Origin of the sequence: Sphingobium sp., assembly GCF_033795625.1 — a bacterium.
Lineage (GTDB): Bacteria > Pseudomonadota > Alphaproteobacteria > Sphingomonadales > Sphingomonadaceae > Sphingobium.
In genome coordinates this window covers 1-56,277 of record NZ_JARYGI010000017.1, presented here as the reverse complement: position 1 = coordinate 56,277, position 56,277 = coordinate 1, and the positions used below count along the sequence as shown (strand labels likewise).

Below are 56,277 nucleotides of genomic sequence, written 5' to 3'. Positions count from 1 at the left end.
GCGCGCAATTCCGATGAGCAGAGCGAAGCGCTGGCCGATGTGTTCGCGCGCAGGTTCGGGTTCAGCGGCGACGCCGAAACCTATGATGCGCCGCTCAACGCCGACATGATCCGCGTGCTCGACAGACGGCGGGGATTGCCGATCAGCCTGTCCATTCTCTATGTGGCGGCGGCCCGGCGCATAGGATGGACGGCACAGGCGCTCAATACGCCGGGGCATGTGCTCGTCAGCGTCGGCGCATCGCCCGCGACCTTGATCGACCCATTCAGCAATGGGAAAGTCGTCACGCATCAGCAGTTGCTTGTGCTCCTCGCGCATGCCCTCGGGCCGACTTCAGGCGTTCAGCCGCATCATGTCGCGCCGATGTCCAACCGCGCTGTGCTGGTGCGGTTGCTGCTCAATCAGGCATCGCGCGCGGAACAGGAGGGCGACACTGCGCGCGCCACGACCCTGTATCAGCGGATGACGCGTGTCGCGCCGGAAAACGGGCACGGCTGGTGGGAGCTTGCCCGCCTTCAGTTGGTGGCGCGGGATGTCGACGGCGCGCGCCGGAGCCTGAGCGCGATGCTGGAAATCACGCGCGATCCCGAACGGCGCGAGCATGTTTCCGCGGCGCTGGAGGCGATCTCCCCGCGCTGATGCTGCGGAACCCTCGGGCGGGTCATGCGCTGTTGCGTGACATGGCAACGAGGTAGCGAAACATGGGCAAGACGATCATCGGCACCTTTCCGACACGCCGCGAGGTGGAGATCGCCGTCGAGCATCTGGTGCAGGATTACGGGCTGGAGCGGAGCGACATCTTCATCGAGCCGGCCTCCAGCCAGAACAGCGCAGGCGACAGCGTGACCGGCGCGGATGCCGAAAGCGGGCACCCTGGCACGGACGCCGACGCGGAGGGTGCGGCCTATAATGGTGCGCTGAATGTCTCGGTCGATGTGAACGAAGATGAGGATGCGGCAGTGGACAAGGCGTTCCGGGATGCCGGGGCGACTGAAGTCACCGTGCGCTAGACGCTCAGGAGATCGGCATGACCACCGAAAGCATGATTCACGAAGACGCTCTTCCGGGACATGAATCCGAACTGGAGCCCAAGCCCGACTGGACCCCGCGCTATCCGGGGTCCGGGCGGCTGAAGGACAAGGTGGCGCTGATCACCGGGGCCGACAGCGGCATCGGCAGGGCCGTCGCGGCGCTGTTCGCGCGGGAGGGGGCGGATGTCGCCATCCTGTACCTGTGCGAGCATGATGACGCGAAAAAGACGGCGGAGATCGTGGAGGGCGAGGGGCGTTCGGCGCTGACGATCGCGGGAGATGTTGGCGATGCGGCGTTCTGCAAGGATGCCGTCGCCAAGGTGATCGAGCGCTTCGGGCGGCTGGACGTGCTGGTCAACAATGCGGGCGAACAGCATCCGGACAAGGATATTCGCGACATCACCGAAGAGCAGTTGCGGCGGACGTTTCAGACCAACATTTTCGGCATGTTCTTCATGACGCAGGCTGCGCGCGCGCATCTGAAGAGCGGGGCGGCGATCGTGAACTGCACCAGCGTCACCATGTATCAGGGGTCGAAGGAATTGCTGGATTACTCCAGCACCAAGGGCGCGATAACCGCCTTTACGCGCAGCCTGTCGGAAAATCTGATCGAGGATGGCATCCGCGTGAATGCCGTCGCGCCGGGGCCGATCTGGACACCGCTCAATCCGATGGGCGGCGCGACGCCGGAGAAGCTGGAGCATTTCGGCGAGAGCACGCCGATGGGCCGGCCGGGGCAACCGAACGAGGTCGCGCCGAGCTTCCTGTTCCTGGCCTGCGACGATGCCAGCTATATGTCTGGGCAGGTCCTGCATCCCAATGGCGGCACTATCGTCAATGGCTGACGCACCGACCCGGCTTGCCCGCTGGCCCGAACGTCTTTGGATCGTGCGGCACGGGCAAAGCGCGGGCAATGTGGCGCGCGACGCCGCCGACGAGGCGAAGCTCGACCGCATCGGGCTTGAGGGGCGCGACGTCGATGTGCCGCTGAGCGCGCTGGGCGAGGAGCAGGCGCGGGCGCTGGGGCACTGGTTCGCGCAGGGCGAGGAAGGTGCGCGGCCGGACATCATCCTGACGTCGCCCTATTTGCGGGCGATGCAGACGGCCAATTTGTTCCGGGATGCAGGCGGGGCGGCCTCCGATGTCTCGATCTGCCTGGACGAGCGGCTGCGGGAAAAGGAATTCGGGATACTGGATGGGCTGACGACGCGGGGCATCGGCAAGACCTTCCCCGATCAGGCGGAGTTCCGGAAGCTGCTCGGCAAATTCTATCATCGGCCGCCGGGCGGCGAAAGCTGGTGCGACGTCATTTTCCGCCTGCGCGCCGTGATGGACACGATATCGCTGCATTATGCGGACCGCCGGGTGCTGATCGTCGCGCACCAGGTCGTGGTGCTGTGCATGCGCTATGTCATCGAGAATATGAACGAGCAGCAGATCCTGGGCATCGACAAGCAGGCCGATGTGGCCAATTGCGCCATCACCGAATATGAGTTCGACGCCAGTGTCGGACGGGCCGGAGGGTTGAAGCTGACGCGATACAATGTGACTGCGCCGATGGAGAAGGAGGATGCGCCGGTCACGCGTGAGCCTGAACCCATAGTGGCCTCTCGCGGATGACGCAGACGATCGACCGGGACTGGCTTGCCTCGCATCCGCTGCCCTCTCATGGTCCCGGAACCGACAAAAACAGCCGCGGACGGGTCCTGATCGCCGGCGGCGCGGAGTTCGTGCCCGGAGCGTTGCGGCTGACCGGGGAGGCCGCCTTGCGGGCAGGCGCGGGCAAGTTGCAGATGGCGACGGTGCGATCGGTGGCCATGGCGCTGGGCGTGCTGGTCCCCGAAGCTGCCATGATCGCTCTTCCCGGTGATGACGATGGCGAGATCGCCGCCAGCGCCAGCGAGACATTGATTGAGTCGCTTGGCCGTTGCGACACGATGATCTTCGGGCCGGGCATGGGTCGTGGCGACACCGTTTCTGCCTTGCTGCGCGCGCTTCTGGAGGAGCCGCATACGGAGCGGGCGATAGTGCTGGACGCGGCGGCGATCGCCGGGGCCGCGGGGCTCGCCGAGCTGACGGCAAGGCATCAGGGCCGCGTTGTGATGACGCCGCATTTTGGGGAAATGTCGGCTCTGACCGGCCGCGATGTCGAAGAAATCGAGGCTGATCCTGAAGGGATCGCGCGGCAGGTGGCGCAGGACTATGGCGGGCTGGTGGTGCTGAAAAGCTCCGCGACCGTCATCGTGACACCGGATGGCGCGAGCCTGGGTTACTCCAGCGATTGCACGGGGCTGGCGACGGGCGGGTCCGGTGACGTTCTTGCAGGCGTGATCGGCGGTCTGATGGCGCGGGGCGCGGAGCCGCTGGTTGCAGCGGCATGGGGCGTATGGCTGCATGGCGAAGCGGGCCTGCGCGTCGAAAAGACGATCGGGCCGATGGGCTTCCTTGCGCGCGATCTGCTGATCGAGATACCGCGACTCATGGCGGAATAGCCCGTCACGCCGAAGCGCGACGGGCCGAGGATCAGGCGGATACCAGGTTTACGGCGTGCGGCGTAGCGGGGGGAAGTCCCTCGCTCTTGGCCTGCGCCTTGAGTTCCGTTTTCCGTGCCGCCATCTGCTCGCCAAGTGCGACAAGATCGACGTCGGTCTTGCGACATTGCGCGAACATGCCTTCGGAGGGCATTTCTTCCTCGTGTACGTGATGCTTGATCTCTTCGGAGAGCACCTTGACCTTGGCGTCATAGAAATCATCGTCCGGAGAGCCGGCTTCGATGTCGTTGATCAGGATCTTCGCGCCATCATGTTCGACATAGGCTTCGTCCAGCGTGTCGTCCTCGATCTTGCCGCGGAAAGCGGGATAGAAGATCTCCTCCTCGATCATCGTATGGATCTTGAGTTCGGTGCAGATCTCGTGTGCGATGCTTTGCTTCTTGGCGTTGGCCTTGGTCTCTTCGAACTTTTCGAAAAGCTCTTCGACAGCGCGGTGATCTGCTTTCAGCAGTGCGATTGCGTCTTTGTACTGGGGGTCGGCCATAGTCGTGCTCCTCGGCAGTTTCCTTGTAGAAGCCTGCAAAGGCACTGGATGTTCCTTGCTAACGACTCGCAACGAAATTGATGCGCGTTAGCCTTAAACTTCTGGTGGAGTGGAACGGTAAGGCTCACGTTTCATCCGCCAGCGCTTGGGAAGCAGTTTCTCGGAGAGCAACAGTCCCAGCGTCAGGACGCAGGCGCACAGCAGCAGGCGGAATTGGCCCAGGCCCGCGACGATGCCCGCTGCGGCAGCCATCCAAAGATTGGCGGCGGTCGTAAGGTTCCGGACGTCGCCGCGGTGGACGAAGATGAGCCCCGCCGCAATGAAGCCGATGGCCTGTGCGATGCCCTGGATGACGCGCAACGGGTCCGCTCTTGATCCCTCGTCCTTGGTCGCTTCGTAAACCAGCAACGAGGAAATGGTGATCAAAGCGGAGCTGAGCGCGACGAGCGCATGGGTCCGCAAGCCAGCATCGCGGCCACGCAGTTCCCGGTCCAGTCCGAGTACAAGCCCTACCAGGGTTGCCGCGCCGAGGCGCAGCGCGAGAACATTCCAGTCATTCGTAACCAGCATCGTGTTTCGCACGGCCGATCAGGGGGAGGCGTACAAGATGGTGCCCGCCTCCCCCTGATCGTACCGCTCAGTAGTTTCCGGGGGGATCGCTGGCGGGGAAGCTTTCGTCCACCTGCTGATCGACGGTGTCCCAGTCGTCATTGGCTATGCCGTTCTGTTCTTCGGGACCGGCATTGCGCACGACGCCGGAAGAACCCGTTGGGCCACGGTCGTCCTTCGTCCGGGCCTGAGCGGCTTGCGTATAGCTGTTATAGGCAAATACGCCGAGGCCGGTCAAAAGCCCCAGCTTGATCAATCCTCGCATTGCAATCTCCTCTCGATCATGTGGTGATCTGTTCCGTCAGTTAAGGAACGTGCGCGTGCGGACCCCGTTCCACCGGAAGTCCAAGAAAGCTGAGATCACGCTAATGGAGGATAAGAAGGAGGGGCCTCAAAGCGGGTAATCAAAATCAACTTTGCTTGCCTTTCAACGACGTGCCCCCAATGCCCAGCGCAGGGAGCGGGCGAGCAGGAATGTCGAGCCGCGTATGGCGACCTTGCCAATGCCGGGGCCGGGAAGCCGATGCTGCTTCCGTGCCCAGTCGGGGAGAAGATCGACGGCGGCCTGCATGACGACTTCCTGCACGGGCATGGCGGTAAGGGTTGTGCCGGGAGGACTCAGGATGAGCCGGGCGACTTCTCGCGTGCGTGCGTCGCCCCGCAGTTCCGGCCTGAACTGCGTCATCAGCGCTTCCGCCTGCGCCCGCGTTTCGGGCACAGGGTCGGCGTCGAGTGCGTGGGCGATGACGGCGAACTCTTCGAAGTAGGCGTCCTGATCGGCGCGGCTCATGCCGGGTTCGGCGTAGCGCCGCCATGCGTCGAGGAAACACATGGCTTCGCAGACATGGACCCAGGCGAGAAGATGCGGGTCGTCGGCCCGATAGGTGCTGCCGTCCGGCAAAGTGCCGGAGACACGCGCATGGACAGCACGTACCCGGTCGATCGCGCGCCATGCGACGGCCTCGTCCGCATAGGTCGTCTCCGCGATGAACCGCGCCGTCCTGCGCAGGCGCCCCAGCATGTCGGTGCGGAAGTTCGAGTGGTCCCATATGCCTGCCAGCGCGGCGGGATACAGCATCTGGAGCAGGAGCGCTGCGATGCCGCCGACCATCATCGTGGTGACGTCGCCATGAACCCGCCAGATGACCGAGGAGGGCCGATACAGCGCCTGCGCCGATCGCTGCACGGGTTGCTCACCCCGCCTGTTGTCGTTGAAGACGGCGCGGACCTGTGATGCCAGCACCTGGCGCAGCGGGGACAAAGGGCTGGTGAGAGGACTTGGCATTATCTGCGGGAAATCTGCATCATTGGGCTGCACGGGATCAGTACGCGTCGGAAGGATTGGTTCCGGTATTCTTGAGGTGGCTCCCGATCAGCCAAAGGATTTTCCTTCTTTGGTATTAGGAGCCATTGCGTCAGCTGTAAGGGGACGCGTAAATAGCAGACGAATAGCCTATCGCCCTGATGTCGCAGCGTTAAGGGTCGTCAGCGGGGATATGATGGTTCAAAAAAGCGTAGCCGACACTGAGTTCGAAGCTTTACTCCAGTATATTCAGCAAAGCCGGGGAATGGATTTCCGCGGGTACAAGCGCACCAGCCTGAAGCGCCGGATCGCGCTTCGCATGGAGGCGGTGAGCGTTGAGAGCTTCGGCCAGTATCAGGCTATTCTCGAAGCCGACCCCAGCGAGTTCGAAAACTTGCTGAACACCGTTCTGATAAACGTGACGTCGTTCTTCCGCGATCCTGAGGCATGGGAGGTTCTGAAGGACGAAGTGCTCCCCGCGATCATCGCCCGATGCGAGGGTGATCTTCCTATACGGATATGGAGCGTCGGCTGCGCTTCGGGCGCGGAGCCTTATTCGATAGCCATGCTTCTGGCCGAGCAGCTAGGCGCTGCGGACTTCTGCAGGCGCGTGAAGGTGTATGCCACGGACCTTGATGAAGAGGCGCTGCGGGCGGCGCGGCTTGCGACGTATCTGCCGCGCGAGGTCGATAATGTGCCGGCGCCGTTTCTGGAGAAATATTTCGAGCGGACGAACAACCATTATGTGTTCGAGCGGGAGCTGCGCAAATGCGTGATCTTCGGCCGTCACAACATCGTGCGGGATGCGCCGATATCCCGAATCGACTTGCTGTTGTGTCGCAATCTGCTGATCTATCTGGAGGCGGAGACGCAGGCCATCGTGCTGCCGCGGCTGCATTATGCGCTGAATCCGGAAGGCTGCCTGTTTCTGGGCAAGGCGGAGACGCAACTCGCCCGTTCGCCGCTTTTCCGGCCTGTGGACATGAAGCACCGCATCTTCACGAAGGTTCGCCAAGGCGCGCGGCGGCATATTACCGGCCGCTTCGGCGCAAGCCGGGACGCAAGGGTCGACACGCACATCCCTTCCGCGGCGTTGCTGGAAGCTGCGCTCGACCAGGCGGGCACGGCCATGCTGGCGGTCGATGAAGATGGCGCCGTCGCGTTGGCCAACCTGTCCGCCCGCGAGCTTCTGGGTGTCGGCCCGGCAGATATCGGGCGGCCTTTTCTGGATCTCCCCATTTCCTACCGTCCGATGGAGCTGCGCGGACCGATCGAGGAGGTGTTTCGCACCCGCCGCAGCATAAAGGTGGAAGATCAGGAATATCGCCTCAGCCAGAGCGAGGTGCTGCAACTCACCATCGATGCAAAGCCGCTTCAGCGACCGGACGGCACCGTACACGCTGTCCTGCTTTGCTTCACCGACACCACTGCGGTCCATATGCTGCATCGCGAGCTGGAGGCGGCGCAGGAAAATCTCGAAAATTCGATCGAGGAACTTCAGTCGGCGAACGAGGAACTCGAAACGACGAACGAGGAGTTGCAATCAACGAACGAGGAGCTGGAGACGACCAACGAGGAACTCCAGTCCACCAATGAAGAACTCGAAACGCTGAACGAAGAGGCGCGGTCCAGCAACGAGGAGATGGAATCGATCAACGAGGAGCTTCGCCGGCAGGCCGAACAGGCCGTCAACTTCCGCCTCTACCTCGAAGCCGTGCTGCGCAGCATGGACGGCGGCATCATCGTCCTGGACGAGGGGCGGAAGATTCGCAGCTGGAACCGCTGGAGTGAGAGAACCTGGGGACTGCGCAAGGAAGAGGTGCTTGGCACCAGCATCGAGAGCCTGGAAATCGGCATTCCGATCGACGGTCTTTTCGAGGGGCTTGGAGAAGTGGAGACGCACAGCATCGATCAGGTCGAACAGGTTCTGGAGGGCGTGGATCGGCGCGGCCGCCCCATCAAGTGCCGCGTGATTATTTCCGGCTTGGTGTCGGAAAATGGCGTCAACCTGGGATCGGTATTGCTCTTTCAGAAACTCCGCGATGAAAAGCTCGCCGAGCCGGTGGCCTGATCTGCGCCGAATGGGGAGGCCGCGGCCAGCGGCCTCAGGCCTCTCCGTCAGCCATCGGCTTGTTCAAGGTCGAGATAGCGTCGTCGAGCACGCGGATCATGTGACCGGCTTCTTCCGCTGCATTGGTCCACCGCGCCTCTGCATGGGATAATTTCCGCGCGCGGGCGCTCTCCCGCATCTGGTCGAAAAGTTTCAGCCTGTCCCGGTGCGTGCGCACGGCTATCGACAGAGCGCGTTCCAGCTCTTCGCTCTGGGCGGCCGCCAGGCCCAGCGGCGTGAACGCATGGCCTATCTGGCAGCGGAACCGGATTTCATCCTGCACATCGATCTGGTTGAGGACGCCTCCACAATCGGGACAGGAAATATGGCTCGGGCTTCCGGGTGTGGTGACGTCCTGATCCATGACAGCAAAGTCCTGCGCGGCTATTTTATCCTCGATCGTATACTCCGGCGGCAGCGGCAGATCAGGGCCTGCCGGCTGTCCGACAAGTACGCTCAAGAGGCCGGGTATTTCCGTCAAGGGCACCGAATAATCGACATGATCACGCGAAAGCGCGTTGCGGGGCATGGAGGGCCATTCCGCGTCCTCCGGGTCCTGTACGACGGAAATCCCGCCTGCAGCCTTGATGGCGATCAGCCCTTCCGTTCCGTCGTCCAGCAAGCCGGTAAGCACCACGCCGACCGCCCGCGCGCCATAGGCAAGCGCGGCCGAGCGGAACAGGGCGTTTGCCGCTGGCCGCGTCCGGTTCTCGTGCGGGCCCCGCCGCATGAGGATGCGTCCGGGCCGGACGAGAATGTGGTGATCGGGCGAGCCCACATAAATGCGTCCCGGTTCGATGGGATCGCCATCGCGCGGCGAACTTGCAGGCAAGGGCCCCGCGCGGTTAAGCAATTCGGCCAGCACGCTGCGAGCGGAGGGCGCGATATGCTGCGCAACGCATATGGCTCCGGCGAAATCGCGCGGCAACCGGGCACAAAGCCGCTGTAAGGCGTCGACTCCTCCTGCAGAAGAGCCGATAACGATGATCTTGGACGGTTCCATTACGTACCTGATATGGCTGAAGAATCAGTATCGTATCAACATAAGTGGGTAACTGCTGCGAATCGGCGGGTTCTCATTCGTTGTATGAGAGATGGTGGCAATTGGATGACAACGTGAATCATAACGCCTCAACTCCCTACAGCGAACTTCGGCTCATTGACGAGAATGAGCAACTACGGATGCAGTTGGAGTCCGCTCTCGAAGATAACGCACGCATTTCCGAGGATCGTGACCGGCTTCTTGGCCGTACGGTCGTATTGGCAAGGGAGCTTCAAGCAGCAACAAGGGCATTGAGCTCTCATCCTGCCGGAGATGCCGATCGGGAAGTCGGCGGCGAATCCCGGAGTGAGACCGAAGAGGAACTGCGGGTAGCCTTCGAGGAACTGCAGGCGCTTACCGAGGATCTCGAGCAGGCCAACAGCAGTCTCCAGCTATTCAATACACAGCTTGAGGAGCGGGTCGCCGCCCGCACGCGGGAAATCGCCGACGCCAATGCCACGCTCCGCCGCAGCGAGACTGCGTTGCAGGCGGTGGCGAACGTGGTTCCCGATCTCCTGTGGCGAACCGACACGATAGGATATATGAACTGGGCGAACCGGCGATGGAGCGACCTGACGGGCCGAAACGTCGATGAGATACTCGGCGCGGGATGGCTGTCGGTTCTGCATGAGGATGACCGGGAGGCAGCAGCGGCAGCATTTGCTCGCGCTCGCGCTGAAGGGTCAGCCTTTCAGCAGGAGCATCGGTTGCTTGATAAAAACGGTCGAGCCCGCTGGTTCCTGGCGAGGATCGAGCCCATGCACGACGATCGTGGGCAGATCGTGCAGTGGTTCGGGGCGGCCATGGATATGCACGATCAGCGTGTCAGTCTGGAAGCCCTGCAACAGAGCGAAGCGCGTTTGAGCACCCTGATCGGTGGCATGCCGCAACTCGTCTGGCGATCGGCGGATAGGGGGCGGTGGACGTGGTCGAGCCGGCAGTGGCAAGCAACGACCGCGCAGAGCCTGGAACAGAGCCTGGAGGAAGGATGGCTGGTGGCCTTCCATCCGGACGACAGGGCCATCGCCATGGCAGCGTGGGCAAATTCTGCGGATAGCGGAAAGCTGGCGTTCGAAGGCCGCATTTTCTCTCAAGCCGAGGGACGATATCGCTATTTTCAAACGCGAGCGCTGCCGGTGCGGGACGAGCAGGGCGCTGTCCTGGAATGGCTTGGTACCTCGACCGACATCGACGACCTCGTCAGCCTGCAGAATGAACAGACAGTGCTGGTGTCCGAACTGCAGCACCGCACCCGCAACCTGATGGCCGTGATGCAGGCGGTAATCACCAAGACGCTAAAAAGTTCAGCCAATTTCAAGGACTTCACTGTCCGCATCGGCGACCGGATGCAGGCGCTGGCGCGCGTTCAGGGCCTGTTGTCCAACCGCGCGGCCGGGACGCGGATCGCCTTCGACAAATTGCTGAAAGAGGAACTTTCGGCCCATGCCTCGCTCGACGACAATGGCAATGCCGCCCAGATCACGCTTTCCGGCCAGGAAGGCATCTTGCTGCGATCCTCTACAATCCAGACGTTCGCGCTCGCCCTCCACGAACTTGCCACCAACGCCGTGAAATATGGAGCGCTGTCGTCACCCGATGGCCATCTGTGCGTCAATTGGGATGTGGTGGATGCGGACAAGGGCGACCCCCGGCTTGCGGTTCACTGGCGGGAGACGGGAGTAGCGAACGTGCCGTTCGAAGATAACGGCGCGTCGGCGCGGTTTGGCTACGGCCGGGAACTCATCGAGCGCGCGCTGCCGTATCAGCTTGGCGCGCATACCACCTACCGATTCAGGGAGAATGGGCTGGAGTGCAGCATAGAAGTCAGAGTGCCCGATCTCTCATCGACCAACGGGGACTGGAGCAGGAGCCAAGTCTCGCAATCGACACACTGACTTCGCCGAGGCGTTATTCGCCTGTCTGATCGTTGCCAGCCGGACTGCCGCTCGCCTCATTGCCGTTTGCATTTGGCGGCACTTGGCCACTGCCACTCACCGGAACGGGCGCCTGACTGGGAGCAGAAGGCGCCTCGTCGCCCACCACGACCGCAGAACCGTTGGTGGCTGCGTTCTGCGTGCCCGACGTTTCGGAGTTGCAGCCCTGCATGCAAAGCATTGCGAAGGCGACTGCTCCGGTGGCGAAGACATTACGTGTCATAGCAATCCTGCCTTTCGACGCTGCCCTGAAGCAGCGTCGAGATTTGCCGCTCGCGGATAGGCTCAGGCTACCTGTGCCTGCGCCGTCGCCGTGCTGCTTGACGGAGCCGCATATTTGCTCTGCGCGATGCTGGTTTTCTCCGGCTTGCCTAGCGTAGGCGCAAGACGCCGATAGGTCGCGAGCGCCTGACCGACCACCTGATCCATATTATAGTAACGGTAGGTGGCGAGGCGTCCGACGAACGTCACGTCCTGCTGCGCCAGCGCCAGCGCCTCGTAGCGTTTGAACAGCGCCTGGTTCTCTTCGCGCGGGATCGGATAATAAGGGTCGCCCTCTGCGGCCGGATACTCGAAGGTTATACTTGTCCTGCCGTGTTCCTGGCCCGTGAGATGCTTGTATTCGGTGATGCGCGTATAGGGAACGTCCTGCGAGGGATAGTTCACTACTGCGACGTCCTGAAGCCATGGCTGATCCAGCGTCTCATGCTTGAACTGGAGCGAGCGGTAGGGAAGCTTGCCGTAGCGATAGCCGAAATACTCGTCGATCGGCCCGGTGAAGACCAGATGATCGTGAGGATAGGCCGCACGCGCCTCGGTGTAGTCTACGCCCAGCAGCAGGTCGATATTGGGATGATCGAGCATGTTCTCGAACATCCGCGTATAGCCATCCAGCGGCATCGCCTGGAACTTGTCGCCGAAATAGCGGTCGTCCAGGTTCGTCCGCGTAGGCACCCGTGATGTCACCGACTTGTCCAGTTCCGACGGGTCGAGGCCCCACTGCTTGCGGGTATAGCCCTGGAAGAACTTCTCGTAGAGATCGCGGCCGACGGCCGAGATCACGACATCGGCGGACGTGCGGACGACATCGACAGGCTCAGCCCTGCCGGCGAGGAAGGCCGCGGCGTCTTCGTCCGTCTGGAGGTCGAGCCCGTACAGCATGTTCAACGTCTTGCGGTTGATCGGCATCGGTACCTGCATGCCGTCCACTTCGGCAAGGACGCGATGTTCGTAGGGCCGCCATTTGGTGAAGCGAGACAGATAGGCGAAGATATCTTCCGAGTTGGTGTGGAAGATATGCGGGCCATATTGATGGATCAGGACCCCGGCGTCGTCGAGCTTGTCGAAGGCATTGCCGGCGACATGCGGACGGCGGTCGACCACGAGCACCTTCTTGCCCGATTGCGACGCCAGCCGTTCCGCCATCACCGCTCCGGCGAAGCCTGCACCGACGACCATCACGTCGTACTTGCGCGGCTGGTGCCGGGGCCATTTGGTGGGGGAAACGATCGGCTGCACCGATGCGCTGCGATCGACGATGTTGGTGATCATGCCGGACATGCGCGCGAAAACATTGTCCCAGCTGTTCTGCTGGAGCATTTCATCGACTTGCGGGCGCCAGCTTTCGACATCTTCGGCTTGTTGCAGAGCCTCTTCGCAGGCCCGAACGAAGGCTTCCGCACCGTCGGCGATATGCACGGCCGCAACTTCGCCATAGTGGCGCACGACATCGGTGATGGGCGTGGAGACCACAGGGCGGCCTGCCGCGAGATATTCCGGCGTCTTGGTAGGGCTGATGAAGCGCGTCGCCTCGTTGATGGCGAAGGGCATCAGGGCTACGTCCCAGGTGCGCAGATATTCGGGAAGCTCGTCATAGCTTTTCCCGCCGAGGAAGTGGAGGTTCGACCGCTGCGGCAGGTCATCATGGCTGATCTTTACGACAGGTCCCACGATCACCAGCGACCAGTCCGGCCGCGCATCGGCCACCCGAGCGAGTAGATCGAGGTCCATCCGCTCATCCACTACCCCGTAGAAGCCCAGGCGCGGTCCGTGGATGTGCTGCATGTCGGCGGGTTCCGCGGCGGACTTCCGGGCGGCAGCGAAGTGCGCGACATCGACGCTTGAAGGGAAGGGGTGGATATTGGGGTGCCGCTGGCGCTTGGCTTCATAGAGGCTGTAGCCGCCCGTGAACACGATATCGGCGTCGCGGAACAGGCGCTGCTCGAGCGAGAGCAGTTCAGGCGGCGCGTTCTTGAAGCCCGCCAGTTCGTCCATACAGTCATAGACTACGCAGTCGGCGGCGATATGATCGGAGAACGGCAGCATCATCGGCGTGTAGTACCAGCGCACCAGCGGCTCGGCTGCGTTGGCGACCACGCTGTCCAGCAAGCCCTTCAGAATGCGGTTCTCGGTAGACGTGTCCTCACGCGAGGGCAGGTACGGCGTGAGAACGAGGACGCCCGTTCGCGGGCATGTTTCCTGCTGTAGCCGGGGAGCCTGCAGGCCGTCCTGGTAAATAGGTTCTTCCCAGAACATCACGCGCCCGCCGCGGGCAAATCGGCTCATCAGATGTTGGGGACGTTGAAAGACGAAGTTCCATCGCAAATGGCTGAAGCATACGATGTTCAAACTACTGATATTGGCACTTACGCTTGCGCTGCTTGCAACCAGATCCGAGGCCGACTTCTCCATTGGAACACCTTGCTGTTGGATTAACAGCTGTTCAACCGCTTGAGATAACTCGTGTTCCGCCTCTTCATCTTCAAAGCGGAAGCAAATTAACATCCGTTAGCAAGCCCTTGGGAGCGCAGATCTACCGAAATCGCCACCTTGGATGCAGGCTCATTGCTCATGAGTAACGAAGAGGCGCTGTCATGGATGTGTTGGAACTTTGGGGCGGACATGAGTGTACGATCAATCGGGTAGGCGATAAATATTCGGATCAGTCGCAGCTCAGCGGACATGGCGAACGTATCGAAGATCTGGACCTGTTCGCCGGTCTTGGCCTCTCCGCGATCCGCTATCCCATATTGTGGGAAAAGGTCGCTGCCGACAGTCCGGACGTGCTGGACTGGCAATGGACCGATCAGCGGATGGTGAGGCTCCGAGACTTGAATATCCGTGTGATCGGCGGTTTGGTTCACCATGGCAGCGGGCCCGGCTACACCAATTTGATGGATGACGGCTTTGCGGGGGGGCTGGCAAGCTATGCGGGCAAGGTGGCGGCGCGCTATCCGTGGGTCGAGGACTGGACGCCCGTCAATGAGCCGCTGACGACCGCGCGGTTCTCAGGGCTATATGGCCACTGGTATCCGCATCATAAAAGTGAGGAGTCACTCTGGCGGGCGTTGCTCAATCAGATCGACGGCGTGCGCCTGTCGATGCAGGCCATCCGCCGCGTGAACCCGAATGCACGGCTCATCCAGACCGAGGATCTGGGCCGCACCTTCGCTACGGCTTCGCTGCGTGAGCAGGCCGGGTTTGAAAATCTCCGCCGATGGATGACCTGGGATCTCCTATGCGGACAAGTGACCAGGGCGCATCCGATGTGGCATCGTATCACGCGCTTCGGCTTCGGCGACCGATTGCAGCGCATGGCGGACGAGCCGGTGCCGCCGCAGATCATCGGCGTGAACCACTATGTCACCAGCGAACGCTTCCTGGATCACCGCGTACAGCGTTACCCGCCCCACACGCGGGGCGGAAATGGCGAGGTCGCTTATTCGGATATCGAGGGTGTCCGCGTCCTCGATCCCGCGCCGCCGGGGCTGGCGGGCGTGCTCAAGGAAGCGTGGAGCAGATACCGCATCCCCCTTGCCGTCACGGAAGTCCACAACGGATGTACGCGCGACGAACAGATGCGCTGGATGGCAGAGGCATGGGATACTGCGGGCCGATTGCGCGACGAGGGCGTGGATGTGCGGGCAGTCACAAGCTGGTCGCTCCTGGGCAGCAAGGGCTGGAACACGCTGCTGACTGCGCCCGGCGTGTACGAACCCGGCGCTTTCGACGTGAGTGGTGGCGCACCACGCGCAACCGCCATGGTGCCGCTCCTGCGCGGATTGGCGGCCGGGGCCCCGCGTCATCCGGCACTGGATGGATCGGGCTGGTGGCGGCGGCCGATCCGGCTGGAATATCCCAGCGTTGCCCGACCAGCACCGCTCGATGAGCATAGATTGGCCGCTGCCTCGGAGGGGCAGTCCGATCGAGCGCCTCTGCTGATTTGCGGCGCTACAGGTACCCTCGGCCGGGCCTTTGCGCGCACATGCGAGCATCGCGACATCGCCTATGTGCTGACGAGCCGCCAAGATCTCGACCTCCAGAATGCCACCAGCATCGGGCGCGCGCTGGAAGCACATCAACCCTGGGCCGTCGTCAATGCGGCAGGGTGGGTGAGAGTGGACGATGCTCAAAGCGACCCCGATGGCTGTTTCAATGCTAACACGCACGGCGCGCGGCTGCTGGCGCAGAGTTGCGCGAGGCGCGGCATCCAGACGCTGAATTTCTCCAGCGATCTTGTGTTCGACGGGCAGGCGGGGCGGCCTTATATCGAGACGGATGTGCCCACGCCGCTGGGCATATACGGGCAGAGCAAGGCCAGGGCGGAAGCGGAAATCCTGGCGCTGGAGGGATCACATCTCATCGTTCGCACGGCAGCCTTCTTCTCGCCATTCGACGCCTACAACTTTGCGGTCGCAACGGTCCGCGCGCTGGAAGCAGGGACGTTGTTCCATGCCGCCGACGATAGCCATGTTTCGCCGACTTATGTTCCCGACCTTGTCGATAGTGCGCTCGACCTGCTGATCGACGGGGCAGAAGGGATATGGCATCTCACCAATGGCGAAACGCTATCCTGGGCAGAGTTCGCCCGAAAGGTGGCGAGGGCCACAGGATGTAATCCGTCGCTTGTTCGCGGCGTTCCGGGAGACGCACTTGGCTGGCAGGCGCCCCGTCCAGCTTTTGCGGGGCTCGCGAGCGTCAAAGGGGGCATGTTGCGGCCGCTCGATAGCGCGATCGATCGCTTTGCAGCAGGGCTTGAACGGCACAGGCTGATGGCGGCTGCCTGACCGCAACTGTCAACGGGGCGGCGTTTTCAACCTTCCGCTTTTGGCAATGAGGTCAGCGCTGAGTTGCCTGAGAAGCTGCGAGCGTTCGACAAGAAGTTTAAGGCTGGCTCGCGTATAATCGGTGTCAGCCTTGCGCTGCGCGAAAGCCTCCTGATCGTCGGGCATGACAATCCCCTGTCAGCGAGCGGAGTAAGGCACTCCAGCCGCCGACGCTCGGGCAATGATGTCGGCGATAGGCATTCATACGCTTATCGAACGGGCGCCCATTTGATCTATGATAAATTGTGCAAATGAAAGACTGTCATCGGTCCTGAAGGCGTTTGCAGCCACGGCGGGGGAGGGGGCACCGATAAGCTCAGCTTGTAAAGCGGCGGGTCTTTCTATTTGCCCGGCAGCAGCAGCCCGTTAGGGCGATGGCGAAGGGGACTCGCATGGCATATACGTTGATCACGGCAAACCGGAACTACTCAAGTTGGTCGTTGCGACCTTGGCTGCTGATGAAGGGGCTGGACCTGCCCTTCGTGGATCGCGTGGAGCCATTCGCGGCGGACAGCAATTACGAAGCGTTTCGTGCCTTCTCCCCGACCGGGACGGTGCCATGTCTGATCGATGGCGAGCGTACTGTCTGGGATTCTCTGGGGATCGCGCTGTACCTTGCGGATCGCCATGATGGCGTCTGGCCTGCCGGAGAGGCTGCGCGGGCGTGGGCCCAATCAGCAGTGAGCGAAATGCACAGCGGCTTTTCCGCGCTCCGCAACGATTGCACCATGAATGTCGGCGTGCGGGTCGCGTTGAAGCCAATGTCCGCTGGCTTGGAGAAGGACGTGGCGCGGCTCGCGGAGCTTTGGGCGGAGGGCCTGTCGCGTTTCGGCGGGCCGTGGCTCGCCGGCCCGGCCTTTTCGATAGTCGATGCGTTCTATGCGCCCGTCGCGTGGCGCGTGCGGACTTACGGGCTGGACGTCGGAACGGCGGGGCAGGCATGGGTCGATCATGTAATCGCGCAGCCTGCCATGCAGCAGTGGGAAACCGAAGCTCTGGCGGAAAGCTGGCGCGAGGCGGGCCACGAGGCGGAACTCGCGGCATGCGGGACGATCACGGCCGACTATCGGCAGCGATAGAAATTTTGTTACACGCAGGGCTCCTTCCTCTTTAACCATTGCAATGATGGGTTTAGGGGAGGGGCCATGACACAGTCTTATACTTCGGCACGCACTTTATACGACAAGATCTGGGACGCGCATGTCGTGGAACAGCAGGATGATGGCACTTGCCTCATTTATATCGACCGGCATCTCGTTCATGAAGTGACCAGCCCGCAGGCGTTCGAGGCGCTGCGGCTTGCCGGGCGCAAGGTGCGCCGCCCTGATCTGACGCTGGCCGTGCCCGATCACAACCTGCCGACGACCGCGCGAGTGGATGCGGCGGGTAACCGCCTGCCGATCGCCGATCTGGAGAGCGCGCAGCAGCTTGCGGCGCTGGAGCGCAATGCGCCCGAGTTCGGCATCCGCTATATCGGCGCGACAGACGTGGAACAGGGCATCGTCCATGTCGTCGGGCCGGAGCAGGGCTTCACGCTGCCGGGCATGACATTGGTGTGCGGCGACAGCCATACCGCAGCGCACGGCGCGCTCGGCGCGCTGGCGTTCGGCATCGGCACGAGCGAAGTCGAGCATGTACTGGCGACGCAGACGCTGCTGCTCAAGAAATCCAAGAGCATGGAAGTGCGTGTCGAGGGGACATTGGGTTTCGGCGTCAGTCCAAAGGACGTGATCCTGGCGATCATCGGCAAGATCGGCACGGCGGGCGGCACTGGCCATGTCATCGAATATCGCGGCTCCACCTTCGACGCGATGAGTGTGGAAGGACGGCTGACCGTCTCCAATATGTCGATCGAGGGCGGCGCGCGCGCGGGCCTGTTCGCACCGGACGAGGCCACCTTCGATTACATCAAGGGTCGCCCGATGGCGCCGAAGGGGGCGGCCTGGGATGCGGCGGTGGCGTACTGGCGGACGCTGCGCAGCGACGAGGGTGCGACGTTCGATACCTCGGTCTACCTGGATGCGGCAGATATCGCGCCCAACGTCACCTGGGGAACGAGCCCGGAGGACGTGGTGCCGATCACCGGCAGCGTACCTGATCCCGATAGCTTCGCGGACGCGTCGAAGCGGGCGGCAGCGCGGGCGGCGCTGGATTACATGGGGTTGTCGAGCGGGCAGCGGATGCAGGACGTGGGCGTGCAGCATATCTTCATCGGCAGCTGCACCAACAGCCGGATCGAGGATCTACGGGCGGCAGCGGCTGTGCTGGATGGCCATCACATCGCCAGCGGTATCAAGCAGGCGCTGGTGGTGCCCGGTTCGGGGCTCGTCAAGCGACAGGCGGAAGCCGAAGGTCTGGACCGGATATTTACCGAGGCTGGCTTCGAATGGCGCGAGCCCGGCTGCTCGGCCTGCCTTGGCATGAACCCCGACAAGGTGCCTGCGGGGGAAAGCTGCGCCTCCACATCGAACCGCAACTTCATGGGGCGGCAGGGGCCGGGCGCGCGCACGCATCTGGTTTCGCCTGCGATGGCGGCGGCGGCGGCGATCACGGGACGGTTGACGGATGTGCGCGAACTGACGACAAGGCATTGATGGTTAACGAAAGTTAAGGGGCGGGTCGAATGAAGAAGGCATTCTGGTTGCTGGCGCTGGGCGCGCTGGCCAGTGCCGTGATGGCGGCAAGCATTGGTCGGGCGGAAGAGACGCCTGCGGAAACGCAGTCTGTGGAAACCAGCGCGAAGGGCGGGCGCTGATGGAGCCAGTCACGACCATCGAAGGCAGCGCTTATCCGTTTGGCGTGAAGAATGTCGACACCGACATGATCATCGCTGCGAAGTGGTTGAAAACCATCAGTCGCGTGGGGCTTGGTAGAGGCGCTTTCGAAGCGTTGCGGACCGATCCGGACAATGTGTTCGACGACCCGGCCTATGCGGGCAGCCCGATCCTGATTGCGGGGGACAATTTCGGGTGCGGGTCCAGTCGCGAACATGCGGCCTGGGCGCTGAATGACATGGGCGTGAAGGCAGTCATCGCGCCGAGCTTTTCTGACATCTTCTCCAGCAACGCCTTCAAGAACGGCATTCTGACAGTGGTTCTGCCGCAGGAGGCGATCGACCGGCTGATGGAAGTCGCGAGGACCGATCCGATCCATGTCGATCTGGAGCACCAGACGGTGACGACGCCGTTCCAGGACCGGCTGACGTTCGAAATCGATCCGTTCCGCAAGCATTGCCTGATGGGCGGGCTGGACGAGGTTGGGCTGACAATGGCGCGGGGCGACGCGATTGCCTCCTACGAGAGCCGGCGCAGCGGCGCGGAGCCGTGGATCGTGCCCGCAGCGGCTTAGAGCGTTGCCTAACGCGGCTTCACAGCCTATCTCGGTGGTCCTATCTTTGTTTAGCCAGTGAGGCCCTTCGTCCATGACGACCTTTGACGACCGCGAGCGCGCTTTCGAGAACATGTTCGCCCACGATCAGGAAATGTTGTTCCGCATCGTCGCTCGTCGCAATCGGCTGCTGGGGGAATGGGCAGCCGCCAAGATGGGCCTCACGCCCGAAGAGACAGACGCCTATGCCAAGTCGGTGGTGCAGGCGGAGTTTGAGGAAGCGGGCGATGAGGACGTGATCCGCAAGGTGGTGGGCGACCTCACTTCGGCCGGAGTGGATACGGACGAGCCCACGGTGCGCGGCGCGTTGGAAGAACAGGCCGTGATTGCGCGGCGCCAGCTGCTGGAAGTGAAGTAGCCTTATTATGCCCATGGCTGCAGACGATATTGCCGAAATGATCCGGTCCGCCATTCCGGACGCGCAGGTCGAGATCACCGATCTGGCAGGCGATGGTGACCATTATTCCGCACGCGTCGTTTCGGAAAGCTTCCGGGGGGTTAGTCGCGTCAAGCAGCATCAGGCCGTCTATGCAGCGCTCGGCGGACGCATGGGCGGCGTGCTTCATGCCTTGCAACTGACGACGGCCGTTCCCAATTAGCCGCCATAGCCTGCTTATACATTGGAAGTTTAGATTATGACCGAAGCCACCGAAGCGCGCATCTCAGAGATCGTGAAAAGCCACGACGTGGTGCTGTTCATGAAGGGTACGCCACTGTTTCCGCAGTGCGGCTTCTCCAGCCGGGCAATCGCCATCCTCGAGCATCTGGGCGTCGATTATGACAGCGTGGACGTGCTGCAGGATCAGGAAGTGCGGCAGGGAATCAAGGCGTTTTCGGACTGGCCGACCATCCCGCAGCTATACGTGAAGGGCGAATTCGTCGGCGGTAGCGACATCATGATGGAAATGTTCGAGGCAGGCGAACTGCAGCAGCTTATGGATGAACAGGGCGTTGCCAAGGCGGGCTGACCGCTTAAACCCTTAGAGCTTCAAAAAAGGCCGCGGCGCGCAAGTGCCGCGGCCTTTTTGATATCTCGGCAGTGGTGCGCGATCAGTCTCTCTGGGAAGGGGCCAGGAATGGCGATGCATCGATCAGATCGTGCTCGGAACCCATGCCATGCGCCGCAATAAATTCGAACGGGTCGGGGAGCGGCGGCAATGTGCACTTTTCGATCATGGTCTCGCTAACACCCATTCCCCTGAAGATTTGCGCGATCATCAGCTCGGGATATTCTTCGGCCTGCTCACTGCGCAACAGGGTGGCCATCGCAGACAGCGCCGATCCCATCACCAGGTCAAAACCGATCGCGACATTTGGCACGGCGAACTGCTCAGTGACGAGGCCTTCTTCGATTGCCTCGACAGCATAGCACGCCGCCTCCTCACCGAAAATTGGACCGCCTGCACTGATGTTCACCATCGCCCAGCCCCAGGCGGCATCTTGCCGGACCCGATGAAGATAGTAGCGCAGCGCGAAAGAAAGCCGAATGGCGCCGCCCGGCACGCGGCGTACTACGGCACGGACCGCGTCGTTGAAATCGTGACTGATAGCGAATGCCGTTGCGCGAAACAGCTCCTCGACACTCGAGAAGTAATTGTAGAATGTTGCCCGGGAAACACTGGCAGCTTGGCAGATTTCGTCGATCCGGCTCGACCGGCCCTCCGGGCGCCCAAGTAGTTCGAATGCCGCGCGAAGAATGGAAGCCCGCGTGCGCGCTCGACGATCCTCGCCTATTTGCGCCCGCTTTTGTCGGTCGATCTTCTTTGTTTGCATTGGATCGGCATTATACGAAATTGCACCCAAAGCTAGCCGGGCTCATTGCAGGCCCGATCGGCTGCGTCCCGCATTGCGCTAGACAAAAACCGGCAAATGCTTCGGATTCTGCCCCAGCACCTGCTCCCATTCCAGATCCGCCGGATTGGCTGCGAGAGTGGGGCGCAATGCCGATACGCCCCGGATAACCTCGCCGATGGTCATCCGCGCGAGCCAACTGCCGAGGCAATGGTGCATGCCGCCACCAAAGGCGATCAGTCGCTGGGCATCCGGGTCCATGAAGCGGCGGGGCTGGAAGCTATCGGCGTCAGGCCAGGCAGTAGGGTCGCGATTGGCGGTCAGCATATTGACGAACAGGACCGATCCCTTCGCGCAGGTGGTGCCGTCAATCTCGAACGGCTCGATCACCTCGCGCCAGGTCAGCGGAACGCCTGTCTCGTAACGGAAGCATTCGCTGACGGCTGAATCGAGTATCTCTGGATGCGCGTCAACGTCGGCCATCGCTTCCGGATGCGTGATCATGGTCAGCACCGTGCAGCCGATCTGGCTCACGGTGGTATCGTATCCGCCGATGATCAGATTGGCGACCAGCGCTGCTGTCTCGTCTGGCGTGAGGCGATCGCCATCCTCTTCAGCTGCAATCAATTCCGTCATGAGATCCGAGGCCGGGGTGTGCAATCGCTCGCTGCGTAGTTGAATGCTGTACGCAAGCATTTGGGAAATGGCGGCGGAGGCTGCGGCGATCTGGGCAGGTGTCATCTGCCCGAAGATAGGACCAAGGTCGTTCACCCAATCGATGAGCATAGGCGCATCCTCTGACGGTGCTCCAATCAGCGCACACATCATCTGCATCGGCAGATCGGCCAAGGCCTTCATAAGGTCGCCCGTCCCGGCCTCGCGAATTGGCGCCAGCCGTTCCGCGACGAGCTTCGCGGCCGTTTCCCGCAGCCCCTCGATTGCCCGCGGCGTGAAAGCCTTCTGCACGAGAAGGCGCATGCGATGGTGTGCGGGCCCTTCGTTGCTGAACATGATCGAGTGAAACCAATCGGGCAGCGGCCCGGCCGGCACGTTCTGCATGTCGAACAACGCGCGACCACCGCCGATCGTGCGCTTGTCGGTGAGCAGGGGCTTGATGTCGTTGTAGCGCAGGACATAAGTCACCCCCGTATCGCCATCGATGGCCAACCGTCCGGTCTTGACCGCATCGCGGAGCCTGGCACGGTAGACGATCGGAGCGGTTCCGGGCCCCACGTTGATTTGCTGAATGCTCATGTTGACGCTCTCCTTTATCGCGCTCTACTCAGCCAGCGCTGCTCGCGGTCGTCGGTGATCTCAAGTCCGTCTATCGTTGCGACGATCTCTCGGGATTCGGGAGTCTTCATCTTGGACACTATGTCTCCCAGCACTGTCTGCGTTATGTCCGCAGCCAGCGCGGGGAGACGTGCTCGTTCGACGAAATCGAGCGATCCTCTCGACCGCTTGGACGTCGCCATGCTCAATCCAGGCGTTCGAACGGACGCGCGTGACGTCGTGCAAAGACATGCCAGAAATCATCAGTCGAGAGGGCATGGACTTCACCCGAAGACAGACAGGCCATCCATTCCAGCCTGGATGTTACGACAAACAATCAAAAATCGAATCCCAACGTTACGCCGTAGGTCCGAGGGTCGGCGTAGGTCGTGCCTGTATTTCCGCTCTGCTGCGTAAGTTGAAGCAACGAAGTTCGCCGATCGGTCAGGTTGTTGCCGAAGACGCCGATCGAGTAGCCCTTGGGTGACGTCCACTTCAGAGATGCATTGACCTTCGCATATCGGGGCTGGCGTAGAACATTATCAACTTCGAACGCGAAACCGCTATTGTAGTATAGATTGGTAGTGGCGTTGAGCTTTCCCCCCGCGACTTCCTTCGTGTAGCTGACTGCGACACTTCCAGTGAGCTTGGCCGCGAAGGGGATGGTATTGCCGGTACACACGCCATTGGGGTTGAGCGGCGTGCCGCCAGCCGGGCTGGATACGTCGCAAACCGGGAAGTCCGTGAACTTCGTATCGATCCAGTTGATGCCGCCCGTTACGGTCAGGTCGTCGGTCAGGGCTGCGGTAAAATCCGCATCGAGGCCGTAGATGCGCGCTTTAGCCCCGTTGAAGAAAAGGATGCCTGAAGTGAGGAGCTTTTGGACCTGGATGTTCTTATAGTCGTAATAGAAGCCAGCAACGTTGATGCGCAGGTGACGATCGAGGAGATCGGTCTTCAGACCCACTTCATAGGCCTTCAGGTTTTCGGGCGCGTACGGCGCCTGGCCGGGTGCGCCGATGTTGAAGCCGCCACTTTTAAAACCGGTGTTGAACGACGCATAAGCGAGGGCGTCTGGGGAGAAGCGATGGTCCAGGCTGACGCGATAGGTGAACTTGCTCGCCGTATCGTGACGATCCGCGATTGGAAAGATAATCGGGGGCACGCCGGGAAACGCGATATCGACTCTGACAGGATCTCCGCGTTCCTCCCGGCGCTCCCGCGTGTAGCGACCGCCGAACGTCAAGTGGGTGTCGTCAAGTATTTCATAGGATGCCTGGCCATATCCCGCATAGGATTTGGCCACCGTGGTGGCATTTACCGTCACCGTTGAGAAGCCAGCAACCGGATCGGGGAAGTTATCAAGATCGATAACGATAGGAGCGTAGCTGCTGTTCAAATAGAAGTAAAAGAGGCCAGCGGTCCAGTTGAGGCGAGAACTGCCGACTGATCCGATCTGAAACTCCTGGCTGAACTGGCGATCAACTTGGCGGAGGTCGAGGCTGGCCACGTCGCGAAACGTGTAATCGAGATCCCGCAGGATATGGAGAGCGCCCTTCCGGTAAGCGGTGGTGCTGGTGAGCATCGCACCGCCAAGGTCTTGCTCGATCTTCAGCGTGCCGCCTGCGGACCATCCCTTCTGAGTGTCAGGAAAATTGAAGTCGGCATTATATCCGCGGTCCGTGCTGATGATCGGGGCCTGCGCGAATCCCGGAAGCTTTCCCGGTACTTGCACGAAGTAACCCAAGGTATCACGGCCGTCCCAATAATTGCCAATGGCGGTGATCGTGGTTGTATCTCCCGGCACCCAAACCACTTTTGAGCGGAGGGAGATGTCGTGGTGGACATCTCCCACACCGAAGTCTGGATTGGTAACGTTCCTGCCAATGCTGCCACGTGTTCTGCCACTGAAAGAAACGTCGGCTGCCAAACCTTCGGCGATGCCGCCGGCCAGATAGGCCTTGCCGGTCCAAGTATCGAAGTTGCCGTAGCCGACTTCCAATTTTCCTTTCGCGACGTCGCTCGGGGTGGCCGTGGTGATCTGGATTAGGCCGCCGGTGGCGTTTCGGCCAAACAAGGTTCCTTGGGGTCCCTTCAGGACTTCGACAGAGGAAATGTTGTTGAGAGAAAGTTCGCTCGCCTGCGGTGCCGCGACATAGACGCCGTCGATGTAGAGACCGATAGGGGACTCGCCGCCAGGTGAAAAGGCCAGCGTTCCGACCCCGCGGATGCTGTTGGCAATATACCCACTAGCGGCAGTCGAGTTCAAGGAGGGGGCGGCGATCCGCAGATCGACCGCACTCGCTACGCCCATCGAAGCCAGTTGCTCCTCCTTAATGGCGGTAACGGAGACGGGAACGTCCTGAAGCCTTTCGCTGCGCTTCTGGGCAGTGACGACGATGTCCTCCAATCCGCCTTGGGACGGCGCACTCGACATGCTTTTCGGCGCGGAGTCGGGCGGTGTGGGGGAGGATGCGCTCCCTGGAGTTTGTGCATGAACGGTTGCCGCGCACAAGGCGGAGGCCGCAGTGCAACAAAACAGGCTATTATGGATCCAGGTTCGCATTTCGATATCTCTCCCCAATTTTTACGGATTTTACCTCCGGTGATGCCCGGCAGCCCCGCAATTTTTTTTGCCCGCAAAGAGCTTTTAGAACTTTGATGTACGGGCTTTGACACCGCACATTAAGTGAGTTCAGAAAGCTATTATGTACAAAGTGTCCAAATCGACAAACGCAAATATTCTACGGAAGTCATGAGCAAATTAAATGCACGGCTCGGCTAAATTGGCGTGAGGGCGAATTTACGCAAGTTGCAGCGGCCGGCTGGCCTCAGCACGAGTTCGTGAGGCGTGGACTAGCAAGCGCGACATCCGACCAGGCAACTTTTGGGCGAATGTGAGAGCCGGACTGGCCTGCCTCGGCATTCGGATATCAAAACGAACTCTGTCGATCCGCAATCTACTAAATGTCAATCCAAGCCCGCCTGAATTGACGTTTGTGGAAATTTGTCCAATCCACAGATCGAGTTCCCTTCAACGATCACATCTCCTTTTGCCTTGGAATTTTGCCGGCTGCTCAATTAGCGAGGCTTTCGACTGCAAATGTCCCTTTACTAGCTCAGTACGGGAACATCATGGCTGCAAGGAGCGCCTATAATGGGCATGATCTGCAGCCACGCCATCTCGCAAATAGGACATCTCCGCCACGCGAACTCCGTTCGGATCAAATTCCGATCAAGAGACTAAACTCTCCGATGGCCGCCATCGCGTTCTTTCGCCGTCCGTATGCATCGTCAGCATCTGACCGAATGCCCAAGGCCGGAGAGTAAACCGTCCGCTCACGCTGATGCTAAGTAATAGCAGGTGCGACAGGAGGAGGGGTAAGTGGCGGTGCAACTCTATGCGTCGCCAAGCTTCGGATTTCGGGTGTTTTGGATTGCTTGTGCTTAAAGTTCGCGGCAGCGGACTGGCGCTGGTTCTGGGGCGCTGCAGTTTGGTCTACGATTGGCTCATCGGCCACCGGTTATTTCGGCGACCGGCCACAACAAAGGCGGGCGCTATAGGAAGGATGGCAGGCGGCCGTTCATGCTGAGCCAAGTGCATTGCGCTGAGTATAACCAACACATGCCCGTGAGTAGGCGGGCATGTGTTGTGAATATCGTACCTAAGGTCTGGCTGATAGCCTTATTGGAGCCAGGAAGCCGATCGTATTCTCGCGCTTCTATACGAAGTGCATGTAATTGGAGATCGTATTAAGTTCCTCGCCACCTGTGTCGGTAACGACCACGTTGCCACCGATGTTGACCTGCTGTCGGCCGAAAGCGGCATTGGGCTCGAGCGCCAGCGCCATTCCAGCCTCGAGGACGACGTCGAGGCCCGTGCCTGGTAGTTGATCTACGCGCTTGAACATCTTGCTGATGCTTGGGTCGAGATCCTCGGTCACTGCACTGACAAGCGTCAGTGGCGTGACGCTGTGAATGTGCGGTGTCAGGTGCCAGGCACCGGCGCGGCGCAGCGGCTCCTGCATGGCTTCGGCAACGTCGCCAAAGCGAACTCCTGCGCGGATCGTCGCAAGCCCTGCCTCATAGGATTCCCTGGCGACTTCTGCGGCACGATGGAAGGGCTCTGCGACGTTCCCGACCCCGATGCACATTTGCGCCTGCGCCTCGATCCCGCCGACGACCAGCATGATTTCGGAGAGAACGACATCGCCGTCCTGGAGCGTGCGCGGTTTCTGCGCGCGATACATCCACCGAGGAACGTCCCAGCTGAGGTTCTCTTGCCCGGAATGAAAGATCAGGTCATGCGCTGGCGACGCACCGTTGCGATAATATTCGTGCATCATCGCCGCGTAGATTTCCGACTCGCTGACGCCGACGCGTGTCACATCGAGCATCACCTGGCACACCTGTTCGGAGATTTGCGACGCGTATCGGAAGAGCGCCACTTCTTCTTCACTCTTGGTGAGCCATATCTCTGCAAAATCGTCCCAAAGCTCGACGAATGTCGCATCTGGAAGCGCCGCTGTCATTGACGCCCAGAAAGGCGTTGGCGCCCAGCCGACAGGGATGAGGTTAGGCCCGCCCATGACCCCGATCGTACCGATTCGCGCGCCGGTCAGGCCGCGCTCGCGCAAGACCTCCAGCATGATGGAGCCTCGGGCACCAAAGCGCATATCCTCGATCCAGGTGCCTTCGCCCCAATCGCGCGCCTGCTGCCACGATCCCGCGATCGATGCACCTCTGTGCATCGCCACAGGCTCGCTATCGAGAGGGAAGATGATAGAGCAGCCCGGAATGTCGTTCGTGAAGTAGATGTCGGCGGGATACCGATGCGGCGCCGCCGGGATGATCAGGCATTCCACCCCGCGCTTTCGCATCATGTCCCGGATCACCTCCCAGCGGCGATCCCTCTCTTTAAGCGACAGGATCGGGGGATTGGGAGCGAACGACAGGTTACTCATGTTCTTAGTCCTGAAATATCTTTGGTGCGCCTGAAAGGGCACGGCGCGCTCGGTCAGGCGGTCGTGTTGACCGCCTGAAGATGACGCGCAAAAAAGTCGAGCGAGAGTTCGAGCGCCCGGTCGGCTTCGGGTTTGCTGTAGGTCAGGCCGCCATGACGGGCAAACGCATGATCGGCATCTGGATATTGATGGATCTCGACAAGCGGGTTGGGCGAAAGCTTGCGCAGCAGCAGGTCGTTGACCTCCCGCTGCACCCAGCGATCTTTCATCGCCATGTGCAGCACGAACGGACGGTGAAGGTTGCCGACTTCGCGAATATTATGCTCGATGTAGGTGCCGTAATAGGCCACGGCGCAGTCGATCTCCGTGCGGCAGCACATCAGATAACACAGCTTGCCGCCAAGACAGTATCCAACAGCGCCGACCTTGCCATTCGATTCAGGCAACGTCTCAAGATAGGCCTGGACATCTTCCATGTCCTCAACGCCTAAATCATAGTCAAAGCCGTAATAGAGATCGAAGGCCTTCTCGACATCCTTGGGATCTCGATCCGAAAGCTCGACCCCGGCTTCCTGCCGCCAGAACAAATCCGGCACGAGGCAAATATATCCAGCCTCGGCATACTCCTGCGCGTGTTGGCGCATGGTGTCGTTTACGCCCCAGATCTCCATGATCGAAATCACGGATCCAGCAGGAGTCTTGTCTGGATAGGCAATATACGCGCCCATGGTCGCGCCATTGCGCATGGGTACGTCGACATATTCGGTTCTCATGAAGCCGTTTCACTCTTTTTAGGGCTGATCCGACCGACGGCCGCGTCGATCCGGCTGCGATGGTCTTCTGTTGCATGGGCCAGGGCCTGGAAGGAGGCCGACAATTCCAGCACGGTCTCGAGCCGTGCATGCTGCGCTTCCCTGAGCAGGCGTTTGGCCATGCGCAAGGCGTGTGGCGGGTTCCGGGCAATGCGGCCCGCCATTTCGGTGGCGCAGGGCAGCAAGGCTTCGTCCGCAACGACGCGCGAAACCAGTCCGCACGCCAGCGCTTCGGCGGCATCGATCACATCGGCAGTAAACGTCATCTCCGCCGCCTTCGCCGGGCCCACCAGCCGCTGCAGGAGGAAGGCTCCGCCATCGCCAGGGATAATACCCAGGCTAACGAAGCTCTCGGCGAATTTCGCCGAAGACGCGGCGATCCGCATGTCGCACATGCATGCTAGGTCCAGGCCTGCGCCGATCGCCGGACCGTTTACGGCGGCGATCACGGGAACTTCCAGATTATAGAGGGCAAGCGGAATCCGGTGGATGCCTTCCTTGTAGTGATAGCGATCCTGGATTGGCTCGATGTCCCCACCGAGGGCACGATCACGCATCAGCTTGATATCGCCGCCCGCACAGAAGGCGCGGCCCGCTCCCGTCCAGACGACGGCGCGAATATTCCGATCATGGGAGATGCGACGGCAAACATCCTCGATCGCTGCGTACTGCTCGTCCGTGCCAAGGGCATTGCGGGTCGTCGGTGAGTCCATTGTGACGACCGCGACATGACCATCAATCTCTATTTTGATAAAGGTCATGCTTCCTCTTTCGTCCAACGCCACATTTCCAGATTCACGTTCTTTTGGTAGTCCGCCTGCATCTCAGGGGTGAGCACTTCGAGCAGAAGGCTGTTCTCCACCCAAACCTCGATCACGTCGAAAAAGTCGCCGCGCGACGCTCTCAGTACGCGCCAGCCCAGCGGTTCGATTATCGCAAAGATTTCCTCTTGCGATTTGGGCGTCTTCATCGCGACATGAAAAGGATAGTGGACAGGATCTTCCCCTTCCGCGTTTGGCTGAGGACCGGTCGCTATCTCCTTTGCCCAGGCCGGGGCAGGCGCCATTGCCTGATTTCTTGGATAGACCTCGAGCGTCGTCCCCCGATCGTCGCCGGCAATGGCAACAAAGGCTCCGGGCCAGGGTGGGAACCTGAAAGATTCTGCCTTACCGCCCCAGATGCGGGCGATAACATCGGCAACCAATTGAGGGTTGTCGGCGGGAATGGAGTTGTGGAAGATCATGGCCAACCTCTCAGCTCTACTTTGCCGCTGCCGGATTTCCGGCAACATGTTTGCGTAACTGCGCTGGAAGAGTAGCATTTCGTAACGCTAGCGGCAGCGCGCACCATTATGACCGTTGCGCCGAAAGTCTGCAAATGAGAAAAGGTTCGGCTAGTCATGAACGAGTTTCATCGGCTGTTAATTCCGGATTTAGCGACCAGCGCGCGGGGCAATGTTGGCCCCCTGGTCTGACGGTCCGATGTCGGTAAATCGGGGTGTGCAGGAGAAAATAACGCGCTGGGTGCCGGTCGTGGCTAAAAGAACTGGTTCATATTCTTGGCTTCGATCACCGTCTGATCCAGGAAGATGCTCCGCCAGACGATCTTAAGTTGGCCGTCCACCCGGCGCAGAATGTCCTCCCGCCGTCCCACGAACCAGTCCACATCGTCTTCCAGTTGCGAGCGATAGAAGACAAAGTTGCAGCTGACTGTAATTTCAGCGCCTTCGACCGCGATGGCACGAATATTGTGGTACATATGCCGGGTCCGCGGCCGTGGGCTTTCTCCCCAGGCGTAGGGACTCTCAAGCTTGTGCACGCGCTTGGCCAAGCCAGGCAAGTCGTCATCGAAAAAGGCAATTTCACCGGGTTTTGTAAATTCATCTTCCATCTGCGTTGCCAAGCGCGTTTGCCTTATAGGCATCCAATAGCGACAATCTTCAGTGAACAGCTTGAGCCAATCGGAATAGCGATGCTCATCCAGAAGGGCAGCTTCTTCATAAAAGAATTGTTCGATCTCATTCTGTGCTTCGGCGTTCAAATACATTTTCAGATCCCGCATCCGATTTGGTCAAAAGGCGTTTTCAGCGTGCAGCCGGAAGCGAGTGGTTCGTGATGAGGTCATCCCAATTCTCGGCATCCATCCAGTCGGCCCAGCATTGAATGCGCCAGCGGGCATAAACTTCCGACGTCCGATCTCCCTCGAACACGGGAAAGTCGCGATCATCGCCTTCTTTCAATTTGGCACTTCCCAGCCCCATCTGGTAATTGAAAGGCCGGTCGCGCAGCAGCTGCGACGCAGAGCCGGTGGTGCAGAATTCGAAATTCTCGCCATCGTCCTGTTCTACCATGCCTGACGGTCCAAGCCGCATGATGTTCCGGTCGATTACGGCTTTTCGCTCCTCCGGGGAGGCGTTCTTGTCCACGAAGGTGAAGTAGAGCATTTCAAGCTCCTGCGGCCCCTTCGGATGCCTGACAATGACGACTTGAAGGAGATCGGTCAGGAGGCTCATGTGCGGAAAGATGCTGCTGTGGAAATGACCCGGCATCGTATCGGTGATGTGACCATATTCGCCCAGGATTATGTCACCCTTGTTGTCGATCCAGTATTGCTGGTTGACCTCGGCCCTGGACGACTGCCAGGCGTCGAAGAGCGACGCGTGGGTAATGCCGACGTGGTAATAGTCCTGGTCGTTCTCCATGCCGATTTTCCAGTTCGCCTTCAGGCGGTGTCGGATCACACCCGGCACGACCTCGATATCTCCGTAGTCGGCGAGCTTGTCGATCATGACCTTGCCGGCTCCGCCCAGGAAGGTCTCGAGCGGGGGCGCCTCTGGGTCGAGTGTTGCAAAGATGAAGCCCCGGTAGGACATCACCTGTGCAGCCTTGCCCAGGCCCCAGGATTTACGGTCGATTGTCTTATCGTAAAGCTCGGCATTGCCCGGAACGCCGATCAGATTGCCGTTAAGATCATATGTCCATCCATGATAGGCGCACATGAATTTCGAGGTATTGCCCGAATGCGCGCGGCAGACCGCTGCCCCACGATGGCGACAGGCATTGATGAGAACTTCGGCCCCGCCTTGGCGGTTACGCACGACGATCACCTTCTCTTCACCCATGAAGGTCTGGAAGAAATCGCCCGAATTAGGGATTTGGCTGTCGTGACACATGAAGAGCCACGCGCGGCCGAAAACGCGCTTCAATTCGAGTTGGTATATTTCATCGTCACTGAATATCTTACGATCAACCAGCCCATTTTCAACGTCCATGCGGTCGCGAAACGAGAGCGATGTCTTCGGCAAGGTCGTGGTCATATCCTGCTCCTAATTGAGGCATTCTCGTATCGTTGTCATTCAGCTCCCCCGACGCGTCGCGCCAAGGAATTGGGAGAACTTAGTCCCATTTATTCGGAATTGCCAATGGAACTTTTTTAAGGCTGCGAATGAAATTCGCTCATCCTGCCTTGATCTTGATCGAGCGGAAGCGGCCGTTCCCTCCTGGCGATTTGAGCGGCGGTGAGGCTTGCGTCTTTTTGCATGAGTGTGAGGATTTTGCGGTCAATGGGGTCGAGTTCGGCAGGCATGATTTTCCCCAAAAATGCGGATATTCGGGGTTTTGCCTCTCGTCTGGTGCGATAAGGGGCTCAACAATCGAATGTTCCTGAGAGGATGGGGAGCTTGATGTGCCGGCGCTAGATTTCCAATGTCGGGCCGACCTCGTGGCGGCCGCCAAGAAGCACGTCTTTGCCGTGCGCGCTGCGCTGGACCCGCAGGTGATGCTGCGGGTTGCAGGGCTTTTCGCGCAGCGCAACATCATCCCCGATCAGATATGTGCGCGCCAGTCGGGCGAGGTCTTGTTGATCGACATCGAGGTGCAACTTGAAAATGGCGCCGTCGCACGCCTGCTGGTCGAGAAGCTGCGCGCCATCGTCCGCGGCGTCCGCTGACAATCGGCGAGTGCCCTGAATTAGCGGAAAATCCACGATATCAATGTTGTCAGGCGTCGCCCGACGGGGTGGAGGCCCGAGCCGGAATCGAACCGGCGTGCAAGGATTTGCAGTCCTCTGCGTAACCACTCCGCCATCGGGCCAAACCGCTGTCGTGGGAGCACGCCAATGCGCAGGGTAGTCGGCAAAGTCAAGCGCTAGACCGCCGTGGCCGCAAGAACACGCCCGCAGCGCCGGAAAAATCTGCTAGGGAAATGCGTAAAGCCGCTTGGCCTTGTGCAGCAGGTGAATTAGAGGTTCCCAAAGCTATTTACTGTATGGCATGTGCAACACAGTATGCCGGTCGGAGATTTGTGGTGAGTGAACCGAATTTCGCCTCGATGCGCACTGCTATGGTGGAGAGTCAGCTTCGCACCAGCGATGTGAGTGACGTGCACGTGATTGAGGCGATGTCTCATGTGCCCCGCGAAGCATTCGTGCCTGCGGAGCGGCAGGCAATGGCCTACATAGATCGTCCTGTGCCATTGGCGGGCGGGCGCAGCCTCAACCCGCCGCTCGCGACCGGTCGTCTTTTGACCGAAGCCGCGGTAAAGCGCGGTGAGAAGGTGCTGCTCGTCGGAGCGGCCAGCGGTTATACTGCCGCCGTCCTCTCAGAAATGGGTGCGCATGTGACGGCCCTTGAAGAGGCACCGATTATGGCCGCAAACGACTTCCTGTCGAATGTAAGTATCGTGAACGGACCATTGAACGCCGGGCATGCTGCAGGAGCGCCTTATGATGTCATTATCATCGACGGCGCCATAGAGGAGGTACCTTCTGCGCTCGTTGAGCAATTGGCGGATGGGGGGCGTCTGACTGCCGGGGTGATCGACAAGGGGATGTCGCGCTTGGCTATGGGCCGGAAGATCCATGGCGCCTTTGGTATGCAGCATATTGCCGACATCGACATGGCGGCATTGCCGGGCTTTGCGAGGCCGAAGACGTTCGTGTTTTGAAAAGGGTGGGAATTTGAACAGTCTGATGGCCATGCGGCGCTTTGCGTTGCTGGGAACTTCTGCCGCGATGATAAGCGCAGTCCTGGTGCAGCCCGCTTCCGCAGAGACGCTGCAGGAAGCGCTTTTGAAGGCCTATCAGAGCAACCCCACGCTAACCGGGGCGCGTTCCGGGCAACGCGCAGTCGATGAAAACGTGCCGATCGAAAAAGCAGGGGGGCGGCCACGCCTGAATGCGACCGGCAACTACACCGAAAGCATCCTGAAGCCGACGATCAGCTTCACTTCTCCCCAGCGCGCGGCGACAGCCAACGCCCAGCTAAGCGTGCCGCTATATGCGGGCGGGGCCGTGAAAAATGGCGTGCGCGGGGCAAAGACGCGTGTCGAAGCGGGCCGTGCCAGCCTGCGCGGAACAGAGGCATCAGTCTTCTCGCAGGTCGTAGCAGCTTATATGGACGTGATCCGCGATAGTGCGATCGTATCGCTTAACCGCGCTAACGTCGGCGTTCTGGAGGTGAACCTCCAGGCTACGAACGACAGGTTCGAAGTGGGCGATCTCACGCGCACCGACATCGCGCAGTCGCAATCCCGCCTGGCGCTGGCGCGCAGCGATTTGCAGACGGCGGAAGCAAATCTGATCCGCTCTCGCGAAAACTATATAGCACTGGTAGGCTCGCCGCCGGACAACCTGGAAACGCCTCCGCCTCTGCCGGGTCTGCCCGCCAACCCCGATCTTGCGGTGCAGGTCGCTGTGGTGGACAATCCCGACATCCTTGCCGCAAAAAAGCAGCGCGAAGCGGCCTTCTATGATGTCAAAGTGGCTCGCGCCGCTGCAAAACCCACCGTGTCGGCCTTCACGCAGGCGGGATACACGAATTATCTCAACACCTTGCCGATTGGCCAGAGTGACTCCCAGATTAACAAATCTGCGGCAGCCGGCGTAGAGTTGAACATACCGCTGTATCAAGGCGGCCGTCCGGCGGCGCAGGTACGGCAGAGCCAAGCCTTCGAGTCGCAAGCTATCGAGCGGGAGATCGAGATAGAGCGCGGCGTCATTGCACAAGTCCGCGCTGCCTATGCCAGTTGGCAGGCATCGCTGCAGACCATCGTGTCCAGCCAGGCTGCGGTGGACGCCACGGCGCTGTCGCTGGAGGGTGTTCGCGCCGAAAACTCCGTGGGCAGTCGGACTATCCTCGACATCCTGAACGCCGAGCAGGAGGCGCTGATCTCCCGTGTCGAGCTGGTTTCCGCTCAGCGGAATGCCTATGTCGCGGGCTTCTCCCTGCTTGCGTCCATGGGCCACGCAGAGGCGGATGACCTTGGGCTGGCGGCCGGCGTTCTTTACGACCCGGTTCAGAACTATGACCGGGTCAAGAACAAGTTGCTCGATTGGGGTGGAGACCCCGCGCCGGTACCTGTCGCTACGCGCACCGTTGACACGCCCGCACAAAACGCCAAGGTAGCACCTGAAACGAAGTGATGGTTAACGCGCGGCGTTGATCGTCATACGGCACAAGGCGATGTAAGGTGATGGGGGACATGAGCAAGGAACCCTCGATGGAAGATATTCTGTCCTCCATCAAGCGTATCATCGCCGAGGAAGGCGATGAGGCCGCACAGGCGGCTGCGCCACGATCCCTGCGTCGAGGCCGCGCCGCCGCTTCCGAACCGGAGGAGGATTCGAGCGGCGTCATCCGCGGTGCGCAGGTGGATGAAGTCCTTGAACTGACCGACGCCTTCGACTTGACCGACGCTACTGCCAGCGACGAACCGGAATCCGATCCCACAACATCCACTACTCCGGAGTCGCAAGAAATGGTGCAAGCTGCACGTAATTCGGCCCCGGCGCCGACCTCTGAACAGGCCCTTGCCCCAACATCTGTCGACACTATGTTGTCGGTGGAGAGCGAGGTGGCCGCCCGGCATTCGCTGTCAACGCTGTCCTCGATGCTTGTGAAACCCCAGGGTGATGACGACAACACGCTGGAGGCTCTCGTGCGCGAATTGCTGCGCCCGATGATGAAGCAGTGGCTCGATGCGAACCTGCCCGATCTGGTAGAAGCCATGGTGGCCAAGGAAATCGCGCGGATCACCAGCCGCGAATTGTGACGCGGTGACACCGCCATCGGCATATTGTTTCGTGGCTCGACCGTTGCGGTGATAGGGTTTGAACCCTAAGGCAGTCGCATGACCGACCTGCCAAAGACTTTCGATCCTGCTGAAATTGAATCCCGCTGGTACGCCCATTGGGAAAGCAACGGCCTGTTCCGCCCAGAACGCCCGGATGCGCAGCCCTTTACGATCGTCAATCCGCCGCCGAATGTGACGGGCAGCCTGCACATCGGTCATGCGCTGGACAACACGCTTCAGGACATCGTCGTCCGTTACGAGCGGTTGCGTGGCAAGGATGCGCTGTGGGTGGTCGGCACTGACCATGCGGGCATTGCGACGCAGATGGTGGTCGAACGGCAGATGAACCTGCGCCAGCAAAAGCGCACTGACTTCACGCGCGAGGAATTCGTCGCGAAAGTATGGGAGTGGAAGGAGGAAAGCGGCGGCGAGATCACGCGCCAGTTGCGCCGCCTGGGCTGCTCGATGGATTGGGCGAATGAGCGCTTCACCATGGACGAAGGTTTCTCGAAGGCCGTCATCAAGGTGTTCGTGGAGCTGTACAATCGCGGCCTGCTGTATCGCGACAAGCGCCTGGTGAATTGGGACCCCGGCCTTAAAACCGCCATCTCCGACCTTGAAGTCGAAACGCGCGAGATCAACGGCAAGTTCTGGCATTTTCGCTATCCGCTCGCGGATGGGTCGGGGCACATCTCCGTCGCCACTACCCGGCCCGAGACGATGCTGGCGGACATGGCGGTTGCCGTGAACCCTGCCGATGAACGGTATCAGGCGCTGATCGGGACGATGGTGAAGTTGCCGATAACCGGCCGTCTGATCCCCATCGTCGCGGACGAACATGCGGACCCGGAACTGGGGTCGGGCGCTGTCAAGATCACGCCGGGCCATGATTTCAACGACTTCGAAGTGGGCAAGCGGGCGGGCTTCAAGGCGGCCGACATGCTCAACATGCTCGACGCCGATGCAAGGGTGGTTCAGGTTGCCGACGGTCTCATCCCCGCGGAATTCGTCGGGCTGGACCGCTTCGACGCGCGCAAGCTGGTCGTCGAAGCTATCGATTCACTGGGACTGCTGGACAAGATCGAGGACCGCGTGATCCAGACGCCCTATGGCGACCGCTCCGGCGTCGTCATCGAGCCGTGGCTTACCGATCAGTGGTATGTGGACGCCGAAACGCTCGCGAAGCCCGCTATCGAAGCGGTGAAATCCGGTGCGATCGAGATCGTCCCCAAAAGCTGGGAGAAGACCTACTTCAACTGGATGGACAACATTCAGCCCTGGTGCGTTTCCCGACAGCTTTGGTGGGGGCACCAGATTCCCGCATGGTTCGACGATGAAGGCCAAGTCTACGTCGCCGAGGACCAAGCGGCCGCGCAGGACCTTGCGGGTAACAAACGCCTCACCCGTGACCCCGACGTCCTCGACACCTGGTTCTCCTCCGCCCTGTGGCCCTTCGGCACCCTCGGATGGCCTGACGAAACGCCGCAGGTCGCGCGGCACTACCCCAATGATCTGCTGATTTCCGGCTTCGATATCCTGTTCTTCTGGGATGCGCGCATGGCGATGCAGGGCATCGAATTCATGAAGGACGTGCCGTGGAAACGGCTCTACCTGCACGGCCTCGTCCGCGCCGCCGATGGCAGCAAGATGTCGAAGTCGAAGGGCAATACGGTCGATCCGCTTGGCCTGATCGACGCCTTCGGGGCCGATGCTCTACGATTCTTCATGGCGGCAATGGAAAGCCAGGGTCGCGACATCAAGATGGATGAGAACCGCGTTCAGGGCTATCGTAACTTTGCGACGAAGTTGTGGAATGCAGCGCGCTTTCTGCAATCCAATGGGATCGGCGCATCGGCAACCTTACGTGCGCCCGATGCTACGCTTCCCGTCAACCGCTGGATCATAGCGGAAACGATCGCCACCGTTCAGGCCCTTGATCTCGCCATGGCCGACCTGCGGTTCGATGCCGCTGCCAACGCGATCTATCACTTCGTATGGGATCGGTTCTGCGACTGGTATCTGGAGTTGATCAAAGGGCAGATCGATGACGAAACCAAAGCGGTAGCGGGATGGGTGTTCGACCAGATCCTGGTCATGCTGCACCCCTTCATGCCGTTCATCACCGAGGAACTGTGGCACGCGATGGGGGCACGCGCAGGCGACCTGATCGTCGCCCACTGGCCGCAGGCTGACGCGCATGCCATCGATCCCGATGCCAGCGCGGAAATCGATTGGCTGATCCGATTGGTCTCCGCCATTCGCACGGGCCGCACGGAACTGAATGTCCCGCCAGGCGCCAAGATGCAGGCGATCGTGCGCGATGCCTCGGATGCCACCAAAGCGCGCCTCGCGCGGCAGCAGACGTCGCTATCGCGTATGGCACGCGTCGAAAGCATAGCGCATGGGACTGCGACCGAAGCCGGTGCGGCACAGATCGTAGTGGATGAGGCAACCTACATCCTTCCACTGGAAGGCGTCATTGACCTCGCGGCAGAAAAGGCACGCCTGTCCAAAGCTATGGAAGCGGCTGTCAAGGAACGCGACACGCTTGCAGGGCGCCTGGGCAATGCGAGCTTCGTCGAGCGCGCCAAGCCGGAGGCTGTTGAAAAAGCCCGCGCCGATCATTCCGAGAAGTCGGCAGAGGCGGAACGTTTGGCGGCGGCACTGGCAAGGCTGGCGTAAAAAACAACAAGGCCGAGGAGGGGCAGTGGCAACGACGGCGCAGGATAAACGCAGGGATCTTACCAGCGGGACCATCAGCCGCACCCTGCTGCTGTTCGCGCTGCCGACGCTTGCTTCCAACATACTCCAATCGCTGAACGGGTCGATCAACTCGATATGGGTCGGCCGTTTTCTGGGTGAAGGGGCGCTGGCGGCAACCGCGAACGCCAATCTCATCATGTTCCTGTTGTTCTCCGCCGTGTTCGGCTTCGGGATGGCAGCGACGGTCATGGTGGGCCAGGCCGTGGGCCGGCGCGACCTGAACGCCGCGCGAGTGGCATTTGGTTCTGCCCTTGGATTTTGCTTCCTGCTTTCGCTGATCGTTGCAACGGTCGGCTGGATTACGGCGCCCGCAATATTGACTGCACTCGCGACACCAGGTCCTGCCTACGACTTCGCCTTGATCTATTTGCGCGTCATCTTCCTTGCCATGCCTGCCTCGCTGATGAGCGTCATGATCATGATGGGGCTGCGTGGAGCGGGGGATTCGATCACGCCGCTCTGGTTCATGATCCTGAGTGTCATTCTGGATAGCGGGCTTAATCCCGTTTTCATTCTGGGAGTCGGGCCCGTCCCGGCAATGGGCATCGCAGGATCCGCAGCCGCTACGGCGGTCGCGGGCTACGTCAGCCTGGCTGCCCTGCTCGTATATGTGTACCGGAAGGACTTGCCGCTACGGCTGCGGGGGAGGGAACTCGCCTATCTGTTCCCCAGTGCCGCGCAACTCAAGATCATCATCACCAAGGGGTTCCCAATGGGGCTGCAGATGATCGTGATCTCGACGGCTGGCCTTATCATGATCGGCCTCGTCAATCGGGAAGGATTGCTCACCTCGGCCGCCTATGGCGCTGCCCAGCAACTCTGGACCTACCTGCAGATGCCGGCAATGGCGATCGGCGCGGCGGCAAGCGCCATGGCAGCGCAGAATATCGGGGCCGGGCGTTGGGACCGCGTCAATGGTATCGCGAGCCGTGGCATGGCTTTCAATGTGCTCATGACGGGCTCTCTGATCATTCTGATGCTTGCCTTCGATCGACCGGCCTTGGCCCTGTTCCTCGGTAGTGGAAGTCCTGCCATAGATCTTGCGCGCCATATGCAGTTTCTTGCAAGCTGGAGCTTTCTGCTGTTTGGCCTTACGATGGTGTTGTTCGGCACGATGCGTGCCAATGGCGTGGTGTTCACGCCCCTCCTGATCCTGATTGCGGCGCTATATCCGGTGCGTCTCGGCTTTTATCATCTTGCCTATCCCACGCTCGGAGCCGATGCGATCTGGCTCAGCTTCCCGGTCGGCTCCATCACTTCCTTCATTCTGGCCGGGATCTATTATCTTCAGGGAAGCTGGCGGGCGACGAAGTTGCTCGTCCCACCGGACGAGGAAGAGTGTCGCGAGCAGACAAACGCAGCCACTGAACCAACGGGGCGGATGGCGCCTACAGGATAGGCGCAGGGAAGTCAGCGCCCCTGATTGCGCCAGCGCGTGACGGTCCGCTCAAGTATCTCCTGTTCACCACCCATTTCTCGCCACTGCGTGACGAAGCTTGGATCGCTCGATGCGGGGCGACGATGTTCTTCCAGGTCGTCCAGTGCGACGCGGATTGGCACGGCGACACCTTCGCCGCAGATGATGCACTCGCGGTTGCGCAAAGCCGGTATCGAATCGAGGAAGCCTCGCGCGCCTTCGGGCATCGCCGCTTTGACGAATGCCTGGTCGCGGTCGTTATTAAGGCGCATGGCGATGATCGTGCCGCACTGCGAGAGCACACCTTCCGCAAGGTCCGATGGCCGCTGCGTGATCAGGCCCAGCGACACGCCATATTTACGGCCTTCCTTGGCGATGCGTTCCAGGATCTTGCGCACCGCCTGACCATTGCCGGTCGTGCTGCTCGGGATGTAGCGATGCGCCTCTTCGCAGACCAGCAAAATGGGGCGCTGCGGCTCGTTGCGCGCCCATATCGCGTAATCGAACACCAGCCGCGCCAGAACCGATACCACGACCGATGTGATGTCGGAGGGCATTGCGGACACGTCGATGATGGAGATGGGCTTGCCTTCGGACGGCAGCCGGAAGATCTTGGCGAGGAAGTCCTGCATCGTGTCCGCGACCAACATGCCCGAGAACATGAAGCTGTAGCGCGGATCGCTCTTGATCTCATCGATCTTGGTCTTGAGCCGCATGTAGGGGAGGGAGTTTGTGCCCTTGTCGAGCTTGCCCATTTCGTTCTGCAGGATGTTCGTTAGGTCGGACAGCAGATAGGGAATGGGTGAATCGACCGTCAGGCGGCCCGTGCTTTCCGCCAGCCGGTTCTTGCTGCGCGCGGCGAGCAGGCATTTGGCAAGGATGTCGCTGTCCAGCGTGCGGTCCGATCCTTCGGACGTGACGAACACCTCGCAATGCTCCTCGAAATTCATCAGCCAATAGGGCAGAGCGAGGTTGTTGACGTCGAAGATCGCGCCGTTGCTGCGAAACGCCGCCGAATATTCGCCATGCGGGTCGACCATGACGATGTGCCCCTGCGGCGCAAGGTCGCAGATGCGGTGAAGGATCAGCGCGGCGCTAGTCGACTTGCCGGTGCCCGTCGATCCGAGCAATGCGAAATGCTTGCCCAGCATCGAGTCCACATACAGGGCCGCACGCGTGCTCCTGGTGGGATATACCATGCCGATCTGAACGTTGGGGCGCTCGTCGGCAGCATAGATCTGGTTCATTTCGACGCTGGAGACGGGGTAGACGTCAGTGCCGGGAGTTGGGTAGCGCGTAACGCCGCGGCGGAAACCGTAGATCTTGCCGGTCAGCCGTTCTTCCGCGCCTTCGCCGAGAAAATCGATCTCGGCTATGATCTTGCTGGGCTCGTTGCGGTCCAGGACCATAGTGCGGACGTTTGCGACCAGCCAGTTGTTGCCGACGCGCATCTTTACCTGACTGCCAACCTGTCCAGCCATGGCGATCGAGGGGTCGGGGTCATGACTATATTGGGCAAGGCAGGCCGTTTCGAGGAGCAACTGCGAACTGGATCCGGCGATCTGGAACACCAGTCCCATCGAAGGGCCACGGGCGGAGGAACTGGCTTGCTGCATCGCCTGCTCGAACTCAGCGCTGCCCGTCATATTGCTCATGCCGTTCCCCATACTCTTCGGACACATATGGATTGCCCGCAGCATCAGGTAACCGGAACCTGTAAAAATTAACTTAGCGACCCTTCAGATGCGGCGGGCGATAGCTCCCGCTGCCCAGCCCATTCCGACGGCCATTGCAATGGCCACGAGACCATAGAGGAAGGACCAGTTCTCCGCCGCTTGGGCAATGAACCGCTCGAAGCCGGATTTGCGGATCACGATGTCGCGCGTGGCCGCGGCCACGACACGCCCGTTCTGCACCAGGAAGGTCTCCGCGGTATAGTCGCCCACGATCACGCGCGCCGAGAGTGGAAGACGCGCGCGATAAAGCACACCATCCGTTATCTCCACCGTTCCGGGCCGCTCGACGAAAAGGCCCGTGCGCCGGCGCAGGTCGACCAGCCCCTTCTGGAACCGGTCGATCTCAGCGCTGGCATTCAGCGAGGCGGGAGAGAGCTGCAGTTTATCCAGCCCCATTTCGAAGATCGCCGCCGTGCGATCATCCACGATCCGATGGATGGGACGAGAGGACGCCATGGCGTAGAAGCTCGGCGCAGAGCGGAAGCGGGCGCTATCGGCATTGACCCATACGCCTGCGACCTTCTGTTTCTCCCGCATGGTGATCGACTGGTCGGGACCCTTGAGGATGACCACTACATCTGCGGGCGTCTCGGGCGCGCGCCCATCAGGATAGACGATCGCGCCGAAGAGCAGCAGTTCGGCACCTGTAAAGCTGTACCGGATATCGACTTCACGCTGCGAGACATCGGGTACGAGCACCGGAGCCTTGGCAGCACCGAGCATCATCGCGAGCGTGAGCAGCAAGGGCAGGCGGAGCGATCTCACTTCAGCTGCACCGTGTAGATCTCGTCCGGCCGCCACCCGAGCCCCACCGCCATACGGATCGCAATGACCAGAACAATGGCCGACAGGATGATGCGGAGATATTCAGGGCGCGCCGCCATCGAAATTCGCGTCCCGATCTGCGCGCCGACCACACTGCCGATCAGCAGCAGGAGCGCCAGAACCAAATCGACGGCCTTGGTGGTCAGGCTGTGAACCATCGTCGTCACCATCGTTACGAAGAGTATCTGGAACAGCGATGTGCCCACCACCACCTGCGTCGTCATGCCCAACAAATAGAGCATCGCGGGAACCATGATGAAGCCGCCGCCCACTCCCAGCAGCATCGTCAATATGCCCGTCGCCACGCCCAGCAGCAGCGGGGCAAGGGGCGAAATATAGAGGCCGGAACGGTAGAAACGCCACCGCATCGGCAGGGCGGCCACGAGCGGGTGATGCCTTCGCTTGAGCGCTGGCGGCCGGGCACCAGTACGCATGGCTATGAGCGACTTGATCGACTCCCGCGCCATCAGTGTGCCTATCGACCCCAGCATGAGGACGTAGAGGATTGCGATGACGGTGTCGATCTGCCCGATCTGCTGCAGCAACCTGAAGAGGCCGGCGCCTATCAAAGCGCCGACGATCCCGCCTGCGACCATCACGCCGCCCATCTGCACATCGACCGTCTTGCGCGAAAGATGCGTAAACACGCCGGACACGCTGGCGCCCGTTACCTGCGTCGCAGCGGATGCGGCCGCGACAGTGGGCGGAATGCCGTAGAATATGAGGAGCGGCGTCGTCAGGAATCCACCGCCGACGCCGAACATCCCTGACAATATACCTACGATCCCGCCCAGGCCGATGATGACCAGAGCGTTCACGGACAAGTTGGCTATGGGCAGGTAGATGTCCATCGGGCCTTTGGCCTAATCCCAAAGCGCGGCGACATAAAGGCGTTAAGCGGTCGACAGCAGTTAGCGACCGCTAAAAATCCGCGGCCAGCGTGATCGCCGGTCCCGATCCGGGGCGGGCATTTCCGGCGATCCGCTGCCGCCACTCTGCCGATATCCGGGCAGGCTGGTTGCCGAGCTTCATGCGGGCTTCAAGCTGAGGTCCTATGTCGAGGCGCGAGACCTGCGGCTGTGCGCCGCCCGAGAGGCTCAAACCTGCGGAGATCGGAGCCGGGGAGGGGAGGGCATGCTGCAGCGTCACCTTGCCATCGACGAACGCGTCGCGGCTTTGAACGCCGACAACCCCGGCCTGGCCGTAGCCCTCCAGCTCGAATCCGCTTTGCACCTCGACCGGGCCTAAGCCGCCCACTGCAACGACGGCCATGGCATTGCGGGCATCGCGATCTAGGGCGATGCGCCTTTCCAACGCGATGCGTAGCGGGATCGTTTTGCCGGGCTGGAACGAAACACCCACTGCCGCTTCCGATCCATGTGGGCGCCGCAGCGCCGAAGTCATTCGTCCATAGAGTGCAAGCCGCTCGGGCACCTCAGGCACGAGTTGGTAAGCCAGCCGCCCGCCCGCCTGGGAACCACCAAGCTGCCCGACATTGGCAAGGCTGCCCTGCGCACCTGCATCGCGCCAGAAAAGCCAGCCACTGAGCGACCACTTGCCCGGCGCAGGGCTTCCCGGCACCAGCGGTGCGCTAGTGATAGAGGCGGGTGCCGGGGAATGTTCTCGCGGTGCTGGGGAATCGGCAATGAAAGTATCCGGGCCCGGTTCGCGGCCGGTGCTTGCCAGATCCAGGGATTTGCGATGGTGAGGTTGATGGTCGGGGCTCTGCCTTGATGTTGGTTCCAAGGCGCTGGCGTAGCTGGTGGCTGGCGACGAGCGCTTTTGTTTGGCGGCAGCGCCTGCCGTAGCGGTTCGCTGAGGCCCTATCGTGGTAACAGCCTGTGCCTCTCCTGGTGGCGATGCCTTCGACCAATCTTGCGACACCGCTATTCGTCCGGCTGCCCAGCACAACAGCACGATTGTCAGGAATCGGAGCGGCTGGCCGCGACCGCGCCAGCCTGTCATTGCCGTTCAGCCGAAGCGGCGTCGGGAAAGCGATGGTTGGTCTTGTCCCACCGGAGCGGAGCACCCCGCAACAGTCCGACATAGGCAGCCAGTGCCCGCCGCGCCGCCATGATGGCGATGAGATTGGCGACGGCCGTTCGGGGTACGGATAGGAGCGCCTGTCGCCAGCCATAGGCTCTCCCCACGAACCACGCGCGCACGGTTAAGCGCCAGAGCATCAAAGCTGCCGTCAGGCCCAGCATGTTCTTCAGCAATGGAGAGAGAGCGAGCAGGAATCCGCCGACGGAAAACTGGATCAGCGACAGCGTCATCCAGCCCATCGCGCTGAGATAAGCTGCAAACAGGATCAAGGCCGAAAGTGCAGCACCCCGGTCCCGCAGCCGCATCCAGCGTTCGACGAACCCGCCATGCCATCCGAGGCGATCCCATCCGGCCAACGATATGCCCACGGTCCAGCGCGCCTTCTGCCTTATCGCGTCGTGCAATGTCTCCGGAAAATGACCCCTGCTGCACACCGGCTGTCCACTTGCGTCGTTCATCCGCACGAACACACCCCGGCAGCCGCGCTCGGTAAGCCGCAGACCCAGTTCGTAATCTTCGGTCAGCGAATGCGCGTCGAAGGGCTTGCCGCCTTGTGCGGCTGCAAGCATGGCAAGAGCACTGCGCCTCAGCGCGCAGCCCACTCCAGCTGAGGGCACTGCCGCACCGAGGGCTTCGCGCACGACCAGAAATTTTCCATGAGCCTCGGCAAATTCATCGCAGTAATGACCCGAGACCCACTGAGACTGCTGGCTCCGCAAAGGCAGCACCGGCAATTGAACAAGATCGAAGCGGTCGATCATGCGATTGAGGAGCCTCAGTTCATCGGGATGCACCACATCTTCCGCATCGTGCAGAACGATCGCCTTGAATATATGCCCCGCGGACTGCTCCTCCCGGAGCATCGCTTCCCATAGGGAGTTCAGGCAATCCGCCTTCGTGGTGGGGCCATTGTGCGGATTGATGATCGAAATGATCCGGCCATCATCACGGGCTAGCATCTCGACCTGCGCGGTTGTCTCAAGATCGTTGGGGTATGTCCCGACAAAGATGCGGTAACTTCCCTCACCCCATTTCTGCAGCGCCGTCCACAGCATGGCGCCTATGACATCGGCTTCGTGCCAGGCGGGGATGAAGATCGCCATGTGCCCCGGCCGATCTGGCAGCGGAAGCGTCGTCATGGTCATGGCGGTGTGGCGCGTGTAAATCGTCAGCCTTCGCCAAATCGTTCTGCCGATGTAGATAAGGTCGATGGCCAATTCGTCCATGCCACCGATCAATAGGCCTATTACAGCAAATAGCGTCAGTTCGTGCTGCGCACGCATCGCGATGCCGAGAATGGCGTGCGCAACGTCTATGGCATTATCCCCCGTGCCCTGTACCCAGGGCGGGTACAATCCATAATGGATGTATATGCAAGGAGTATTGCCAAAGCGTGCAATTTGACCTCGGCGTCGCGCCGCCGGTAGATGGGCTTCTGCTAATTAGGGAAGAAATTTTGGGTATGAAGCACAAGCAGGCCAGTCCTTCAGCACTGCGAGACTTCCTCACCAGTGAGGCCGGCGGCGGCGTTTTGCTCATGCTGACGGCGGCACTGGCGATGGTAGCGGCCAACACTCCCGGGAAAGCCGCGCATCTGTATCACTGGTTCGTACATGCGAACGTCGGACCGGTGCTCTCGTCCAAACTGGGCTCGATGACCGTGCATCTGTGGATCAACGATGGATTGATGGCCTTGTTCTTCCTGCTGGTTGGGCTGGAAATCAAACGTGAGTTCCTGGATGGGCGGCTATCTACCTGGCGCACGCGGCGTCTGCCGATGATCGCGGCGGCTGCCGGTATGGCAGTGCCTGCCATGGTCTATCTGTTCGCCGCAAAGGGTAACGCCGCATTGATCAATGGCTGGGCAGTCCCGGCCGCCACCGACATCGCCTTTGCAATTGGCGTATTGGCGCTTCTGGGCAAGCGTGCGCCCACATCGCTCAAGCTGTTCCTCATGACGGTCGCCATCGTGGACGACATGGGAGCGGTCGTCATCATCGCGATCGCCTACACGCAGCAGGTGGGTGGCGTTGCATTGATGGCTGCCGTTGCGATCCTTGCCGTCATGTTCGTGCTCAATCGATCGGGCGTGAAGGCGCTGCCCATCTACCTCCTGTGTTTCGTGGCGCTCTGGTACGCGGTGTTGCTCTCTGGCGTCCATGCTACCATTGCAGGCGTACTCGCCGCCTTTGCCATCCCGATCCGCGCAACGCCGGGCGCCCCAGACGCCCACGATAGCCCGCTACATCGCCTCGAACATGCGCTGCATCCCGTCAGCGCCTACTTCGTGGTGCCGCTCTTCGGGTTCGCGAATGCGGGAGTGTCACTGGCGGGCGTGGGTATTGAACAAATTCTCGCGCCTCTCCCGCTTGGCATCGCGGCGGGGCTGTTCCTGGGCAAGCAGGCCGGGATCTACCTGAGCATGCTCCTTGCGGTGAAACTGGGTGTCGGAACCAAGCCGCGGGGCGCGACTTGGCTCCAGCTTTACGGCGTGGCGCTGCTGTGCGGGATCGGATTTACGATGAGCCTGTTTATTGGGGGTCTGGCCTTTCCCAATCAGCCAACTCTGGTGGAGGAGGCGAAGATCGGCATTCTCATGGGCTCCGTCCTCTCGGCAATAACTGGTTTTGCCATCCTCCGCTTAGCGCCCCTGCATCCGCAGCATCAATCGGAAGAAGCGCAGCAGGACAGCGAAATAACAGCGGATGGCGATGTCGCGCGCTGCTGACGAAAGACTGGCGCAAAAAAAAAGGCCCCGGCGGCGACGCCGGGGCCTTTTTAGTGAGGTTGGCAAACAGTATTAGAGCTTGCTTGTCAGTTCCGGAACGATCTTGAAGAGATCACCGACAAGGCCGATATCCGCGACCTGGAAGATCGGTGCGTCCTCATCCTTGTTGATGGCGATGATGGTCTTGCTATCCTTCATGCCGGCGAGATGCTGGATGGCGCCGGAGATGCCGATCGCCACATAGACTTCCGGTGCGACGATCTTGCCGGTCTGGCCAACCTGATAGTCGTTAGGGACATAGCCTGCGTCCACCGCAGCGCGCGAAGCGCCCACGGCTGCGCCAAGCTTGTCCGCCAGCGGATAGATGGTCTCTTCGAAGGTCGGCCCGTCCTTCAGTGCGCGGCCACCCGACACGATGATCTTGGCGGATGTCAGTTCGGGGCGTTCCAGCTTCGCGATCTCCGCTCCCAGGAACGTCGAGGTCCCGGCATCGCCTGCGCCGCTTACGGCTTCGATCGCGCCGCTGCCGCCTTCGGTCGCAGCCTTCTCGAAAGCCGTTCCGCGTACGGTAATGACCTTCTTCGCGTCCTTCGACTTGACCGTTGCAATCGCGTTGCCCGCATAAGTGGGCCGCGTGAACGTGTCTTCGCTTTCGACAGACAGGATATCGCTGATCTGCATCACGTCGAGCAGCGCAGCCACCCGCGGCGCGATATTCTTGCCATGGCTGGTCGCCGGGGCAAGAAACGCATCGTGATGACCCATCAGATCGACGATCAGCGGTGCGACGTTCTCGGCCAGTGCATGCGCATAAGCCGCATCATCGGCGACATGCACCTTCTGCACGCCCGCGATTTTCGCAGCTTCGGCAGCAACGCCGCCGACGTCCTGGCCCGCGACGATCAAGTGGACCTCGCCCAGCTTGCTTGCGGCCGTGACAACGGCGAGCGTGGCATCCTTGAGCGCGCCGCCCTCATGTTCGACCCATACCAGCGTCTTCATGCTGCAACTCCCATAGCTTTCAGCTTCGCGACCAGCTCATCGACATCCGCGACCTTGATGCCCGCAGTACGCTTGGGCGGCTCCACGACTTTCAGGGTTTCGAGGCGGGGAGCAATGTCCACGCCGTAATCAGCGGGCGTCTTCTGGGCGAGCGGCTTGCTCTTCGCCTTCATGATATTGGGCAGCGAGGCATAGCGTGGCTCGTTCAGGCGCAGGTCGGTGGTGATGATCGCGGGCAGCGACAGCTTGACGGTCTCGAGCCCACCGTCCACTTCGCGCGTCACGCTGACACTGTCGCCCTCGACTTCAACCTTCGAGGCAAAGGTGCCCTGGGGCCGGTTCAGCAGAGCGGCAAGCATCTGGCCAGTCTGGTTGCTGTCGTCATCGATGGCCTGCTTGCCCAGGATGACGAGGCCGGGCTGTTCTTCCTCGACCACCTTGGCGAGCAACTTGGCGACACCCAGCGGTTCGACGTCTTCGTCGGTCTGGATCAGGATCGCGCGGTCGGCACCCATGGCGAGCGCCGTGCGCAGCGTTTCCTGTGCCTTGGCAACACCAATGGAGATCGCAACGATCTCGGTCGCTGCGCCCTTCTCACGCAGGCGGATCGCCTCTTCGACAGCGATTTCGTCGAACGGATTCATCGACATCTTGACGTTGGCCAGATCGACGCCGGTGCCATCCGCCTTCACCCGCGGCTTCACATTATAGTCAATCACCCGTTTCACGGGGACAAGAATCTTCATCAGTTGAGCCTCCAGTTTATGCCTCTGCCCAGGGTGTCATCGGCACCAAATGGCCTCTTTGCCCATCCAAAGCAAGGGTGACACATAAGGGGAACGAAACCTTGCCGTTCCCCTTATGGTTCTGATTATGCAGCTTGCTTAACTTGAGCGACGATCTTCCTAGCGGCATCGCCCAGATCGTCGGCGGAGACAATGGGTAGCCCGGAACCGGCGAGGATGTCCTTGCCCTGCTGCACGTTCGTGCCCTCAAGACGCACGACCAAAGGCACCGACAGGTTCACTTCCTTCGCCGCGGCAACGATGCCATCCGCGATGATGTCGCAGCGCATGATGCCGCCGAAGATGTTGACGAGAATGCCCTTCACGGCGGGATCGGACAGAATGATCTTGAAGGCTGCCGTGACCTTTTCCTTCGATGCGCCGCCGCCGACGTCGAGGAAGTTTGCCGGGAACATGCCGTTAAGCTTGATGATGTCCATCGTCGCCATGGCGAGACCCGCCCCGTTCACCATGCAGCCGATGTCGCCATCCAGCTTGATGTAGGCGAGGTCGTACTTGGAGGCTTCGAGTTCGGCGGGATCTTCCTCCGTCTCGTCGCGCAGTTCCATGAGGTCCTTGTGGCGGAACATTGCGTTGCCGTCGAAGCCCACCTTGGCGTCGAGCACCAGCAACTGGTTGTCGGCGGTCTGCGCCAACGGATTGATTTCGATCTGCTCGGCATCGGTGCCGAGGAATGCGGCGTACAGCGCTTCGGCGACCTTGGCGGCCTGCTTGGCGAGATCGCCGGTCAGGTCCAGCGCCTTGGCGACGCTGCGGCCATGGTGCGGCTGGAAACCGCTTGCGGGATCGACAGCGAAGCTGTGGATCTTCTCAGGCGTGGAGTGCGCCACTTCCTCGATGTCCATGCCGCCTTCGGTCGACACGACGAACGCGACCCGGCCAGTGCCGCGATCGACGAGCAGGGCGAGGTAATATTCCTTGGCGATGTCCGCACCATCGGTGACATACAGGCGGTTAACCTGCTTGCCTGCGGGGCCGGTCTGAATGGTCACCAGCGTGTTGCCGAGCATGTCCGTCGCCGCGGCCTTCACTTCGTCCAGTGTCTTGGCGAGGCGAACGCCGCCCTTCGCATCGGGGCCGAGTTCCTTGAACTTGCCTTTGCCGCGTCCACCGGCATGGATCTGCGCCTTTACGACGTAGAGCGGTCCGGGCAGCTTGCCCGCTGCCGCAACAGCGTCCTCTACCGTTAGTGCTGCATAGCCGGCAGGGACGGGCGCCCCGAATTTTGCCAGCAGTTCCTTGGCTTGATACTCATGGATATTCATGCGCGCCGCCTCTTGATTGGGGGAGAAGGTAGGAGTTCCGCGCTCCTAGACCACAGCTTCAGAGGGAAAACCAGCGCAACTTCGCAACCTCACTTTGCAAAGTTGCAAAATCAGCTAAGCGCGCACAGCAAAGCTGCCTTGGTCGTAACGGCCATGATCTCAGGGTCTTCAAGGGCGCGGACCTGATAAAGAAGTTGGTCGACGGTTACATTGTTTAGATCGGTACGACCAACCTTCGACAAAGACTGGAGCCTTCGCAATTGGCCACTGCTCAGCCGATCCACCATGCGGTCGGCCATGCAAGCAGCCATCCGCGGCGACACGCCTGCTTTTATCAGGCCGGCTTCGACGCGACTCTGTGGTGCAGCACATCCTGCCAGCATGCCGCAGGCGAGCAGGACGGAGAGGGTGAGTGTTTTCATCTGCATTTAATCGGCTTCTGGAACTGAACCCGTGATTTACGCGGGGCTTGCCATGGCGCATAGGATTTGCGGCAGGAGCGCAATATGGATAAGTTTTTCACCGCATTTTCTCATCGCATCGCGACGTTCGCGGGCCAGCCCTTGGCATTCATCATCGCGCTATTGATCGTCATAGTCTGGGCTGTAACCGGCCCCTTGTTCCGCTGGTCCGACACGTGGCAACTGGTGATCAACACCGGCACGACCATCGTTACCTTCCTGATGGTCTTCCTGATCCAGAATGCGCAGAATCGGGACGCATCGGCGATGCAAGCCAAGCTGGACGAGCTACTGCGCGCCAGCGAGGGGGCCCGAAACCAGTTTATCGGGATCGAGCACCTCACCGAAGCGCAGCTCGAGGAGATCAAGAAGGAGCTGGAAAAACTGAACGGAAATAGCGACGGTGAGGTCGTTCCTATCGCGCGCCTGATCGAGCGCAGATAATCCCTTGAAGGCAGGTCGCCGTCTGCTTCAGTGCGCCGTAGCGCGTTCGCAATTTTCCTGGCGGTATGTGTTGATCCGCTCGCGATATGCGCGGGCCAAGCCTTCATGAGCAGTCTTGCTTTCGATGCTTCTGGCATTGGCTGCGCGAATCATCGACACTTGCTGGCGGTGTAAAAGATAATTTACATCCATCACGACTTTACTCCCTCTCTTCGGTGGGCAGTCTTGTCTGGTCTCAGGATCATAAGCCTGGACGGCTCATCCCTTCGATCTACGCCTTTCTTGGAGTATAGCACCATCCGGCAGAAGAGTCGCGGCAGCCTGCCGCATGCTTCTCCCGTTCCATCGGCGATAAGCAGTAGAACCTAGGGCTACAGCACTCGTGCAGCAGCGGAAGCTGCTTCACGTACCTCCCGCTCGGCGGCCACCCGCTCGGCACGATCGGCCATTTCCGTCCACGCGCTCATCGAGCGCAAGCAACGGTCACGGACATTGTCCAGCTTAGTGGCATCGGCATCTGCTTGCGCCTTGGCGGCTTGCTGGCGGCAGAAATCGGAATGGGTCATGACAATTGTCCTCAAACCGTAGGAATAAAGACCGTGGCGTACATCGCCACGGAAGAAGCGGCGGCGGGCGGGGCATATGTGCCGCACATCCCGCCGCCGGATCCTGTCAGCTTTTAGGCTGCCTGGAGATTGACTGCTGCAGTCTTGCCGCGCTTGTCGGGCTCCAGTTCGTAGGACACGCGCTGGTTCTGGGTCAGCGTGTGCATGCCGGCTGCTTCAACTGCAGTGATATGCACGAAGGCGTCGTTGCCGCCGTCTTCGGGAGCGATGAAGCCATAGCCCTTGTCTGCGTTGAAGAATTTTACGGTGCCGATAGGCATAGGTAGTTCCTTTGGGTAGTCATGCTCGTGCCCCGCCAAATGCAGGAAAACGGGCCGATATGGTGCCGGAAAGTCGAATATGACAGCGCGTCGTCCGGCTCCGGCCGACGCGTCGAAAGGGTCAAGCAGCTAGCGCAGCCGCATAGAAAACGACTGAGTTCCTGAATTAACGGGATTGAGGTCTTCCAGGAAGACGCTCCTCTTGGCAGGCAAGCGGGAGCGCGTTCGGGTCTCTCGGCCATGTGAAGGCTTGCAGGCAATTTCCACACGATAAAAATCATATAACACGGGCGTTGCAGAATGTCGCGCTTTATTCGGCGAAGCATCAGCGCGTGCGATCCGCCGCGGTCGTGTCAGCCCGCCAGTGGATCAGTGGCGGCTGGAAGCTAGCGGACGGCGGGCCATGTAGAGGCCCGAGCGCACGACGGGACCTTCCAGAACCTGGGTCTTCATGCGACGGCGCACGGTATCCGCTCCATCGGCAGTCAGAAGAACGACGCGAGTGCCGCCCGACTCCAGCGGTTCGATGCTGGAAATGCGAATGTCATGCTTGTCGCACAGCGTCGTTACGGCGTCCGGTGCGGCGGAAAGATTGATGGCGCGGCTCATATTGCAGTCCTTCGTGAAAGCCAGGCGGAGGCACTAGGCGCTCTCCCGCCGCGGCGTTCCCGTGAATATTGGCGCGCGACATGCGCTGCATAGCAGCATTGGCGGCAAAAGTCGCCCTGTCATTTCAGAAGCAGCAATGTGCCCTCTCTTCCTGTTCGCGAAAGAGAGGGCATGCCGCCAGATCAGCGGCGTTTCGCCAGCCACTTTGCAATATCAGGCGTGACCCGCGCACGCGTTTCCGCCCGCGCCTTTATCGCGGCGATCGAGCGATCGACAACCTTGCGCGACTCCGGCGTCAGATATTGGGTGGCGTAGGCGTCCAGCTTCGTTGCCATTGCCGGATCGGCAGAGCTGCCGCCCAGCCGCGCCAGCGCCTGCGAGCGGGCCGACACGTCGATCATCGCTTCGTACTTCGCGCGATTGGCGAGGACGAAATCGACGGCCTGCATGCTATGTGCTGTTCCGACCTGAGCGATGATCGCGGCGCTGGTGGTCTTGCCGGGTTCGTCGGTCAGCGCCAGATCGAGCGCCTGCTGCGCCAGCTTCTGATCCTTCGCGCGGCCAAGCAAGCCGAACAGCTGGCTCTTTTCCAGATCCGTAGGTGCGGCGTTCGCCATCTTGCGCAACTGATCCCATGTCGCCTGGTCTGCGTTAGCGGCGATGATGCCGAGCCACACATTCTTGAGCGGCCCATTCAGCGCGTCGGGATTGGTCTCCAGCGCAGCAAAGCGCCGATTGGCCTCTGCGACCACCGCCTTGTCGCCGATGCCGCCCAGGGCTTCCACAAGGTTCTGGCGAAGCAACGGGACCTGCGGCCCTTCGCCGGGCTTCGCGTCGTAGCCGATAGCGGTCATGACCGGCGTCAGTTTGGAAGAGGCATAAGCGGATGCCTTTGCCTGCATATCGGCCTTGCCTTCGAACATGTCGTAGGTGGCCTCGAGGTAGCCGGGCACCGCGGCAAGCACGGCGGGGCTCGCATCGTTCGGAACTGCGTCGACCATGTCCAGCGGAACGGAAATAGGCTGGTATCCGCCAATTCCCAATGCCCAGTTATCCGCGAGCAGTCCAAGCTGATCGACGGAGGGCAGGGTGGTAAAGCCCTTCGTCAGCGCTTGCACGTTCGCAGCCGGATAGAGCGAGCGATAATAGCCTGCTTGCCCCGCATTGATGACATAGGCTCCGCAGCCCGGCAGGGTGAGAGAGCCTTTGCCATTCAGGATGATGCTTTGTTTCGCGCCGCCGACGGTCTGCGCGCTGACCGGCACATTCCAGCGCAGCGGCGTCTTGTTCCTGGCGTCGCGGCTATATTCGCCCTGCGTGAGGGTCAGCGTCGTGCTCCCGCCTTTGCACTGCGCGCTATCGACGGTGACGAGCGGGATGCCCGGCTGGGTCGTGAAATCATGTGCGATTGTCACCAACCCCTTGGCGCCCGCAGTTTCCACTGCGCGCCAAAGATCGTCAGTCAGCGTGTTCCCATAAGCGTGCGTCTTCATGTAGCTGCGGATGCCGGTACGCCAAACGTCCTCGCCGGCAAACGCTTCCAGCATGCTGATGACGGCTTCACCCTTTTCATAGGTGATGGTGTCGAAAGCCTGGTTCACCTGATCCACGGTAGTGATCTTCTGGATCACCGGATGCGTCGTCACGAAAGCGTCCAGCGCCATCGCGCTTTCCTTGTTGCCGACGCGATTGAGCAGCATTTCCCACTGCGGTTTCAGCTTGTCGGTAACTTTCGTCGCCATCCAGCTGGCGAAACCTTCGTTCAGCCACAGGTCGTCCCACCAGGCCATGGTGACGAGATCACCGAACCACTGGTGCGCCATCTCGTGCGCAACCGTCTCGTAGATACGGCGCGTCGTGGCTTCCGACGTGAATTTGGGATCGACCAGCAGGGCGCGCTCAAAGGTGAAGATCGCGCCCCAGTTTTCCATCGCGGAGAAGAACTGGCTCTGGCCTGGCCCGGCCACATTGTCCAACTTGGGAAGCGGGAAGGGCACGCCGAAATAATCATTAAAATATGGCAGAATTTCCGCAGCTCCGTCGAGCGCCTGCTGCGCCTTGCCGGTGTTGCCCTTGCCGGTAATCACGCCGATCTCAGTGCCCGCGGACATCTTCGTCGCACGGTCGAGTTCGCCGAGGCCGAAGAACAGCAGGTAGGACGACATCTTGGGCGAGGTGCCGAACGTTACTTGCGCCAGCCCTTTGCCCAGATCCTTACGCGTCTTGACGGGCATATTGCCCACTGCCAACTGATCGGCGGGCACGATGGCAGTCAGGTCGAAAGTCGCCTTGTAGCTCGGCTCGTCCCAGCTCGGCACGAAGCGGCGGGCGTCCGGCGCCTCGAATTGCGTGAAGAGGGCGCGCTTCGCCTTGCCCGCATTATCGGTATAGTCGAGCGCGAAGAGACCGTTCGCTTGCTGGTTGATCACACCGGCATAGTCGATCGACAGCACATACTGTCCCGGCGCAAGCTGCTTTGTGAATTTAAGCGTGGCTGTCTGCGCGGCGGCGTCTATGGCTGCCGTGCCCGTGACGGCCTTGCCGCCCACAGGCGTGATCGACACCTTGCCGATGGTGAGATCGGCAGCGTTCAGCGTAATGCTGTCGCTGGCATTTGCTACCGTCACGTCGATGGCGACCTTGCCGGTGAACTTGAGGTTCGCTGCATCCGGCGTGACCGTGATCGCATAATGCGTCGGTACTACGCCGCGCGGCAGCTGAGTGGTGACGCTGGCAGCCGGGCCGGACACAGGAGCGGCTGTGCTTTGAGCAGATGCACTGACGGCAAGGACGAAAGGCGCGGCTGTGACGCACAGCGAGCGCAGCAGGATGTTGAGGGACATGCGAGGTAAACTCCGGAACGGAATAGAGACGCTGGCGCGTCTGATGCTCCATGAGTTCCCGCGATTTGGCACCTTCGTCAAGCCCCGGACGATTGATCTCACCTCCCGCCGGTGCCGACGAACAAAAAAGGCGGCGCATCGGCGCCGCCTTCCCTGACACCTAGGTCATGAAATCAGAAGCGGTAGCCGATCCCGATAGCCGTCTGATACAGTTCAGCGCCAGCTTCGTAGTTGCCGTAGCGGGTTTCGATGTTGGCGTAGACATTGCCGAACGACTGTTCGAGGCCAACGCCAACCTTGAAGCCATCGATGGAACTCGAGAACTTCGCATCCAGGTTCGAATAGCCAGCCGTGCCGTAAACCAGCGTGCGCGGCGTTGCCTTCACACCGGCGCGTGCCATCAGCGCGAGTTCGCGGAAATCGGTGCCATTATCGTCGAAAATGCCAATGTAGGTAGCCTTGACGCCCACCACGGACCTGCCCAGGTCCCAATCATAGCCAGCGTTGAAGCCGTAAGTCGTTTCATCGCTACCGGCGAAATCGTCATCAACCAGACCGATTTCCGCACCTACGTGGGCGCCGGCGAATTCCTGAGCGAGAGCCGGGGTGGCGATCAGAGCAGAAGCCACAGCAACAGCGGCAAAAACACGCTTCATTTTAATGATAGTCCTTTCGTTTCGTCTGCAATGTGCATGACGGCGTGTGCCCATAATCGCCATGAACAAAATTGCCACAGAGAATTGCACTTTGGCTCAAATCCGAGAATTGTCTGTGATCTATCTGCAACAATCGCGCCTACGATTTTACCACTCGCTGGAGAACTGCAGTTGGAGAACCCAAAAGAAAAGGTTCAACGCTCCTCTGGACAGGTCAAAGCTGATTTCGCCATACTGTCGCAAACGCGCTTTAACAGGTCGCGGAAAAAGGCTCTTCACCTGACCGTGTTGGCATGATTCAATGCCCTAAGCGAGATTTGAGGG

At 60.7% G+C, this 56,277-nt stretch carries 56 protein-coding genes, 1 tRNA gene and 1 pseudogene (1 of these 58 only partly in view); 24 read left to right on the top strand and 34 right to left on the bottom strand.

Annotated elements, in window-relative coordinates; translation table 11 throughout:
- From QHC67_RS10525 to QHC67_RS10505, 5 genes are all read left to right on the top strand, one after another.
- Nucleotides 1–639 carry the 3' portion of a transglutaminase-like domain-containing protein gene (locus QHC67_RS10525; protein ID WP_319294062.1) on the top strand. 201 nt of this gene lie to the left of the window's left edge, so the window shows 639 of its 840 coding nt (coding positions 202–840); its start codon lies off the left edge, out of view; the stop codon is at nt 637–639.
- A gap of 62 nt (nt 640–701) precedes the next feature.
- Nucleotides 702–1,010, top strand: a complete 309-nt coding sequence (locus QHC67_RS10520; RefSeq protein WP_319294060.1) for a hypothetical protein — start codon at nt 702–704, stop codon at nt 1,008–1,010.
- A gap of 17 nt (nt 1,011–1,027) precedes the next feature.
- Entirely contained in the window at nt 1,028–1,876 is an 849-nt protein-coding gene (locus QHC67_RS10515) for an SDR family oxidoreductase (protein ID WP_319294058.1), read from the top strand.
- Nucleotides 1,869–2,651: a histidine phosphatase family protein gene (locus QHC67_RS10510; RefSeq protein ID WP_319294056.1), complete on the top strand. Its 783-nt coding sequence runs from the start codon at nt 1,869–1,871 to the stop codon at nt 2,649–2,651. The genes QHC67_RS10515 and QHC67_RS10510 overlap by 8 nt, the downstream gene beginning before the upstream one ends.
- The gene (locus QHC67_RS10505) at nt 2,648–3,523 is read left to right on the top strand and encodes an NAD(P)H-hydrate dehydratase (protein WP_319294054.1); all 876 of its coding nucleotides are present in this window, start codon (nt 2,648–2,650) and stop codon (nt 3,521–3,523) included. Before QHC67_RS10510 ends, QHC67_RS10505 begins: the two co-directional genes overlap by 4 nt.
- A gap of 31 nt (nt 3,524–3,554) precedes the next feature.
- Here QHC67_RS10505 and QHC67_RS10500 read toward each other — a convergent pair whose 3' ends face one another.
- From QHC67_RS10500 to QHC67_RS10485, 4 genes are all read right to left on the bottom strand, one after another.
- Nucleotides 3,555–4,067 carry a hemerythrin domain-containing protein gene (locus tag QHC67_RS10500; protein ID WP_319294052.1) on the bottom strand — a complete coding sequence of 171 codons (513 nt, stop codon included), beginning with the start codon at nt 4,065–4,067 and terminating at the stop codon, nt 3,555–3,557.
- 93 nt (nt 4,068–4,160) lie between these two features.
- Nucleotides 4,161–4,637 (bottom strand): MgtC/SapB family protein, encoded by a 477-nt coding sequence (locus QHC67_RS10495; protein ID WP_319294050.1) that lies wholly within the window; start codon nt 4,635–4,637, stop codon nt 4,161–4,163.
- A 67-nt stretch (nt 4,638–4,704) separates the two neighbouring features.
- Nucleotides 4,705–4,941, bottom strand: coding sequence for a hypothetical protein (locus tag QHC67_RS10490; protein ID WP_319294048.1), 237 nt, complete (start codon nt 4,939–4,941; stop codon nt 4,705–4,707).
- Between the two features lie 162 nt (nt 4,942–5,103).
- A complete protein-coding gene (locus tag QHC67_RS10485; RefSeq protein ID WP_319294047.1) occupies nt 5,104–5,961 on the bottom strand; it encodes an oxygenase MpaB family protein in 858 nt (285 codons plus the stop codon).
- Between the two features lie 211 nt (nt 5,962–6,172).
- On the opposite strand from QHC67_RS10485, the gene QHC67_RS10480 reads away from it, so the two are divergent.
- Nucleotides 6,173–8,050, top strand: a complete 1,878-nt coding sequence (locus QHC67_RS10480) for a CheR family methyltransferase (protein ID WP_319294046.1) — start codon at nt 6,173–6,175, stop codon at nt 8,048–8,050.
- Between the two features lie 34 nt (nt 8,051–8,084).
- Here the strand turns inward: QHC67_RS10480 and QHC67_RS10475 are convergent, their stop codons facing one another.
- Entirely contained in the window at nt 8,085–9,092 is a 1,008-nt protein-coding gene (locus QHC67_RS10475; protein ID WP_319294044.1) for a chemotaxis protein CheB, read from the bottom strand.
- Between the two features lie 290 nt (nt 9,093–9,382).
- Between QHC67_RS10475 and QHC67_RS10470 the strand changes: the two genes are divergently transcribed.
- Complete coding sequence (locus tag QHC67_RS10470; RefSeq protein ID WP_319294042.1) at nt 9,383–11,026, top strand: sensor histidine kinase; 1,644 nt, start codon at nt 9,383–9,385, stop codon at nt 11,024–11,026.
- 13 nt (nt 11,027–11,039) lie between these two features.
- Here QHC67_RS10470 and QHC67_RS10465 read toward each other — a convergent pair whose 3' ends face one another.
- Both QHC67_RS10465 and glf read right to left on the bottom strand, forming a co-directional pair.
- The gene (locus QHC67_RS10465) at nt 11,040–11,288 is read right to left on the bottom strand and encodes a hypothetical protein (protein WP_319294040.1); all 249 of its coding nucleotides are present in this window, start codon (nt 11,286–11,288) and stop codon (nt 11,040–11,042) included.
- A gap of 62 nt (nt 11,289–11,350) precedes the next feature.
- On the bottom strand, nt 11,351–13,630 hold the full coding sequence (gene glf / locus QHC67_RS10460; protein ID WP_319294038.1) for a UDP-galactopyranose mutase: 2,280 nt from the start codon (nt 13,628–13,630) through the stop codon (nt 11,351–11,353).
- A gap of 308 nt (nt 13,631–13,938) precedes the next feature.
- On the opposite strand from glf, the gene QHC67_RS10455 reads away from it, so the two are divergent.
- The 8 genes from QHC67_RS10455 to grxD all read left to right on the top strand — a co-directional run bounded on the left by QHC67_RS10455 (nt 13,939) and on the right by grxD (nt 20,525).
- Entirely contained in the window at nt 13,939–16,131 is a 2,193-nt protein-coding gene (locus QHC67_RS10455; RefSeq protein ID WP_319294036.1) for a sugar nucleotide-binding protein, read from the top strand.
- A gap of 431 nt (nt 16,132–16,562) precedes the next feature.
- Entirely contained in the window at nt 16,563–17,249 is a 687-nt protein-coding gene (locus QHC67_RS10450; RefSeq protein ID WP_319294034.1) for a glutathione S-transferase family protein, read from the top strand.
- Between the two features lie 66 nt (nt 17,250–17,315).
- On the top strand, nt 17,316–18,764 hold the full coding sequence (leuC, locus tag QHC67_RS10445; protein ID WP_319294032.1) for a 3-isopropylmalate dehydratase large subunit: 1,449 nt from the start codon (nt 17,316–17,318) through the stop codon (nt 18,762–18,764).
- A gap of 29 nt (nt 18,765–18,793) precedes the next feature.
- Nucleotides 18,794–18,925, top strand: a complete 132-nt coding sequence (locus tag QHC67_RS10440; protein WP_319294030.1) for a hypothetical protein — start codon at nt 18,794–18,796, stop codon at nt 18,923–18,925.
- Nucleotides 18,925–19,518 (top strand): 3-isopropylmalate dehydratase small subunit, encoded by a 594-nt coding sequence (gene leuD, locus QHC67_RS10435; RefSeq protein ID WP_319294028.1) that lies wholly within the window; start codon nt 18,925–18,927, stop codon nt 19,516–19,518. Before QHC67_RS10440 ends, leuD begins: the two co-directional genes overlap by 1 nt.
- Before the next feature lie 73 nt (nt 19,519–19,591).
- Complete coding sequence (locus QHC67_RS10430; protein WP_319294026.1) at nt 19,592–19,915, top strand: DUF1476 domain-containing protein; 324 nt, start codon at nt 19,592–19,594, stop codon at nt 19,913–19,915.
- 7 nt (nt 19,916–19,922) lie between these two features.
- A complete protein-coding gene (locus QHC67_RS10425; protein ID WP_319294024.1) occupies nt 19,923–20,156 on the top strand; it encodes a BolA family transcriptional regulator in 234 nt (77 codons plus the stop codon).
- A 36-nt stretch (nt 20,157–20,192) separates the two neighbouring features.
- Complete coding sequence (gene grxD, locus QHC67_RS10420; protein WP_319294022.1) at nt 20,193–20,525, top strand: Grx4 family monothiol glutaredoxin; 333 nt, start codon at nt 20,193–20,195, stop codon at nt 20,523–20,525.
- An 82-nt stretch (nt 20,526–20,607) separates the two neighbouring features.
- Here grxD and QHC67_RS10415 read toward each other — a convergent pair whose 3' ends face one another.
- The 5 genes and pseudogenes from QHC67_RS10415 to QHC67_RS10400 all read right to left on the bottom strand — a co-directional run bounded on the left by QHC67_RS10415 (nt 20,608) and on the right by QHC67_RS10400 (nt 25,057).
- On the bottom strand, nt 20,608–21,060 hold the full coding sequence (locus QHC67_RS10415) for a hypothetical protein (RefSeq protein WP_319294020.1): 453 nt from the start codon (nt 21,058–21,060) through the stop codon (nt 20,608–20,610).
- 69 nt (nt 21,061–21,129) lie between these two features.
- Nucleotides 21,130–21,330 (bottom strand): annotated as a pseudogene (locus QHC67_RS19210) (TetR/AcrR family transcriptional regulator); the annotation flags it as partial.
- A gap of 78 nt (nt 21,331–21,408) precedes the next feature.
- Entirely contained in the window at nt 21,409–22,602 is a 1,194-nt protein-coding gene (locus QHC67_RS10410; protein ID WP_319294018.1) for a cytochrome P450, read from the bottom strand.
- A gap of 14 nt (nt 22,603–22,616) precedes the next feature.
- Complete coding sequence (locus tag QHC67_RS10405) at nt 22,617–22,823, bottom strand: hypothetical protein (RefSeq protein ID WP_319294016.1); 207 nt, start codon at nt 22,821–22,823, stop codon at nt 22,617–22,619.
- 134 nt (nt 22,824–22,957) lie between these two features.
- Complete coding sequence (locus tag QHC67_RS10400; RefSeq protein ID WP_319294014.1) at nt 22,958–25,057, bottom strand: TonB-dependent receptor; 2,100 nt, start codon at nt 25,055–25,057, stop codon at nt 22,958–22,960.
- Between the two features lie 57 nt (nt 25,058–25,114).
- Between QHC67_RS10400 and QHC67_RS10395 the strand changes: the two genes are divergently transcribed.
- Nucleotides 25,115–25,282, top strand: coding sequence for a hypothetical protein (locus QHC67_RS10395; RefSeq protein ID WP_319294012.1), 168 nt, complete (start codon nt 25,115–25,117; stop codon nt 25,280–25,282).
- A 1,060-nt stretch (nt 25,283–26,342) separates the two neighbouring features.
- Here QHC67_RS10395 and QHC67_RS10390 read toward each other — a convergent pair.
- The 7 genes from QHC67_RS10390 to QHC67_RS10360 form a co-directional block, all read right to left on the bottom strand.
- Nucleotides 26,343–27,584: a M24 family metallopeptidase gene (locus QHC67_RS10390; protein WP_319294010.1), complete on the bottom strand. Its 1,242-nt coding sequence runs from the start codon at nt 27,582–27,584 to the stop codon at nt 26,343–26,345.
- A gap of 53 nt (nt 27,585–27,637) precedes the next feature.
- Nucleotides 27,638–28,357, bottom strand: a complete 720-nt coding sequence (locus QHC67_RS10385) for a dienelactone hydrolase family protein (RefSeq protein WP_319294008.1) — start codon at nt 28,355–28,357, stop codon at nt 27,638–27,640.
- Entirely contained in the window at nt 28,354–29,157 is an 804-nt protein-coding gene (locus tag QHC67_RS10380) for a crotonase/enoyl-CoA hydratase family protein (protein ID WP_319294006.1), read from the bottom strand. The genes QHC67_RS10385 and QHC67_RS10380 overlap by 4 nt, the downstream gene beginning before the upstream one ends.
- Entirely contained in the window at nt 29,154–29,645 is a 492-nt protein-coding gene (locus QHC67_RS10375; RefSeq protein ID WP_319294004.1) for a hypothetical protein, read from the bottom strand. The genes QHC67_RS10380 and QHC67_RS10375 overlap by 4 nt, the downstream gene beginning before the upstream one ends.
- A 287-nt stretch (nt 29,646–29,932) precedes the next feature.
- Nucleotides 29,933–30,442 (bottom strand): 3-phenylpropionate/cinnamic acid dioxygenase subunit beta, encoded by a 510-nt coding sequence (locus tag QHC67_RS10370; protein WP_319294003.1) that lies wholly within the window; start codon nt 30,440–30,442, stop codon nt 29,933–29,935.
- Between the two features lie 37 nt (nt 30,443–30,479).
- A complete protein-coding gene (locus tag QHC67_RS10365; RefSeq protein ID WP_319294001.1) occupies nt 30,480–31,712 on the bottom strand; it encodes an aromatic ring-hydroxylating oxygenase subunit alpha in 1,233 nt (410 codons plus the stop codon).
- A gap of 116 nt (nt 31,713–31,828) precedes the next feature.
- Nucleotides 31,829–31,981: an AsnC family transcriptional regulator gene (locus QHC67_RS10360; RefSeq protein WP_319293999.1), complete on the bottom strand. Its 153-nt coding sequence runs from the start codon at nt 31,979–31,981 to the stop codon at nt 31,829–31,831.
- Nucleotides 31,982–32,080: 99 nt separating this feature from the next.
- Between QHC67_RS10360 and QHC67_RS10355 the strand changes: the two genes are divergently transcribed.
- Nucleotides 32,081–32,344 (top strand): hypothetical protein, encoded by a 264-nt coding sequence (locus tag QHC67_RS10355; RefSeq protein ID WP_319293998.1) that lies wholly within the window; start codon nt 32,081–32,083, stop codon nt 32,342–32,344.
- A 69-nt stretch (nt 32,345–32,413) separates the two neighbouring features.
- Here QHC67_RS10355 and QHC67_RS10350 read toward each other — a convergent pair.
- A tRNA-Cys gene (locus tag QHC67_RS10350) sits at nt 32,414–32,487 on the bottom strand.
- 213 nt (nt 32,488–32,700) lie between these two features.
- Here QHC67_RS10350 and QHC67_RS10345 point away from each other — a divergent pair.
- The 5 genes from QHC67_RS10345 to QHC67_RS10325 all read left to right on the top strand — a co-directional run bounded on the left by QHC67_RS10345 (nt 32,701) and on the right by QHC67_RS10325 (nt 39,628).
- Nucleotides 32,701–33,339 carry a protein-L-isoaspartate O-methyltransferase gene (locus QHC67_RS10345; protein ID WP_319293996.1) on the top strand — a complete coding sequence of 213 codons (639 nt, stop codon included), beginning with the start codon at nt 32,701–32,703 and terminating at the stop codon, nt 33,337–33,339.
- Between the two features lie 67 nt (nt 33,340–33,406).
- Nucleotides 33,407–34,816 (top strand): TolC family outer membrane protein, encoded by a 1,410-nt coding sequence (locus tag QHC67_RS10340; RefSeq protein ID WP_319294101.1) that lies wholly within the window; start codon nt 33,407–33,409, stop codon nt 34,814–34,816.
- Nucleotides 34,817–34,866: 50 nt separating this feature from the next.
- Nucleotides 34,867–35,445 (top strand): DUF2497 domain-containing protein, encoded by a 579-nt coding sequence (locus tag QHC67_RS10335; RefSeq protein ID WP_319293994.1) that lies wholly within the window; start codon nt 34,867–34,869, stop codon nt 35,443–35,445.
- Between the two features lie 78 nt (nt 35,446–35,523).
- The gene (locus tag QHC67_RS10330) at nt 35,524–38,148 is read left to right on the top strand and encodes a valine--tRNA ligase (RefSeq protein ID WP_319293992.1); all 2,625 of its coding nucleotides are present in this window, start codon (nt 35,524–35,526) and stop codon (nt 38,146–38,148) included.
- 25 nt (nt 38,149–38,173) lie between these two features.
- The gene (locus tag QHC67_RS10325; protein ID WP_319293990.1) at nt 38,174–39,628 is read left to right on the top strand and encodes an MATE family efflux transporter; all 1,455 of its coding nucleotides are present in this window, start codon (nt 38,174–38,176) and stop codon (nt 39,626–39,628) included.
- A gap of 11 nt (nt 39,629–39,639) precedes the next feature.
- Here QHC67_RS10325 and QHC67_RS10320 read toward each other — a convergent pair whose 3' ends face one another.
- The 5 genes from QHC67_RS10320 to QHC67_RS10300 form a co-directional block, all read right to left on the bottom strand.
- Nucleotides 39,640–41,262: an ATP-binding protein gene (locus QHC67_RS10320; RefSeq protein WP_319294099.1), complete on the bottom strand. Its 1,623-nt coding sequence runs from the start codon at nt 41,260–41,262 to the stop codon at nt 39,640–39,642.
- Between the two features lie 123 nt (nt 41,263–41,385).
- Nucleotides 41,386–42,108: a TIGR02186 family protein gene (locus tag QHC67_RS10315; RefSeq protein WP_319294097.1), complete on the bottom strand. Its 723-nt coding sequence runs from the start codon at nt 42,106–42,108 to the stop codon at nt 41,386–41,388.
- Between the two features lie 35 nt (nt 42,109–42,143).
- Nucleotides 42,144–43,058: a sulfite exporter TauE/SafE family protein gene (locus tag QHC67_RS10310; RefSeq protein WP_319293988.1), complete on the bottom strand. Its 915-nt coding sequence runs from the start codon at nt 43,056–43,058 to the stop codon at nt 42,144–42,146.
- Nucleotides 43,059–43,128: 70 nt separating this feature from the next.
- Nucleotides 43,129–43,788 carry a hypothetical protein gene (locus QHC67_RS10305; protein ID WP_319293986.1) on the bottom strand — a complete coding sequence of 220 codons (660 nt, stop codon included), beginning with the start codon at nt 43,786–43,788 and terminating at the stop codon, nt 43,129–43,131.
- A 380-nt stretch (nt 43,789–44,168) separates the two neighbouring features.
- Nucleotides 44,169–45,569: a glycosyl transferase family protein gene (locus tag QHC67_RS10300; protein ID WP_413818524.1), complete on the bottom strand. Its 1,401-nt coding sequence runs from the start codon at nt 45,567–45,569 to the stop codon at nt 44,169–44,171.
- 146 nt (nt 45,570–45,715) lie between these two features.
- On the opposite strand from QHC67_RS10300, the gene nhaA reads away from it, so the two are divergent.
- Nucleotides 45,716–46,981, top strand: coding sequence for a Na+/H+ antiporter NhaA (gene nhaA, locus QHC67_RS10295; protein ID WP_319294093.1), 1,266 nt, complete (start codon nt 45,716–45,718; stop codon nt 46,979–46,981).
- A 72-nt stretch (nt 46,982–47,053) separates the two neighbouring features.
- Here nhaA and QHC67_RS10290 read toward each other — a convergent pair whose 3' ends face one another.
- The 4 genes from QHC67_RS10290 to QHC67_RS10275 all read right to left on the bottom strand — a co-directional run bounded on the left by QHC67_RS10290 (nt 47,054) and on the right by QHC67_RS10275 (nt 50,476).
- Nucleotides 47,054–47,983 carry an electron transfer flavoprotein subunit alpha/FixB family protein gene (locus tag QHC67_RS10290; protein ID WP_319293984.1) on the bottom strand — a complete coding sequence of 310 codons (930 nt, stop codon included), beginning with the start codon at nt 47,981–47,983 and terminating at the stop codon, nt 47,054–47,056.
- A complete protein-coding gene (locus QHC67_RS10285; RefSeq protein WP_319293982.1) occupies nt 47,980–48,729 on the bottom strand; it encodes an electron transfer flavoprotein subunit beta/FixA family protein in 750 nt (249 codons plus the stop codon). The genes QHC67_RS10290 and QHC67_RS10285 overlap by 4 nt, the downstream gene beginning before the upstream one ends.
- Nucleotides 48,730–48,854: 125 nt before the next feature.
- Nucleotides 48,855–50,054: an ADP-forming succinate--CoA ligase subunit beta gene (gene sucC, locus QHC67_RS10280; RefSeq protein WP_319293980.1), complete on the bottom strand. Its 1,200-nt coding sequence runs from the start codon at nt 50,052–50,054 to the stop codon at nt 48,855–48,857.
- A gap of 110 nt (nt 50,055–50,164) precedes the next feature.
- Entirely contained in the window at nt 50,165–50,476 is a 312-nt protein-coding gene (locus QHC67_RS10275; RefSeq protein WP_319293978.1) for a hypothetical protein, read from the bottom strand.
- Between the two features lie 84 nt (nt 50,477–50,560).
- Here QHC67_RS10275 and QHC67_RS10270 point away from each other — a divergent pair, with 84 nt between their 5' ends.
- Nucleotides 50,561–50,959 (top strand): low affinity iron permease family protein, encoded by a 399-nt coding sequence (locus tag QHC67_RS10270; protein WP_319293976.1) that lies wholly within the window; start codon nt 50,561–50,563, stop codon nt 50,957–50,959.
- 371 nt (nt 50,960–51,330) lie between these two features.
- Here QHC67_RS10270 and QHC67_RS10265 read toward each other — a convergent pair whose 3' ends face one another.
- The 5 genes from QHC67_RS10265 to QHC67_RS10245 form a co-directional block, all read right to left on the bottom strand.
- Complete coding sequence (locus QHC67_RS10265; RefSeq protein ID WP_319293974.1) at nt 51,331–51,525, bottom strand: hypothetical protein; 195 nt, start codon at nt 51,523–51,525, stop codon at nt 51,331–51,333.
- 113 nt (nt 51,526–51,638) lie between these two features.
- Entirely contained in the window at nt 51,639–51,845 is a 207-nt protein-coding gene (locus QHC67_RS10260; protein WP_104953994.1) for a cold-shock protein, read from the bottom strand.
- 369 nt (nt 51,846–52,214) lie between these two features.
- On the bottom strand, nt 52,215–52,454 hold the full coding sequence (locus tag QHC67_RS10255) for a hypothetical protein (RefSeq protein WP_319293971.1): 240 nt from the start codon (nt 52,452–52,454) through the stop codon (nt 52,215–52,217).
- Between the two features lie 182 nt (nt 52,455–52,636).
- Nucleotides 52,637–55,297, bottom strand: a complete 2,661-nt coding sequence (locus QHC67_RS10250) for a M1 family metallopeptidase (protein ID WP_319293969.1) — start codon at nt 55,295–55,297, stop codon at nt 52,637–52,639.
- Between the two features lie 173 nt (nt 55,298–55,470).
- The gene (locus tag QHC67_RS10245; protein WP_319293967.1) at nt 55,471–56,016 is read right to left on the bottom strand and encodes an outer membrane protein; all 546 of its coding nucleotides are present in this window, start codon (nt 56,014–56,016) and stop codon (nt 55,471–55,473) included.
- Nucleotides 56,017–56,277: the final 261 nt, after the last annotated feature.

Coding starts and splice junctions, on each gene's coding strand:
- QHC67_RS10520 (WP_319294060.1), top strand. CDS start 702: ATGGGCAAGACGATCATCGGCACCTTTCCGACACGCCGCGAGGTGGAG.
- QHC67_RS10515 (WP_319294058.1), top strand. CDS start 1,028: ATGACCACCGAAAGCATGATTCACGAAGACGCTCTTCCGGGACATGAA.
- QHC67_RS10510 (WP_319294056.1), top strand. CDS start 1,869: ATGGCTGACGCACCGACCCGGCTTGCCCGCTGGCCCGAACGTCTTTGG.
- QHC67_RS10505 (WP_319294054.1), top strand. CDS start 2,648: ATGACGCAGACGATCGACCGGGACTGGCTTGCCTCGCATCCGCTGCCC.
- QHC67_RS10500 (WP_319294052.1), bottom strand. CDS start 4,067: ATGGCCGACCCCCAGTACAAAGACGCAATCGCACTGCTGAAAGCAGAT.
- QHC67_RS10495 (WP_319294050.1), bottom strand. CDS start 4,637: ATGCTGGTTACGAATGACTGGAATGTTCTCGCGCTGCGCCTCGGCGCG.
- QHC67_RS10490 (WP_319294048.1), bottom strand. CDS start 4,941: ATGCGAGGATTGATCAAGCTGGGGCTTTTGACCGGCCTCGGCGTATTT.
- QHC67_RS10485 (WP_319294047.1), bottom strand. CDS start 5,961: ATGCCAAGTCCTCTCACCAGCCCTTTGTCCCCGCTGCGCCAGGTGCTG.
- QHC67_RS10480 (WP_319294046.1), top strand. CDS start 6,173: ATGATGGTTCAAAAAAGCGTAGCCGACACTGAGTTCGAAGCTTTACTC.
- QHC67_RS10475 (WP_319294044.1), bottom strand. CDS start 9,092: ATGGAACCGTCCAAGATCATCGTTATCGGCTCTTCTGCAGGAGGAGTC.
- QHC67_RS10465 (WP_319294040.1), bottom strand. CDS start 11,288: ATGACACGTAATGTCTTCGCCACCGGAGCAGTCGCCTTCGCAATGCTT.
- glf (WP_319294038.1), bottom strand. CDS start 13,630: ATGAGCCGATTTGCCCGCGGCGGGCGCGTGATGTTCTGGGAAGAACCT.
- QHC67_RS10455 (WP_319294036.1), top strand. CDS start 13,939: ATGGATGTGTTGGAACTTTGGGGCGGACATGAGTGTACGATCAATCGG.
- QHC67_RS10450 (WP_319294034.1), top strand. CDS start 16,563: ATGGCATATACGTTGATCACGGCAAACCGGAACTACTCAAGTTGGTCG.
- leuC (WP_319294032.1), top strand. CDS start 17,316: ATGACACAGTCTTATACTTCGGCACGCACTTTATACGACAAGATCTGG.
- QHC67_RS10440 (WP_319294030.1), top strand. CDS start 18,794: ATGAAGAAGGCATTCTGGTTGCTGGCGCTGGGCGCGCTGGCCAGTGCC.
- leuD (WP_319294028.1), top strand. CDS start 18,925: ATGGAGCCAGTCACGACCATCGAAGGCAGCGCTTATCCGTTTGGCGTG.
- QHC67_RS10430 (WP_319294026.1), top strand. CDS start 19,592: ATGACGACCTTTGACGACCGCGAGCGCGCTTTCGAGAACATGTTCGCC.
- QHC67_RS10425 (WP_319294024.1), top strand. CDS start 19,923: ATGCCCATGGCTGCAGACGATATTGCCGAAATGATCCGGTCCGCCATT.
- grxD (WP_319294022.1), top strand. CDS start 20,193: ATGACCGAAGCCACCGAAGCGCGCATCTCAGAGATCGTGAAAAGCCAC.
- QHC67_RS10410 (WP_319294018.1), bottom strand. CDS start 22,602: ATGAGCATTCAGCAAATCAACGTGGGGCCCGGAACCGCTCCGATCGTC.
- QHC67_RS10405 (WP_319294016.1), bottom strand. CDS start 22,823: ATGGCGACGTCCAAGCGGTCGAGAGGATCGCTCGATTTCGTCGAACGA.
- QHC67_RS10400 (WP_319294014.1), bottom strand. CDS start 25,057: ATGTCGAGTGCGCCGTCCCAAGGCGGATTGGAGGACATCGTCGTCACT.
- QHC67_RS10395 (WP_319294012.1), top strand. CDS start 25,115: ATGAACGGTTGCCGCGCACAAGGCGGAGGCCGCAGTGCAACAAAACAG.
- QHC67_RS10390 (WP_319294010.1), bottom strand. CDS start 27,584: ATGAGTAACCTGTCGTTCGCTCCCAATCCCCCGATCCTGTCGCTTAAA.
- QHC67_RS10385 (WP_319294008.1), bottom strand. CDS start 28,357: ATGAGAACCGAATATGTCGACGTACCCATGCGCAATGGCGCGACCATG.
- QHC67_RS10380 (WP_319294006.1), bottom strand. CDS start 29,157: ATGACCTTTATCAAAATAGAGATTGATGGTCATGTCGCGGTCGTCACA.
- QHC67_RS10370 (WP_319294003.1), bottom strand. CDS start 30,442: ATGTATTTGAACGCCGAAGCACAGAATGAGATCGAACAATTCTTTTAT.
- QHC67_RS10365 (WP_319294001.1), bottom strand. CDS start 31,712: ATGACCACGACCTTGCCGAAGACATCGCTCTCGTTTCGCGACCGCATG.
- QHC67_RS10360 (WP_319293999.1), bottom strand. CDS start 31,981: ATGCCTGCCGAACTCGACCCCATTGACCGCAAAATCCTCACACTCATG.
- QHC67_RS10340 (WP_319294101.1), top strand. CDS start 33,407: ATGATAAGCGCAGTCCTGGTGCAGCCCGCTTCCGCAGAGACGCTGCAG.
- QHC67_RS10335 (WP_319293994.1), top strand. CDS start 34,867: ATGGGGGACATGAGCAAGGAACCCTCGATGGAAGATATTCTGTCCTCC.
- QHC67_RS10330 (WP_319293992.1), top strand. CDS start 35,524: ATGACCGACCTGCCAAAGACTTTCGATCCTGCTGAAATTGAATCCCGC.
- QHC67_RS10320 (WP_319294099.1), bottom strand. CDS start 41,262: ATGCAGCAAGCCAGTTCCTCCGCCCGTGGCCCTTCGATGGGACTGGTG.
- QHC67_RS10315 (WP_319294097.1), bottom strand. CDS start 42,108: ATGATGCTCGGTGCTGCCAAGGCTCCGGTGCTCGTACCCGATGTCTCG.
- QHC67_RS10310 (WP_319293988.1), bottom strand. CDS start 43,058: ATGGACATCTACCTGCCCATAGCCAACTTGTCCGTGAACGCTCTGGTC.
- nhaA (WP_319294093.1), top strand. CDS start 45,716: ATGAAGCACAAGCAGGCCAGTCCTTCAGCACTGCGAGACTTCCTCACC.
- QHC67_RS10290 (WP_319293984.1), bottom strand. CDS start 47,983: ATGAAGACGCTGGTATGGGTCGAACATGAGGGCGGCGCGCTCAAGGAT.
- QHC67_RS10285 (WP_319293982.1), bottom strand. CDS start 48,729: ATGAAGATTCTTGTCCCCGTGAAACGGGTGATTGACTATAATGTGAAG.
- sucC (WP_319293980.1), bottom strand. CDS start 50,054: ATGAATATCCATGAGTATCAAGCCAAGGAACTGCTGGCAAAATTCGGG.
- QHC67_RS10275 (WP_319293978.1), bottom strand. CDS start 50,476: ATGAAAACACTCACCCTCTCCGTCCTGCTCGCCTGCGGCATGCTGGCA.
- QHC67_RS10270 (WP_319293976.1), top strand. CDS start 50,561: ATGGATAAGTTTTTCACCGCATTTTCTCATCGCATCGCGACGTTCGCG.
- QHC67_RS10265 (WP_319293974.1), bottom strand. CDS start 51,525: ATGACCCATTCCGATTTCTGCCGCCAGCAAGCCGCCAAGGCGCAAGCA.
- QHC67_RS10260 (WP_104953994.1), bottom strand. CDS start 51,845: ATGCCTATCGGCACCGTAAAATTCTTCAACGCAGACAAGGGCTATGGC.
- QHC67_RS10255 (WP_319293971.1), bottom strand. CDS start 52,454: ATGAGCCGCGCCATCAATCTTTCCGCCGCACCGGACGCCGTAACGACG.
- QHC67_RS10250 (WP_319293969.1), bottom strand. CDS start 55,297: ATGTCCCTCAACATCCTGCTGCGCTCGCTGTGCGTCACAGCCGCGCCT.
- QHC67_RS10245 (WP_319293967.1), bottom strand. CDS start 56,016: ATGGCGATTATGGGCACACGCCGTCATGCACATTGCAGACGAAACGAA.